This window comes from Rhizobium sp. BT03, assembly GCF_030053155.1.
GTDB lineage: Bacteria > Pseudomonadota > Alphaproteobacteria > Rhizobiales > Rhizobiaceae > Rhizobium.
The window spans coordinates 228,044-284,701 of record NZ_CP125642.1 but is presented as its reverse complement, the minus strand read 5'-3'; the positions used below and the strand labels follow the sequence as shown (position 1 = coordinate 284,701).

The following is a 56,658-nucleotide window of genomic DNA, read 5'->3' as shown; positions in this document are numbered from 1 at the left end:
CGCGGTAGCGGCCGCGGCCGGTGATTTCACGAATGCCGATCTCGTTGACGAGGTTCAGCGCGCCGCGCGGCGTAATCCTGAGATGGCGGGCAATCATCGCCGCCGAGACCATCGGCCGCGACAGGATGAAATCGGCAAGATCCGGCAGGCTGCTGTTCGAACGGCGGCCGCGAAAGCGCAGCTCCATCTGCGTGCGGGCCAGCGAGAGCCGGTCGAGTTCCTTGAGACCGGCGGCAGCCCCCAGATGCATCGCCTCCAGGAAGGCCTGCAGCCGCGTCGCCCGATCGCGCGCGCGGCGACGTTCATGGCGCACCAGCTTCAGCCCGCCGTAAAAAGAAAAGAGATGCGAGGCAACCTTGCCGCGGGCGCGCAGATGTCCGGCGACCAGCAAACCGCCGAGCCAGTGCTGACGCCGCAATGGCTCGATTCTTTCCCAGGCTTCGAAAAGGATAATCGCGCCAAGAACCGGCGGCAAGCTTTCGGCCAATGGCAAGAGGCCGCGCCACTCGGCAAGCCGCTGCTCCTCGTCCCATTCGTCGTCACCCAGCAAGCCGAGAGGATCGTCATTGCGTCGTGCCGGGGCAGCGGCGGCCGTCTCGCTTGCCGGCAGCTTGCCCGTATGGATGTCGAGCAGTTTTTGCGAGCGGGCAAGAAGCGCGTCGATCTCGGCCATCTCGGCGGCGAGCGGCCCGTCTTCATCGCCGCCCTCGTCGTCGGTCTCGAGCGGCACCACGGAGCTCTTGACCTCCGGCGCTGTCCCCTCCCCTTCCCCGAGCGTCGCCGTCAGCGTCGCAAGCCCCGAGGCTCCGAGCGCCCAGGCCGGTTCGCCGGTCCAGATGCGCCGGCGGGCCCGCAGCACGGAATGGGCGATCGTCAATTCGTGGCTCGGCGCCCGGCTGTCCATATGCGCATCGTGCAAAACCAGATCCTCGACATGCACGAGTTCGCCGGCCACCCAGAGCGCGCCGGCAGCATCGAAGAAATGACTGCGTTCGGCAAAGCCCTCACCGACCGGCGAACGCACCACCCGTTCGTCCAGCCGCGCCAGCGCATCCTCTGCGGCGGCAAAGGATGGAAGCAAGGTTTGAAGCATCGCACTGTCGATTTCGTAGCGCATTGTTAAGCTTTACGGTTTTTCACAAATGGAAGCAAAACGGATATTTCCTTCCGCCATCTATGACATGGTTAACGGCGCATTTCAACAAAAGGCCGGGGAAGGAAGCGGTCGAGATGGCTGAGCGAGCCGCCGCTTAGCGTCTAGCCGTCGCAGCTGGCGCGAAGCTTTTTCATAGCCGTTCATCCTGTTTTCCTCGCTATCGGACCATTGGCCCGCATCAGCGCCATCAGCATCGGCCCAAGCGAGAACTCGCCGCGCTCGGCCCGCCGTGTCAGATCACGCAGATAGCCGCCGGCCGAGTTGATATGTCCGCCTCTTTCGAGGATGCAGGCGATCACCGTGGCGGCATTTTCCGGCCCCATGACATCGCAGGCCAGCTGATAGGCGCTCGGACTGACGCCGAGCATCGAACGGACGATGACGGCCGCGGCCATCAGATCCCGCCAGCTGCCGATCCCGCCGCCCGGCCCATAAACGACGACCTCCGGGCAGGCCTGCAGCACCATGGCAAGGGGGAAGGATTTCGGCGGCTCCCGCCATGGCCGCGGTTCTTCCTCCGGCTTTGCGCCCTGCTTCGGTTCGAAGCTTGGTTCAAGTTCAGATATGGGGTGTGGGTTTGAATTATGTATGTGCCGACCGTTTTGGCTGCCATTGGCGTCTGATTTTTCTGTTTTCGTTTTCAATTCCAGCGTCTTGACGATCAATTCGCGGAAAGCTTCGAGATCGCTCAGCAGATGTTCCATCTCGGCGGCCGACGGGCGGCGCGGCAGGCTTGCCGACAGCAGATTGAAATGCGTCTGCATCTCGATCCATTCGCCGGCGATTTTCTCCTCCAGGGCGATCTCGATAAGTTTGGTGATGTCGCGCCGGCAGAGCGTCAGCCGTTCCCGCAGGCGTTTCCATTCGAGCTTGTCGGCGAGCACCTGAGCCGCCTGTGCCTCGATCTCGCCGGCGCGCGCCAGCAGCGGCGCCAGGCTGAAGCCAAAGGCCTCTCCAAGCCCGCCCTCGCCGTTGCGGCGGGCGAACCGTTTGCCGTTCGGGCTATCGCGCCGGATGATCAGGCCGGCCTCCACCAGCATCGCCAGGTTCCGCCGCAGCGTCGTTCCGGCCATCCCGTGCGTGCGCAGCGACAGCTGCTCGTTCGAGGGAAAGACCACGAAGCCGTTGGCCTCGGCAATCTCGTTCTTCGGATAGAAGGTCAGCAACGCGTTGAGAACGGCGAGCGCACGATCGGATACGCCGACCATATCCTTTGCTTCGCAGAGCGCGCGAAAGATCTTCCACTTATCGACCGATGCGTCCGGTTCGACCTTGCTGGCACTTTCCTGGCTTGCCAGCATGCCAAGCGTCATCGATCGCCGCCCAAAGGGCGTCGATACATATTGAGGCTCCATGTCCCTCACCTTTTTTCAAGGCAAAAGAAATCTACCACCCAAAAGGATGCCGAAGATGCTTGACAGTGATTCGAGGAAGTGCGATTCTCAGATTGTCCAGATATGAGAAAGGCTTCCGCGACGGCAACGTTCGGAGGCTTTTTTCTTTTGCGGCCTACTCTCCTGCTTGCAACCTGCCGGCCCGATAGGCTTCGTAAAGCTCATCGAGACGGCGTGAAATGTAAGCGCCGAAATCCGGCGCATCGCCGGTTTTCAACGCGATCGTGAAGGAATTGCCGGCGCTCTTGATTCGGCCGGCAATCTTGCCGCCGCCCTTCGGCTTCCAGTCATATTCCGTGGCCTCGGGCTTCGCCTCTTTCCGGGCGAGCTCGGCAACCAGAAGCTCAAAGCGGCGGTCGCTCTCCTCAGCCATGAAGTTTTCCGAGCCGACGAGCTTGGCAAGCCGCGCCGCCGTCATCCCGTTCCAGTCCTGGGCAAGCGCCATCCATTTGCGGCGCCCGATGCCGGGGGCAGCACCCACCGATCTGACGATCTCGGCCGGGATGGCTCTCGCGACGGAGAGCAGTTTCGACAGCTCGGTCTTATCGGTCGACAGCGCCTTCATGATGATGGGCCGCTCAAAACCCTTGATCTCGAGATTGAGGGCAAAGACGGCGCGCTCGATGTAGGAAAGGTTGCGGCGCGCCGAATTTTCGATGCCCTGGGCGATGACGACATCGGTATCGTCAAGGCTGCGGACGATCGCCTGCACCTTGCGCCCGAGCAGCTTGACGGCCTGCAGGCGGCGATGGCCATAGGCGATCTGGTAGCGGCTTTCATCATCGGGATGGCGACGAACGAGAACCGGCACTTCCTGGCCGTTCTCGGCGATCGACTGCACCAGCTCGTCGTCGATATCGAGCGGCTGGTCGGCGAGGCGGTCGCGCACGAAGGAGGAATCGATCAGATCGGGATCGAGCTCGACGATGCGTTCGCCTGAGAGCAAGGCCTCCTGTATCGCCCTGCTCTCTTCCTCCATGCGCCCGAGCGTCAGTGCCATCGTCCGGACCGGCCCGGCCGCGCCGCGCGAAGACGGCTCTTCGTAGTTGGCCGCGGCCAACTCCTGCGCCGTATCGTCGAAAAGACCTTTCAGGCGATCACGTCTGCTCATGTCCGGCCCCAGGCTTTGTGAATGCCGGCGAGAACCTCGCTATTGGCGGCATTGACCGATTCCAGCGCCCGGTCGTAAGTCGAGCGGCGCACCTGCCCCTTCTCGATTTCGAACAGCGTCTGCTTGGTCAGGCCGGCATCGGCGATCGCCGTCGATTTGAGAATGGTGGCCGTCAACACGTCGTCACCGAACAGGCTGCGCAGCAGCGCAACGATCTGCGACTGCGGCGCGTCGAAGGGTTCGTGACGGGTGACGACATATTTGATGAAGTCGTGCTGCAGATCACCGCCGGCCTTGCGGACCACAGACAGCAGATCCGAGGTCATCAGCAGGAATTGCGACATGGAGGCGACATCGACCATCTGCGGATGGATGGTGATGAGCAGCGAGGTTGCCGCGCAGACGGCGCCGAGGGTGAGGTAACCGAGCTGCGGCGGGCAGTCGATCACCACGACGTCGTAATCGGCCTCGACCTCGGCGATCGCCACGCCGACCCGGCGGAAGAACAACTCGGCCGGTTTCTGCCGATCATTGAGCGCCCGCGGCGTTTCATGCTCGAATTCCATCAGTTCGAGATTGCCCGGCACCAGATCGAGCCCGTCGAAATAGGTCTTGCGGACGATGTCCTTCAGCGGCTTGCGGCCGGCATCGTAGCGAATGGCGCCATAAAGCGTATCGCCATCGGAAAGATCGAATTCGGGCTGGACGCCCAGCATCGAGGAGAGCGAGGCCTGCGGATCGAGGTCGATGGCGAGCACCCGGTAACCGGCCAGCGCCAGATATTGCGCCAGATAAAGCGTCGTCGTCGTCTTGGCCGAGCCGCCCTTGAAATTGGTGACGGCAACCGTCTGCAGCTTCTCGCCGGGACGCCGCCAGGGAAGATAGCTGAGCGCATCCTTCGGCTTCAGCTTCGCCATATATTGGCGCAATTCATTGATCTGGCCGAGCGTATAGGAGCGCCGGCCATTCTGGGAAAGCTCTGGCTGCGGCCCCTTGCCATCCAGGGAAAGCTGGCGAAGATAGCCGTCGGACACGCCGATCATCTGGGCGGCCTCGCCTGAAGAAAATGTCCGCAGCGTCTTTTGCGCGAGCGGCGGAAACAGCTTGTCGCGGAGAAGCTTCAATTGCCGCGAAAGCTGGTTCGCATGCCGCTCGATCCGCACATCTGTCGTCGATACGCTAATGTTGTCCAAAACACCCAATCCTTTTCGATGCGCTTTTCTGTCAACATAGCGTCAAAAAGCGTATCGAAAGTGACACGATTCGGGATTTCCGGCAACAATCGGGGCCAGGAGCCCATTCCGGCCCGGTTGGCCGCGGCCAACTCTTCGCCATCGCCCTTGCGGCGAACCGGCTTTTTCGGCAAGACCGCCGGGACTCAAGGGAGTATCGGCTTGAAGCACATCCATATCATCGGCATCGGCACGGGCAACCCGGAGCACGTCACCATACAGGCAATCAACGCGATGAATTCAGCCGACGTGATCTTCCTGCCGGTCAAAGGCACCGGCAAGGAAGAGCTCGCCGAGATCCGCCGTGAAATCTGCGAACGATATGTCACGCGGCCGGGCATCCGGATTTCGGAATTCGCGGTACCGCAGAGGCGGACGGCGGACAGAAGCTACACGCAAAGCGTCGACACCTGGCACGCCGAGATCGCCCTTATCTATAAAGAGCTGATCTCCGGCCTGCCCGATGACGGCCGCGGCGCCTTTCTCGTCTGGGGCGATCCCAGTCTCTACGACAGCACGATCCGCATCATCGAACGCGTGCGGCAGGACGGCGGCGTGGATTTCGACTACAGCGTCATTCCTGGCATCACCAGCATCCAGGCCCTGGCCGCCAGTCACAAAATCCCCGTCAACCTTGTCGGCAAACCGATCGAGATCACCACCGGGCGCAGGCTGGCGCAGGATGGGCTGCAGGCGTCCACCACCGTCGTCATGCTCGACGGCGAACAGGCCTTTGCCAAGACCGACGATCCCGACGCCGAGATCTTCTGGGGCGCCTATCTCGGCACCGAAGACGAGATCGTCAGATCCGGGCGGCTCGGCGACATCGCGGCCGACATTCTGATGCTGAGGGCCGAAGCCAGGCAGCGGCATGGCTGGATCATGGATATCTATCTGCTGCGCAAGGGACGAGATTTCGAGGAATAGCCGCGCCGACCGTTTCCCATGTTTTGCCGCGTCCGCCGCGATCATGTAAGAAACGGACAGAGGATAAAGAATGGGCATCGACACCGCCAAGGTTATCGACGGGAGAGGCGAGACGGAGCTGCAGCGCCGCGCGGCGGCGAAGATGCGCGCGCGCGGCGCCTGCCCCGCCCTCGCCACACCGATGTCGACCGGCGACGGTCTGCTGGTGCGGCTGCGGCCGGCCGGCGGCGCGTTGACCCTGCCGCAATTCGCAGCACTGGCTCGCGCAGCCGCGGCACACGGAAACGGCATTCTCGAGATCACCGCACGCGGCAATCTGCAGATCCGCGGGCTGCGGGCCGAGACCGTCGGACAGCTCGCCTCCGATATCGATGCCGCCGGCATTGCCGTGCCGGACGGACCGGCGGTCGAGATCTCGCCGCTGCACGGCATCGACCCGGAAGAGGTGAGCGATCCGGCCGCCATGGAGCTGGCTTTGCGCGGCAAGCTCCGCGATCTCCTCACCTCGCCGCGGCTCGCACCGAAACTGTCGATCGTCGTCGACGGCGGCGGAGCCTTCGGCTTGTCGGCGCTTTCCGCCGATATCCGTCTCGTTGCACAATCGCCGGCGCATTGGCTTGTTGCGATCAACGGCGATGGCGAAACGGCAACACCGGTAGTGGTTGGCCCTGCGGAAGCGGCGGTCTCTGCCGTGGGCGAGGTTCTGAGCCTGCTGGCAAAGCTCGGGCAGGGCAGCCGGGCACGGGATATCGATCCGGCGCGTCTGCGGGCAAGCTTTCCCACCATCAGCGAACCTCGATCCCTTCCATCCCGCGTGGCCAAGAGGCCGCTTGCCGGCCTACACAGACTGGCGGACGGCAAAACCGTGCTCGGCGTCCGGCCGGAATTCGGCCAGATCCGCGCGGCCGATCTGATCGCCCTGCTTGATCTCGCCAAGGCCTCTGGCGCAACCGCGATCCGGCTGGCGCCCGGCCGCAGTTTCTTCCTGCTCGGGCTTGCGGCAGAGGCGGCGCCGGCCGTGCAGACCGCGGCAGCCGAAAGTGGCTTCGGCGCCCAAGCCTGCGAGAAAGCCGAGCATATCGCCGCTTGCGCCGGCGCCGGCGCCTGCGGTTCCGCCTTCTACAAAACACGCAGTCTGGCGCGCCGCATCCTGGCGGCGGCACCTGCCCTCTTCGACGGTTCGCTGACGCTGCATCTCTCCGGCTGCGCCAAGGGCTGCGCGCATGCCCGGCCGGCGCTGACGCTGACGGGCACGGCTGAAGGCTACGACCTCATTCTCCACGGGCTCGCTGCGGATCGGCCGGATGAACGGATCGCTGGCGGTCGGATCGATTTCGCTATAGAGAGGCTCGCCCGGTCCATCGAAGACAACAGAGGCGCTGGCGAATCGGCTGCCGCCTGCCTTACACGGCTTGGCGCAACCGGTCTTTCGAAGGCGCTGCGACAGGAATAAGAATGCCAGACTACGATTATATCCGCAGCGGTGACGCGATCTACGAGCGCTCCTTTGCGATCATCCGCGCCGAGGCCGATCTTTCGCGCTTCACCGAAGATCAGGCCGACATCGCCGTGCGCATGATCCATGCCTGCGGGCTGGTCGAGGCGGCGGAGCATTTCCTGTTCTCCGCCGATGTCGTCAGCGCCGCGCGCGACGCGCTGAAGGCCGGGGCGCCGATCTTCTGCGATGCGGAGATGGTCTCCCAGGGCGTGACCCGAGCGCGGCTGCCGGCGCTGAACGAGGTCATCTGCACGCTGCGCGACCCCGCCACCCCGGAACTGGCCCTCAAGATCGGCAATACGCGCTCGGCCGCCGCCATGCATCTCTGGCTCGACCGGCTCGGCGGCAGCGTCGTTGCGATCGGCAATGCGCCGACCGCACTCTTCCACCTGCTCGAACTCCTGCGCGACGGCGCCCCGAAACCCGCAGCGATCCTCGGCATGCCGGTGGGCTTTGTCGGCGCGGCGGAATCGAAGGATGCGCTGGCGGAGAATTCTTACGGCGTCCCCTTTGCCATCGTGCGCGGCCGGCTCGGCGGCAGCGCGATGACAGCCGCCGCCATCAACGCGCTGGCGAGGCCGGGCCTATGACGACAACAGGCCGTCTCATCGGCGTCGGCACGGGTCCCGGCGACCCGGAGCTTCTGACCCTCAAAGCTGTCCGCGTCATCGAAAGCGCCGACGTCATCGCCTATTTCGCCAAGCAGGGCAGGGGCGGCAACGGCAAGGCGATCGTCGAACCGCTGCTGAACTCCGGTATGACGCTGCTGCCGCTCTATTATCCCGTCACCACCGAGATCGATAAGAACGACGATCGCTATCAGAGCCTGATCACCCAGTTCTACGACCGGTCTGCCGAAACCGTCGCCGGCCATCTCGATGCCGGGCTGACCGTCGCCGTGCTCAGCGAAGGCGATCCGCTGTTCTACGGCTCCTATATGCACCTGCATGTCAGGCTTTCCACACGCTATCCGACTGAGGTAATCCCCGGCATCAGCGCCATGTCCGGCTGCTGGTCCCTGGCAGGCATGCCGATCGTCCAGGGGGACGACGTGCTTTCCGTACTGCCCGGTACGATGGCCGAGGCCGAGCTGACTCGCCGCCTTGCCGATACGCAAGCCGCCGTCATCATGAAGGTCGGCCGCAATCTGCCGAAGATCCGCCGCGCCTTGGCGGCGGCCGGCCGGCTTGCGGAGGCCGTCTATGTCGAGCGCGGCACCATGGCGAATGCAGCGATGGAAAAGCTCGCCGACAAGACTGAAGGCGATGCACCGTATTTTTCGCTGGTCCTTGTGCCGGGCTGGGAGGGCAGCCGATGAGCGGCCGGCTTTTCGTGATCGGCACCGGTCCCGGCAATCCCGAGCAGATGACGCCGGAAGCGCTCGCCGCCGTCGATGCGGCAACGGATTTCTTTGGTTATGGACCCTATCTCGACCGGCTGCAGCTTCGCGACGATCAGCTAAGGCATGCCTCCGACAATCGCGAAGAACTCGACAGGGCAGGGGCGGCCCTTTCCATGGCAGCGGATGGCTCGAAAGTCTGCGTCGTCTCCGGCGGCGACCCCGGTGTCTTCGCCATGGCTGCCGCCGTCTGCGAGGCGATCGAGAACGGACCGGCCGCCTGGCGCGCGGTCGATCTCACCATCCTGCCCGGCATCACCGCCATGCTGGCGGTGGCGGCAAGAGCCGGGGCGCCGCTTGGGCACGATTTCTGCGCCATCTCGCTCTCCGACAATTTAAAGCCTTGGAATATAATAGAAAACCGCCTCGAATTGGCAGCCAGGGCCGGCTTCGTCATCGCCCTCTATAATCCCATCAGCCGGGCGCGGCCCTGGCAACTCGGCGAAGCCTTCAAACTGCTGCGCGACCATCTGCCGGCAACGACCCCCATTATTTTCGGGCGCGCGGCCGGGCGGCCGGACGAGCGTATCGTAGTGCAGAAGCTGTCACAGGCGGACGCCTCGATGGCCGATATGGCGACCTGCGTCATCATCGGATCGGCCGAAACGCGGATCGTCACGCGGCCCGGCCGGCCGGACCTCGTCTATACCCCGCGTTTCATGGCAGGGGGGAAGAGGTGATCGACCGCTGCCAGCGCCGCCTCGACAGTTTCGACCGTCTTGACCGTGGAGACCGCCGCGCGCGTGACCATCATCACCTCGATGCCGAGCAGGCGGGCCGCCTCGATCTTCGCATAGGTGGCCGCGCCACCGCTGTTCTTGGCAATGACGGCGTCGATGCGGTGTCGCTTCAGCAGAGTGCATTCGCCTTCCAGCGTGAAGGGACCGCGATCAATCACATAGTCGACATTGACAAGCGCCAGCGGCGGCTCGACGGGATCGACGCTGCGGATGAGATAGAAATGCTGCGGCGCCGCCTCCGCATGATGCGCGCCCTGCCGGCCCGTCGCCAGCAAGACCCGGCGAGGGAAGGGGCCGAGCGCCTCGATGGCCGCCGGAATGCTCCGCACCTCCCGCCAATGATCGCCCGGCAGGCGCTGCCATTCGGGACGGCGCAGCGCGATCGTGGCGATACCGGTGGTCTCGGCGGCAAAGGCGGCGTTGGCGGAAATGCGCTCGGCGAAGGGATGCGTGGCATCGATCAGCAGATCATATCCGCCGGCCTTCAGAAAATCGGCCAGCGCCGCAGCCCCACCGAATCCGCCGATGCGAACCGGAACCGGCTGCGCGGCCGGTTTTTCGGTGCGGCCGGCCAGCGACAGAAGAACATCGCCATTTCCCTGCGCCGCCAGCGCGTCGGCGAGCAGGCGCGCTTCGCCGGTACCGCCGAGGAGCAGAATGCGAGGTCTTCCCATGTCTGATATCTCCCCTGCTTCCGGCCCGCGCTGGCTGACTATTATCGGCATCGGCGAAGATGGTCCAGAAGGGCTTGGCGAAGAGGCAAGGCGGCTGATCAAAACCGCACCGGTTGTCTTCGGCGGGGCGCGGCACCATACGCTTGCGGCGTCGCTGATATCAGGCGAAAGGTTTTCTTGGCAGAGCCCGTTCGAGCGCTCGGTCGATGCCATCCTCCAGAGGCGCGGCACGCCCGTCGTCGTGCTCGCCTCCGGCGACCCGTTTCTCTACGGCGTCGGTGCAACGCTTTCCCGCCATGTGGCGGCGGAAGAGATGCGCACCATCCCGGCGCCATCGGCCTTCAGCCTCGCCGCCTCGCGTCTCGGCTGGCCGCTGCAGGACGTCACGGCGATTTCGCTGCATGGCAGACCGACCGACCTGATCCGGCCGCATCTACACCCCGGGCGGCGCATCATCGCGCTGACCTCGGACGAGAAGGGCCCGGGTGATCTGGCTGCCCTGCTTGCCGCCGGTGGTTTCGGTCAGTCGCAGCTTACCGTGCTCGAGGCGCTGGGCGGCACACGCGAACGGCGAAGACATGCGCTGGCCGCGGATTTCGACCTCACGGATATCGATTCCCTCAACGTCTGCGCCCTGCAAATCGCGGCAGGGGAGGGGGCTCGCATTCTGCCTTTCGCCGCCGGGCTCGAGGACGCGCTGTTCGAGCATGACGGACAGATCACCAAACGCGAAATCCGGGCGATGACGCTGTCCGCGCTCGCGCCGCGCCATGGTGAGCTGCTCTGGGATATCGGTGCGGGCTCGGGATCGATCGGCATCGAGTGGATGCTGGCCAATCCGTCGCTGACGGCAATCGCCATCGAACAATCGCCGGAGCGGGCCGCGCGCGTTGCGCGCAACGCATCCGCCTTCGGCGTGCCGCATCTCGCCGTCATCGAAGGCACGGCACCCGGCGCGCTGGCGGGCCTGCCGGAACCGGATGCGATCTTCCTCGGCGGCGGCGGCAGCGAGCCCGGCGTCATCGATGCCGCGATCGCCGCGCTGAAGCGGGGCGGGCAGATCGTCGCCAATGCCGTGACGCTGGAGATGGAAGCCGTGCTCCTCAGTGAACACGCAAAACGCGGCGGCTTTCTCACACGGATCGAAATATCGCGTGCCGAGCCCATAGGCGGCATGAGCGGCTGGCGGCCGGCCATGCCGGTGACGCAATGGCGCTGGACGAAAGGATGAGGGAATGACGGTGCATTTCATCGGCGCGGGACCGGGTGCTGCGGATCTGATCACGGTGCGCGGCCGCGATCTCATCGCCCAATGCCCGGTCTGCCTCTATGCCGGCTCGATCGTCTCGCCGGAACTGCTGCAATATTGCCCGCCGGATGCGCGTATCGTCGATACCGCGCCGATGTCGCTCGACGAGATCGAGGCGGAATATCTGAGCGCCGCAGCGGCCGGCCAGGATGTCGCCCGGCTACATTCCGGCGATCTCTCGGTCTGGAGTGCGGTCGCCGAGCAAGTGCGCCGGCTCGAGAAACACGGCATCGCCTATACGATGACGCCGGGTGTGCCGGCCTTTGCGGCGGCCGCCTCGGCACTCGGGCGCGAGCTGACCATCCCGTCAGTGGCCCAAAGCCTGGTGCTCACCCGCGTTTCCGGCCGGGCGTCGCCGATGCCGAACGACGAGACGCTGGCGAAATTCGGCGCGACGGGCGCCACACTGGCGGTCCATCTGGCAATTCATGCGCTGAAGCAGGTGGTGGAGGAATTGACACCGCTCTACGGCGCCGATTGCCCGGTCGCGATCGTCGTCAAGGCCTCCTGGCCGGACGAACGCATCCTGCGCGGCACGCTTTCCGATATCGAGGCCAAGGTCGCGGCCGAACCGATCGAACGCACGGCGATCATCTTCGTCGGCCAGTCGCTCGCAGCGGCGGATTTCCGCGAGAGCTCGCTCTACGACCCGGCCTATCAGCGCCGGTTCAGGGGCCGGGAATAATGTGTCACGATCGGCCGCTCGCAGGCGGCCGATCGTAGGACGACGTCTCGCTCAGACTTCAAACCCGCGCGGTCAGATAATCCATGCTGGCGCGAAGCGCGCCGGCCGGGTCCTTCACGGCGTGCACTTCCGCCGCAAAGGGCTCGAAGGAGAAAGGCCCCTTATAGCCCGCCTGCAGCAGCGCCTTGATCTGCCCGGCATTGTCGAGCCGGTCGTCGCCGTCGACGAGCACACGATGGGAATCGCGCATATCGGCAACGGAAACGGCAGGGTCGCTGACCCCGGAAATGTGCACTAGGCCGGAAAGCTCCGGGAAGGTCGCGGCTTCCCCGGCAAGGTGATGGTGGAAGGTGTCGTGGACGAGCTTGAAGGTCGATTGTGCGCCAAGTTCCCGGATCGCCTCGGCCGCCTCGGTCTTCGAACGCAGCGAGCAGATCTCGAAACCGAGCGGCTCGACGAGACCTGTGATGCCGGCTTTCTCGAGCATCGGCTTCAGCGCCGTCAGCGACTGGCGCAGATTGGCCTGGCGCTCGCCGTCGGCGCAGCCGGTGCCGTCGTTCTTCGGAACGAGCACAAGCGCCGCGGCGCCGCAGGCGCTGGCATAATCGATCAGTTCCTGCGCTTCAGCGGCCCTTGCGGCATTCCACTCGTTGAAACGCTGCAGGGCGTTGATCGAGATGATCGTCAGGCCGTGGCGGCTGGCTGCGTCCTTGATCGCTTCCGGTTTGGTACCGTCGAGAATGGCATTGCCGGAAAGATCGTTGCGGATCTCGACCGCGTCGATGCCGAGCGACTTTGTCAGCGCGAAGAAATCATCGATGGCGAGCGACGGTGCGGCCATATGGTTGAGCGCAAAGCGGATCGAAGTCATGACGGATATATCCTCCTCGTCTCCGCGGCATAAGCGGAGCAGTTCCTCGTGAATGGGCCTGCGAATCTCTATCGGAATTCCCGTGGCAATCCATCGGCCATCGCCGCCGCCCGCTTTCATTGCTGAAAGAATTTCAGCCGAAATGATAGAATCCCATCATTCCTCAGATGTTCTCCGAGATATGGATATCGAAGGGTAGGAAGAACTGGCCGGGAACGGCCGTTTCGCTGTTTTCGATTGCGCTCGTCATCAGCGCTATCAGCTCCTTGCACAGTGCGGGCAGGGGCGTGCCGATCGCCATGGCGACGATATCGTCGGCAAGCCCGGCCTTGCTGTCGGGCGTCAGCTCGTTGACGACGAGAACGATCCTGCCGCCGAGACTTTCCTCACGGATCGCCGAGATCGCGCCCTCCATGCCGCCGCCGCAGACATAAAGGCCGACGAGATCGGGATGTTTCTGCAGCAGCGTCAGCGTCGCCTCATGAGTGATTTCAGCGGTTTCGAGGTTGATCAGCGTATCCAGGACATCAAACTCAGGTGCATTCTCGCGGAAATAGGAACGGAAGCCGATTTCCCGCAGTTCATGGCCGTGGAAACGGTGGCTGCCGACGAAACAGGCGACCTTGCCGGGCTTGCGCGCCGTGCGCGCGATCGCCCAGGCGGCGGTGCGGCCGACCTTGCGGTTGTTGACGCCGACATAGGCGTCACGCACGCCGGTGGCGAGATCGGAGAGCAGCGAGAAGACGGGAATGCCGCGCTCCTTCAGCTCCTCGACCGCCGTCGTCACCGCCGGATAATCCGGGCCGACGAGCGCAACGGCCTGGTTGCGGGCGCCGAGCATCCTGATCTTCTCGACGATCGCCGCCGGCGTCGCGGCTGAAGGAAAATCGATCTGCGTCTGGATGCGCGCGCTCGTCACCAGCCGCGCTGCGGTTTCGATCTCGCGCACGAAGCTCTGGTAGAAGGCCTGCGTCGGTTTCTGCAGCAGAAAAGCCAGCTTGTATTGCGGCAGATCCTCGAAGACGCGCTGCCGGATGAGACCGACGGCATGGTAGCCGATCTCCTGCGCCGCGTCATAGACCCGCCGCGCCGTTTCCTCCCGCACGCGGTGGCGGGCATTGAGAACCCGGTCGACGGTGGCGATGCTGACGCCGGAGGCGCGGGCAAGATCGGATATGGTGGGGCGGCGCATCGGCGTTCCTGATGGATTCAATCATGAATGCGAGCCATTCATGATAGTTTTTGATAGATTACATCAAGCCTGCATTGAGCCTCTTCCGAAGTCAACCTATTCTCTCAGCAACGGCATAACGGGAGGCGGATGATGACGATCCAGGCAAAGAAACGGGACTACGATCTGCTCGGCGAAAGCGGCCGCACCGCTGTCGAGACGGGGCTGGCGGCAGCGCAATGGTACCACACGGAAATTCCGCGCAAGGAAATGAAGGCGCTGATGCAGCGCTCGGATGCCCCGGCGATCCGTGACACGGTTATCTGGCTCGGCAGCATGGTGGTCCTGGCCGGGCTCGGCGTCTATTTCTGGGGTTCGTGGATCGCGCTGCCCTTCTTCCTTGCCTATGGTGTGCTTTACGGCTCGGCCTCCGACAGCCGCTGGCACGAATGCGGCCACGGCACCGCCTTCAAGACGCGCTGGATGAACGACGCCGTCTATCAGATCGCCTGCTTCATGATCATGCGCAATCCGGTGACCTGGCGCTGGAGCCACACACGCCATCACACCGATACCGTCATCGTCGGTCGCGATCCCGAGATCGCCGTCATGCGGCCGCCCGACCTCGTCCGGCTGGTCCTCAATTTCTTCGGCATCCTCGATGTCTGGCATGCGATCGTGGACATGCTGCGCAATGCCGCCGGCATCATCGGCGCGGCGGAAAAGACTTTCATTCCGGAGATGGAGCAGCCGAAGGCGATCCGCATCGCCCGCATCTGGCTGGCGATCTATCTCGCCACGATCGCCGCAGCACTCGTCATGGGTTCGATCCTGCCGCTGATGTTGATCGGCCTGCCCCGCCTCTACGGCGCCTGGCACCATGTGCTGACTGGGCTTTTGCAGCATGGCGGCCTTGCCGACAACGTCATCGACCACCGGCTGAACAGCCGCACGGTCTATATGAACCCGATCAGCCGCTTCATTTACTGGAACATGAACTACCACGTCGAACATCACATGTTCCCGATGGTGCCCTACCACGCGCTGCCGAGGCTGCACGCGATGATCAAACACGACCTGCCGGCGCCGAACCCGTCGATCTGGTCGGGTTATCGCGAGATGATCCCCGCCTTCCTGCGCCAACTGCGCAACGAGGATTACTGCCTGAAACGCGAGCTGCCGGCCACCGCGCGGCCCTATCGCGAAGAGTTCCACAACGAGCTGGCTGCGGCCGCGCAATAATCACCATCGAGGGAGGATAAGATGAGCGGAAATTGGATCGAAGTCTGCGGCAAGGACGAGATCGACGAAGAGGATGTCATCCGCTTCGATCATGGCGGACGCACCTTCGCGGTCTACCGCAGCCCGGACGACGAATTCTACGCCACCGACGGTCTCTGCACCCATGAACATATCCATCTCGCCGACGGGCTTGTCATGGATGAGATCATCGAATGCCCGAAACATAACGGCCGCTTCAATTACAAGACGGGCGAAGCCAAAGGCCCGCCGGTCTGCGTCAATCTCAAGACCTATCCTGTGAAGGTCGAAGGCGGCGCCGTCTTCATCTCGCTCTGAGGGAAGCTGTCATGGCCCATTTCGTTATCCTGGGGGCGGGCGAATGCGGCGCACGCGCCGCTTTCGCCCTGCGGGAAAAAGGTTTTGACGGCGAAATAACGCTTGTCGGCGCCGAGCCCCTTCATCCCTATGAGCGGCCGCCGCTTTCAAAGGCGGGTGCCGATGCAGGCGATCCGAAATTCATCGCCGCGGCGGAGAAATACGCCGACAGCGGCATCCGCCTGGTGACCGGCCTAGAAGCCAGGGATTTCGACACGGCATCCAGGACCGTCAGCTTTTCCGACGCGACGACGCTTTCCTATGACAAGCTTCTGCTGGCAACGGGTGCCGCCGCGCGTTGGCTTGCCGGCGCGCCTGAAACTAGCGCCCATATTCGCGCGCTCAGAACGCATCATGATGCCACGGCACTGCGCGATGTGATGAAGCCGGGGAAGCATATCGCCATCATCGGCGGTGGCTTCATCGGCCTGGAACTGGCGGCGACCGCCCGCCTGCTCGGCGCCGGGGTCACCGTTATCGAGGGACTGGAACGCGTGCTGAAACGCGGCGTGCCTGATGAAATCGCGCAGCTCCTGACCGAGCGCCACCGCGCCGAGGGCGTCGATATCCGCTGCGGCGTCTCGATCGAGAGGCTGAGCGAGGAAGGCGGAAAAGCCCTGATCCGGTTGTCGGGCGGCGAGGCGATCGAAGCCGATCTCGCCCTTATCGGCATTGGCGCCCGGCCGAATGCCGAGATCGCCGAAAGGGCGGGGCTGACGATCGAAAACGGCATTGCCGTCGACAGCTATCTCCAGACCTCGGCGCCGGATGTCTTTGCGGCCGGCGACTGCTGCTCCTTTCCGCTGGCGATTTACGGCGGCCGGCGGGTGCGGCTCGAATCCTGGCGCAACGCCCAGGAGCAGGGCACATTGGCCGCGGCCAACATGCTCGGTCTCGGCCAGGCCGTTTCCGCCGTGCCGTGGTTCTGGTCGGATCAATACGACACGACGCTGCAGATAGCAGGTCTTGCCGAAGGGGCGGCCACGCATCAGCGCCGCGACCTCGGGGCCGGCGCCTTCATTCTGTTCCATCTCGATGCCGACGGACGGCTGATCGCCGCAAGCGGCATCGGCCCGGGCAATGCGGTGGCGCGCGACATCCGCCTCGCTGAAATGCTGATCGCAGCGCGTTCCCATCCCGATCCGGCGGCGCTGCGAGCCAATGGCGTCAAACTGAAATCTCTGCTGGCCGCCTGAGCCGCCCGATATACTCAAAGGAATTGACGATGAAGAAACACAAGCGCGCGACCGTCGCCGACCTGCTGGCGGAAAAAGGCAAGCGCCAGCTCACCATGCTGCGCGTCACCTCGCTGGAGGAGGCCGAAGCGGCCGAAAAGGCGGGCATCGACATCGTCTCGGTGCCGCCCTCGCTGCTCGGCCCGGTCTTTCGGGAGATCGCGCCGACGCCCTTTGCCATCCCCGGCCTCGAATATGGCGATCATGTCTCGGCGGAAGATTATCTCCGCGCCGCCTTTGCGGCGCTGAAGGCCGGCGGCGACGCGGTCTATTGCGCCGCCAGCCTGCAGACGATCCGGCGCCTGCGCGATGAGGGAATCCCGGTCTGCGGCCATCTCGGACTGATCCCGTCGAAGGCGACCTGGACCGGCGGCTTCCGCGCCGTCGGCAAGACGGCGGCAAGTGCGGCCGAAATCTGGCGGCAGACCAAGGCGCTCGAAGAGGCCGGCGCCTTCGCCGCCGAAATCGAAGTCGTGCCGGGCGATGTCGCCGCCGCCATCAGCAGCAACACCTCGATGCTGATGATCTCCATGGGCGCCGGCGGCGGCTGCGACGCCCAATATCTCTTCGCCGACGACGTGCTCGGCGCCAATCGCGACCATTATCCACGCCACGCCAAGGTCTACCGCAACTTCGCCGCCGAACACGACCGGCTGCAGCGCGAACGCATCGCCGCCTTCACTGAATTCGCCGAGGATGTCCGCACCGGCGCCTACCCGGAAAAACGCCATCTCGTCGGCATTGACGAAGCGGAGCTGAAGACTTTTCTGGAGAAGCTGGCTGGCGAGAGGGGGAATCGTTCAGAGTAAGTGCTTGGCTGAGAAGCGAAAGATGCCTTTCGCTTGTCGCTCAAGGCGTTCGTCGCTGACGCTCCTCACCCCCCTCATCTGCCCTAACGGGCATCTTCTCCCCGCTGGGGAGAAGGGGGAGCAAGCTGCCCGGTCACCATACCTACAGCACAGGTCTCGAGGGACGCGAGAGGGTGCCGCGATTCCCCTTCTCCCCAGCGGGGAGAAGATGCCGGCAGGCAGATGAGGGGGTGCGCGGCAAAGCCGCGCCAAGCAACGACAAACCAGAGACAAAGGGCAAACCGCGGGTAACGCCCGACATCGCCTCGATAATGTGGGCAACACCCCGAACTCCTCGGCCCGCCATTGGCTTCCGTCCCCGCCTGTGTCAGGAATGACCCATTCGGAACGGAGTATTCGGTCCCCTGTGACGATCGGCTTTGCGCATGCGGAATTGATTGCGGTGCTCGTCGCAGTGACGGGGGACGAGCCGCGTGTGATGACCATCCGCTCCGGCAATGCGCTGCCGTCCGGCCCTTTCGAAATGGGCCATCGCACCCTGCAATCGGGCCTGCGCGAATGGGTGCAGGAGCAAACCGAGCACCCTGTCGGCTATCTCGAACAGCTCTATACTTTCGCCGACCGCGACCGGAACAACGACATTCCGGGCGGGCGAACGATCTCGATCAGCTATCTCGGCCTCGTCAACGAACAGTCGGGCGCCGGCCGGCCGGGATGGCATGGCTGGTACGAATATTTCCCCTGGGAAGACCATCGCCACGGCCGGCCAGTCGTGCTCGACGAGATCATGACACGCCTGAGGGACTGGGCCGATGCCGATCCCTTCAGGCGCGACCACCGCCATCGCCGGGCGGATTTCACCTTCGGCCTCGACGGCGGCGGCTGGAACGAGGATCTGGCGCTGCAGCGCTACGAACTGCTCTATGAAGCCGGGCTGGTCGCCGAAGCCGGATGCGCCGCCGAAGCCAATCTCGGCCGGGCGATGTTTGCCGATCATCGGCGCATTTTGGCGACAGGGATCGCCAGGCTGCGTGCCAAGATCAAATACCGCCCCGTCGTCTTCGAACTGATGCCCGAAAGTTTCACGCTCTTGCGCCTGCAGCGCACCATCGAAGCCTTGGCGGGGCTGACGCTGCACAAGCAGAATTTCCGCCGCCTGATCGAGCAGCAGGAACTGGTCGAGGAAACCGGCGGCACGGAAAGCGAAACCGGCGGCCGGCCGGCCAAGCTCTTCCGCTTCCGCCATACTGTGCTCGAGGAACGCGCACTCGCCGGAACAAAATTACCGCTCTCCCGCAATTGACATATGCTCATGGTGAGAATATCTATTTGCCCATGATATGCTCAAATAGAGCATAATTAGGAGCCGGCCATGAACCACCCTGTTTCCGCATCCTCGCTCTATGAGCGCGTCAGCCGCGTCATTCCCAAAGCCGAATGGATGTCGTTCGAGAACGATGTCGACGCCATCCTCGACCTCAAGCGCCGCCGCAACGCCGTCATCCTCGCGCACAATTACCAGACGCCCGAGATCTTTCATGGCGTCGCCGATATCGTCGGCGACAGCCTGGCGCTCGCCCGCAAGGCGATCGACGTCGATGCCGACGTGATCGTGCTGGCCGGCGTGCATTTCATGGCCGAGACCGCCAAGTTGCTCAATCCTGAGAAAACCGTGCTGATCCCGGATCTCGGTGCCGGCTGTTCGCTGGCGGATTCGATCACGCCTGAAGATATCGCGCTCTTGCGCCAGGCCCATCCCGGCGTGCCCATCATCACCTATGTCAACACCTCGGCCGCGGTGAAGGCCGCCTCCGACATCTGCTGCACCTCCGGCAATGCCAAGCAGGTGGTAGAATCGCTCGGCGTTCCCAAAGTGCTGATGATCCCCGACGAATATCTGGCGCGCAACGTCGCCCGCGAGACCGACGTCGAGATCATCGCCTGGCACGGCCATTGCGAGGTGCACGAGCTCTTCACCGCGGACGACGTGCGCCAGCTGCGCGAAAACCATCCCGGCGTGACGGTGCTCGCCCATCCCGAATGCCCGCCCGAGGTGGTGGCGGAGGCCGATTTCGCCGGCTCGACCGCCGTCATGTCGGATTATGTCGGCAGCCGGAAACCGGCGCGGGTCGTGCTGCTCACCGAATGTTCGATGAGCGACAACGTCGCGGTGCACCATCCTGACGTCGAGTTCATTCGCCCCTGCAATCTCTGCCCGCATATGAAGCGGATCACGCTGGCCAATATCCGCGCGGCGCTTGAGGAAAACCGCCATGAAGTGACGGTCGATCCGGCGATTGCCGTGGCCGCGCGCCGCGCCGTCGAAAGGATGCTGGCGATATGACTGAGATTCTCCACCATCTCGCCGGCCGCACGGTGATCGTCGGCAGCGGCCTTGCCGGGCTGATGACCGCACTGACATTGGCGCCCAAACCGTGCGTCATCGTCACGCGCGCCGCCCTCGGCACGGAGACGTCGAGCGCCTGGGCCCAGGGCGGCATCGCCGCCGGCATGGGCGCCGACGACAGCGCCGAACTGCATCTTGCCGATACGCTTGCCGCAGGCGACGGGCTCTGCGATCCCACAGTTGCCGCCGGCATCATTGCCGAGGCGCCGGCGGCGATCGCAGCGCTGGAGCAGGCCGGCGTGCGTTTCGACCGCAATGCCGCGGGTGAACTTTCGCTCGGGCTGGAGGCCGCCCATAGTCGCCGCCGCATCGTCCATGCCGAAGGCGATGGTTCGGGGGCGGCGATCGTCGCCGCCCTGGTGCGGGCGGTGAAGCAGACACCGTCCGTCACCGTGCTCGAAGGTTTTGAGGCGCGGCGGATTTTGATGGAGGGCGAGCATGTCGCCGGCCTGCTCTGCGCGACCGTGAATGGGGCCGCCATCCTGCCGACATCAAAACTGGTGCTCGCCACCGGCGGCATCGGCGGGCTTTACGACGCGACCACCAATCCGATGGGCAATTTCGGCCAGGGCATCGCGCTCGCGGCAAGGGCGGGCGCCGATCTCGCCGACATGGAATTCGTCCAGTTCCATCCGACGGCGCTCGATTCCCGCCGCCGGCCCTTGGCGCTGGTCAGCGAGGCGGTGCGCGGCGAGGGGGCATTGCTCGTCAATGAACGCGGCGAACGTTTCATGGCCCGCATCCCGGGCGCCGAGCTTGCGCCGCGCGACGTGGTGGCGCGCGCCATCAGCGCCGAAATCGCCCGCGGCGGCCGCGTCTTCCTCGATGCCCGTGCGGCACTCGGCAGCCGCTTTGCCGCACGCTTTCCCGTCATCGCATCCCTTTGCGGCGAGGCCGGCATCGATCCGGCAAAAGACCTCATTCCGGTGCGCCCGGCCGTTCACTATCACATGGGCGGCGTCGCCACCGATGCGAACGGCCGCAGCTCGGTTGCCGGTCTGTGGGTCACCGGCGAAGCGGGTTCGACCGGCCTGCATGGCGCCAACCGGCTTGCCAGCAATTCGCTGCTGGAGGCGGCGGTGATGGGCATGCGGGCAGCGCGCGACATCTCGGCCATGCCGGCGCGCGCTGCCGGCACCATCCTTGTCGATAGACTGCCGGCGCCCGCCGATGCATCGCTCGTCCGGCCGATCGTCTCGCGCCATCTCGGCGTGCTGCGCAATGCCGGCGCCGTTGAGGGCGCGATCGCCGCCTTGCTGCCGCTTGCCGAAGGCGACGGGCCTGCCGCCGATCCGGCTATCGTCGCGCTGCTGATCGCCGTCTTTGCCAGCCTGCGGATGGAATCGCGCGGCGCCCATGCCCGCACCGATTTTCCGCTGAAGCTCGGCACTGCCGACCGGTGCCGCATGCGCCTTTCCGAAGCGCTGGAGATCGCCCGCGCGCCCTATGCCCTTGCCAGGAGTGCCTGAGATGAGCCCTGTTCCGCTTCCGCGCCTGATCGTCGAACCGCTGGTGCGCGCAGCCCTGCTCGAAGATCTCGGCCTTGCCGGCGATATCACCTCGGCCTCGGTCATCCCTCACGATCACCGCTCGACGGTCGTCATGGCCGCCCGTCAGCCGGGCGTCATCGCCGGTCTCGACGCGGCCGAACTCGCCTTCGCCCTCGTCGATCCCGGGATCGCCATGCGCCGCCATCTCCAGGATGGTGACGCGGTCAAGCCCGGCGACGTGATCGCCACCATCGAAGGTCCGTCACGCGGCCTGCTGACGGCTGAGCGCACCGCGCTGAATTTCCTCGGCCATCTCTCCGGTATCGCGACGGTCACGGCAGAGATCGCCGCCGCCATCCGCGGCACCAAAGCCTCCGTTGCCTGCACCCGCAAGACGACGCCGGGGCTGAGAGCGCTGGAGAAATATGCGGTGCGGGCCGGCGGCGGCATGAACCACCGTTTCGCGCTGCATGACGCGGTGCTGATTAAGGACAATCACGTCGCCATCGCCGGCGGCGTTGCCGAGGCGATCCGCCGGGCCCGCGCCGGCGTCGGCCATCTGGTGAAGATCGAGGTCGAAGTGGACAGGCTCGATCAGCTGCGCGAAGCGATGCAGACCGGCGTTGACGCCGTCCTGCTCGACAATATGACACCGGATCAGCTGCGCCAGGCCGTCGCCATCGTCGCCGGCCGGGCGATCACCGAGGCATCCGGCCGGGTCACGCCGGCAACGGCCGCCGCAATCGCCGCCTCCGGCGTCGACCTGATTTCGGTCGGCTGGCTGACGCATAGCGCCCCGGTACTGGATATCGGGCTCGACTTCGTCGAGACGACTGCCACGGAAACAAGCCCGAAACGGGTTGCGCAGATGCTCTAACTATTTAGTTTAGAACAGGATTCAGATTTTCCGCCGATCCGGCCTAAAATCATCCTGTTCTACTCTGCTGGCTATGAAGGCCGGCCGAGGCTCAAACAATTCCCCGCCACAGAGCGCCCGCAGCACCCCATCGGCAAGTGTTGGCGAAGCATCTTCTCGGCGAGCGACAGGCGAAAATGCAAATATTCGCTGAAACTTCTTCCCTTTATAGCAAAAACCGCTATGCGCGGCGCTCTTATAGCTCTAACATGTTTTCGCGACCGCTATGTTTGCGCGCCATGGCTTTCAGGGGTGAGAACCGGGATGCAACGGACATCCGGACTGATGTCGAGGAACAGGCTGTGCCTGCTCGGAAGACCGAGGCTGCTGGCAGCGGGGAGGGAACTCCCTTTGCCGGAGAAGTCTTATTTTCTCCTCGCCATGCTCGCCGCCGAAGCCAATCTCGAACTCGACCGCGAAACCGTCAGGCGGCAGCTCTGGCAATCGGAACTGCCGGAAAAACGGGCAGGCAGCCTGCGCCAGCTGCTGTCGCGCATCGAGCAGAGCATTCCCGCCGACCTTCCGCCGCTGCTTGCCGCGACCCGAACCCATATCGGGCTTGCGGATGGCTGGGAGGTCGACGTTCATATCCTGAAACAGAAAGGGCCGCTCGCCCCCGAAGACAGCGATATGCTGAACGGCGAACTGCTGGAAGGCGCCAAATCGCCGACGCAGGGCGCCGAGGACTGGCTGACCTTCGAACGCCAGCGCATCGACGAATGGCGCTCCGCCCATCTGACCCGGCTGATCGAAATATCGGAAGACCGCTCCGACGACGGGCAGGTCGCGCTTGCCAGGCGCCTGCTGGAACTCGACCCTGCCAGTGAGACGGCCTATCGCGCCCTGATGCGCACCCATGTCAGGATGAACGATCCGGCCGCGGCCCGCCAGGCCTATCTGAAATGCAAGAGCCAGCTGAAGGACGAGTTCGATACCGAACCGGAGGAAAGCACCACAGCGCTCGCCCGCGAACTCGGCCTGATCCCGGCGGCACAGGCAGCCGCGCCGGAGCGCCCATCGGCGCCTGGCATGTTCGGCGACCTGCTCGGCCAGCCGCGCATCATCATCCTGCCGCCGGAAAGCATCTTCACCGATCCGCTGATGGAGCGTGTCGGCAGGGCGCTTCTTGAAGATGTCACCATCGGCCTCAGCCAGCAGCGCGGCTTCAAGGTGATCGCGGCGCATACGAGCCTCGAAATCCTCAGCCGCTCGATCGATCCGGCGCGTGCCGTGCCCGGCCCGCTCGACCTCAGCTTCGACTATGCGGTCTACGTCACGATCCAGGGCCGCGACGAGGATGTCTATGCCACCTGCCGGCTGACGCGGACGACGACGTCGGAAGTGATCTGGGCGCTGGAACTGCCGCTGGTGATGCAGAAGATCAGCGAATCCTTCGCGCATCTGACGCGGCGGATCGTCTCCTCGCTCGCCGACACGATCGAGCGCCACGAACTGGCGATGCCGATCGGCGATGCGCCGGCCTCCGCCTATCGTCTTTACCTGGAAGGCAAGCGGCTGATCGCCCAGACCGACCTGCAGCATCTGCGCCAGGCGCGCAAATGGTTCAAATCCTCGCTCAATCGTTATGAGCATTTCTCGGCCGCCCATGCCGGCGTGTCGCGGGCGCTCGGCATGGAATGGCTGATCCGCGGCATGCGCGATACCGACCTGCTCGATGAGGCGAACGGCGCCGCCCGGCAGGCGCAGCAGTCCGACCCGAACAGCGGCCGGGCCTACCGCGAGCTCGGTTTTGTCGCGCTTTATCGCCGCCGTTTCGACCAAAGCCTCGAATATTTCCAGCAGGCCCAGGATCTCAATCCCAACGATGCCGATATTCTCGCCGATTTCTCCGACGCGCTTTCTCATGACGGCGATTTCGACCGGGCGCTGGAGCTCAGCCGTGCGGCCTTCAAACTCAATCCGCTGCCGCCGGACTATTATTACTGGAACCTCGGCGGCATCCACTTCATGCGCGAAGAGTATGAAAAGGCGATCGATGCGCTGGAACCGGTGAAGACGAAACAGGCGACCGCCCGCCTGCTCGCCGCCTCGCATGCCATGTCGGGCAATACGGGCAAGGCCCATGGCTACGCCAGGACGGTTCTGGAAAACTTCCCCGATTTCCGCAGCGAGGACATCCGTCACTTCGTCCCCGATCGCGATCCGGCCTTCACCGAACCGCTGATAAAAGGCCTGCAACTGGCCGGTCTTCCCTGATGCACGGCCTTTTAACGAAGCCTGTAACGCTTAAATGACGCAGGCAATGTTTCCCTCTGATGGTTAACGGCAGCGCGCTGCCCAACCAATCGGAGATGGAACATGAAGACGAATGCTGAAAGCACCGCAGTTCAGACACAGTCCCTGCGCTTCTCTGCAGCTGCCAGAGCAGCGATGAAACAAGACGAACTCAACGTTTCCGCCAATGCGCTCGAAAGCCTGACGCATGCGCTGAGGTTCCGTTAAGGACGAGACCGGTATGTCCGCTTTCGCCGATCAAGAGCAATTCCAGCAAAAATGTGAAGCGGTTTTGCATCCGGGATTGCGTGAAAACAAAGAGATAGAGCATTTTCGTGATCCGAAGAAAAACGGAAATGCTCTTGAGACGCTCGCCGGTGACCTCGAACGATCATCGGCCGGCGTCAGCGAGTATCATGACCGCGCCGTCACGCCGGCGCAGACCCTGGCGACCATCAGGCCGCATCTGCGCGAATTCGGCATTACCCGCATCGGCCTGCTGACCGCGCTCGACGTCCTGAACATCCCCGTCGCCTTCGCCACGCGGCCGAACAGCCATACGCTCTCGGTCTTCCAGGGCAAGGGCATCGACAATGATGCCGCCATGACCTCGGCCGCCATGGAGGCGATCGAGACGCGGATTGCCGAAATCCCACCCGCCGACCTGACGCAGGCGACGGTCGAGGGCATGCGGGCGGAACATGCCGCCATGATCGATCTCGACAATGTCGCCCGCTGCGCGCCCGACGAGATCGGCACAGGCCTCATTCCCTGGTGCTCCGGGCTCGATATCCTTTCCGGCAGCAGCGTCTTCGTGCCCTGGTGGCTCGTCGGCCTCGATCACCGCGGCGAAAGGCCGCCGGGTTTCGAGCAGTCGAGCGACGGGCTCGCCTCCGGCAACACGCCGTCCGAAGCGGTCCTGCATGGGCTTTGCGAGCTGGTGGAGCGCGACGCCTGGGCACTGACCCAGCTGAAATCGCCGCAGCGGCTGAAGGAAAGCCGCATCGACCCCGCCTCCTTCGGCGATGCGGTCATCGACATCATGACCGATCGGATCACCCGCGCCGGCATGCGGCTGCTGCTGCTCGACATGACCACCGATATCGGCATTCCCGCCTTTCTCGCCGTCATCATGCCCGGCAATCTTTCCGACCGTGTCGATGCGCGCTGGGCCCATGTCTGCGGCGGTTGCGGCTGCCACCCCGACCCCGTGCGCGCCGCGCTGCGCGCCATTACCGAGGCGGCGCAGAGCCGGCTGACCGCGATTGCCGGCAGCCGCGACGATTTTTCGCCGCGCGTCTATCAGCGGCTCGACCGGAGCGAGGCGATGCAGCAGGTGGTCGAGCTCTGCGAGGGCGACGGCCGGATGCGCGCGTTCCAGGCCCGTCTTCCCCGCGCGGCGACGATCCAGGACACCATCGGCCAGATTGCCGGCCGGCTGGCTGCAACCGGCATCGAGCAGATCGTCGTCGTGCCGTTTGCGCATCGGGTCCTGCCCGTCTCCGTCGTCAGGGTGATCGTGCCGGGCCTGGAGGTCGATATCTCGGGCCAGTACATCCAGCTCGGCATGCGGGCGGTCAACACCATGAGAGGAGCCCAGTCATGAAGGTGCTGTTCGTCGGCCCGAGCCTTGGCAGCGATCTCACTGCTGCGAGAGCCATGTCCCCCCGCATCGATTTCCGGCCGCCGGCCGCCTGCGGCGATATCCTGAAGGCCGTTCACGACGGCGCCACCGCCATCGGCCTCGTCGACGGATATTTCGGCGATCTGCCCTCGGTCTGGCACAAGGAAATTCTCTTCGCGCTCGAGCACGATGTCGCCGTTGCCGGCGGCGCCAGCATGGGCGCGTTGCGGGCGGCCGAATGCGCGCCCTTCGGCATGGTCGGGCTTGGCTCGATCTTCGAAGATTACGAGGCCGGGCGGCTGCTCGACGACGAGGCCGTCGCGCTGGTGCATGCACCCCAGGCGCTCGGCTGGCTGCCGCTTTCGGTGCCTTGGGTCGATTTCGAGCCGACCATCGATGCGCTTTTTGCCGGTGGCGAGATCTCGTCAGGCGAGCGCAAGAAACTGCTGCTTGCCGGCCGTTTCCTGCATTTTTCCGAGCGCACCTATGCCAAGGTCGCCGACGAATGCCATTTCCGCAAGCCGCGCCGCGACCAGATCCTCGCCGCTATCCGCCAGCATCGCGTCGAGCGCAAGCGCAGCGACGCCCGGCTGGTGCTGGATTGGCTGCGCCGGGACGAATTCCTGCCCGTCAACCGTGACTGGCGCTTTGCCGCCACCTCGCATTGGGAGCTGCTGCACGCCGAAGTCACGCGCAATACGGTTCCTGTAACGCTTGAATAACGGTCACGGCGGAAAGATACAGTGGTGATGGAATCGTAGGGTTTCACGGCCAAAGGGGCGGGAACGATGTTTGAACAACGCAACGAAGGTACAGGCAGCGAATACGCAAGGATCTTCCGGCTGCTGTCGGCAGCCAAGGAGGAGGCTGAAAAGCTTCAGCTGCGGAATCTGATGCACCTCACGAACATGGCGCTGCTGCAGGTCGCAATCGATTGGGACGGCATAGATCCCGACAGGGAACTAGACGTCAATCTCGAAAAACTGCTCGGCAGCAAAGCCAAGATCGCAATGAAGGATGCCAGCGAGAATCTGATCCTGATCGATCGCCATTGATCCCGATCAATGTCCGATTGATCCAGATCCCAATCGAAGCCATTGGTCGCGATCGGTCCCCGATCGATAGATACTATCGATCACGATCGCCACTGTTGATCACCGATCGATCATCATGCGGTTTGCCCGGACCGCGTGAAGATCAGGGTTTATTCTGCCGCGTCGCCGTCCATCTGTTCGGTATGCGCGATCGCCTGGACGAGCTTCAGGATCTTCTTGCGAAGAGCTTCGTTCTTGATCGAAAAGAACGCCGCATTGAGCAGCACGCCTTCGCGCGAGATGATGAATTCCTCGCTCGGAGCCGGGTTGTCGTTGGCCGTATCGGGTGTCGACAGATCGTCGAAAAACGTCCTGACATCGACCTTCAGCGCGCCGGCGATTTCAACCAGCATGCTGGCGGAAACGCGGTTGGAACCCTTTTCGTATTTCTGGATCTGCTGGAACGTTACACCAACCCGATCGCCCAGTTCCGTCTGAGAAACTTTCCTCAGCAGACGCTGGATGCGAATGGTCTTTCCGACGTGAACGTCGACGGAATGCGGTTCTTCTTTCATTTTTTCCCTCCTGAGGACACCGGATTAGAAGTATTCGCCAAATCCGTGTCTGACAACTTTTACCTGAGATGGATAAAGCTAGCAATTGCTTGGCGGTAAGTCGTCCCAAACCGAAACACAGCGTCGCTTCATCCTTACAGAAGCAAAAGACATGCCAAAGTAGCACTTTTATAGGGCACAGCACATCACGTGATTTCGTGACGCGGCGTCCTGCGGGGAGGGCAGGTTGCTTTCATGGCGCTGCTGAGAACAGGATGCCGAAATCACTCGGACTTTTCGGCATCATGCCTTGTCGGCTGTCGGCGCTATCGCCCCCAGCCTGCGACGTGCCGAAATCGATAGGGTGAAGCGCAAGCGCCCCGACAGCCTCGATGCTTACGATCTCGTGCTGCGGGCTCAACCCGACGTCGATTCCGGCATGCCGGAGCAGGTTGCGCAAGCGCTGGTGCTGCTCGAACGAGCCATAGAACTCGATCCGGCTTATGCCCTGGCGCATGGCAATGCCGCCATGTGCCATCATTGCCTCTTCCTCCGCGCCGGCTTGCAGGAAGTCAACCGGTCCGCCTCGATACGCCATGCCCGCTCGGCCATCCTTCACGGACAGGATGATGCATCCGCGCTGACCCTTGCGGGATTCTCCATCGGCATGGATGGGCATGACCGCAAGGCTGCCTTCACCGCATTGGAAGCGGCGCTCTCCATCAGCCCATCATCGGCTCTGACCTATATCCTGGGAAGCGTCATTTTCGGATGGAGCGGAGAAGCGGAGCGGGCTATCGAGTGGAGCGAGCGGGGCATGCGCCTAAGCCCGTTCGATCCATGGGCTTTTGCCGCATTCGATGCACAGGCGATGAGCCATTTGTTGCGCGGTCGCTATGATGAAGCCTGCCGCGCCGCCTACAGGTCCGTTCAGGCCAATCCTGCACACAGCATCGCGCATGTGCAATTGACTGCCGCCCTGGCCAAGCTCGGTCGGCTGGAAGAAGCCAGAGCGGCTGCCGCGCGGGTCCTTGAGCTGCATCCGACGTTTCGCTTCGGCCGCCAGTTCGCGGGCGTTGACTGCGCACCGGCGCTTGCGACATGCCTTGGCGATGCGCTGCGTGCCGCCGGTCTGCGGGAGTAGCGCGCAGAAGGCGCGGCACGCCTGCCGCAAAACGATCCCTGTCAGAGTGACCAGAGCCGCTGTGCATTGGCAAAGAGCAGCCTGGACCGCTCCGCCTCGCTGCTGCCGGAGAGCACCGCATGGGTCGCGGCGACCCAGGTAGACAGGCCGCCGCCGAGCGTGCAGACCGGCCAGTCGCTGCCCCAGACGACACGATCCCAGCCGAAACTTGCAATCACATGCTCGATATAGGGCTGCAGCGTTTGCGCTGTCCATGTCCTGGCATCGGCATAGGCAACGACGCCGGAGACCTTGCAGACGACGTTCGGCCGGCGGGCAATCTCCGATATGCCGGCCTTCCACGGCTCGAAGGCATCGGAGCGAATATCGGGCACGCCGCAATGGTCGAGCACGAACTGCACATCCGGCGCGAGATCGACGAGGGCGGCCACGCGGCCGGCCTGATGCGGCAAGGTACAGAGGTCGAAAGTCAGACCACTGCCGCCGATGCGGCGGATGTTTTCGCGAAACAGGGCGCCTTCCGACACGTCGTCGGGCACGACATGCAGCACGCGGCGGAACCCCTTGACGAAAGGATCGGCCTTTTGCCGATCGAGATAGGCGGCAAAGCCTTCCTCCTCAGGCCGGCAGGAGACGATGGCGCCGGCAATCAGGCTGCCTGCCTTCCCCGCGATGCCGGCGATGTGGTCGGTCTCGCCCTGCATGGCAGCGGGATCGACGTCGACCTCCATGTGCAGGGCCGTTGTGATGCCGCAGCGCCGCGCCTCGGCCGCATAGGTTTCATAGAGAAAATCACGATCGAGATCGGGCAGCTGGGAAAGCCAGGGATAGGGCAGTGCCGAGCGATCGATAATGTGCAGATGGGTGTCGATGAGCACGCTTTTCTCCTCCAAAGGCAGGCTGTGGCGCAAGCTATCCCCCGTGAATGGATTGTTCAAATAGAAATTGCCGCCCGTTCAGGCAGGGCTTACGACGTCGGCGCCGGCCAGCAGCGACAACTGGTTGGCGGTCTTTTGCACCAGCATGATCGCCTGACTGATATCGGGCGCCGTCGGCGCGTTGACGAGCGCGATGAAGGGGCAGGTGAGGGCGGCGATGCAGCGTCCGTCCGGCCCGAGGACGGGTGCGGAGAGATTGTAGACGCCTGATGTCTGGGCGCTCGCCATCATCTCGTAGCCGCGCTCGCGGATTTGGTCGAGACGATCGTAGAAATCAGGCCCGAGTTCGATCTCCGCGCGGCTGCGCACATGTTCGGAGATCATCATTTCCCGCTCCTCCGGACTGCGGAAGGCGAGCAGCACATGCCCCGAACCGGTGTCGAACAGGCTGATATGGGCGCCGATGCGGATCGAGAAGCCCCAGTAGTCCGGCGCCTCCTGCTGGGCGATGACGACGGCCGCGCCGCGATCGAAGACGGCGAGGTGATTGGCCTGGCGCGAGCGCTGGGCGAGATCGCGCATCAGCGGCGTGGCATAGGAGGCGAGCCGGCGCACCGGCGTGTGCAGTTGCGCCAGACCGAAGAGCTTCAGTGTCAGCGAATAGCGGTCGCCGTCCAGCCGGGTGACGTAGCCGCGGCGCACCAGCCGGTCGAGCATGCGGTAGAATTCATTGGGGCTGCGGTCGAGCCGCTTGGCGATATCGGCCTGGGTGAGGCCGCTGTCGACGCCGGCGAGCAATTCCAGGATATCGAGGCCCTTGTCGAGCGCAGGAGCGCGGTAGCGGTCTGACTCCTCGGTCTCCATTCCTTCCTCCTGTGAATATCATTCTGCATATACGCAGAACCGCAGCCGGAAAAGGAAAAGTTTGCGCTTGACCCTTGGCCGATCGTCTGTTTGTCTATAAACAGACAAATCATCGTTGAAGATGCAGCTTTACATTGGGTGCAATATCGCACGTGGAAAACACGGCAGGCTGCCGGCGCCATATTGCCGGAGGGCGGCCACAGCGCGCAAAATAGAAGAGGGTGAATGCCCGAGCCTTCGCCAAGACATGAAACCGCATTCGATCGTTCGGCACAGACAATTCCAGAAGAGGCCCGTGACATGACAAACAGACTTTCCGGCAAGACCGTTCTCATCACCGCCGCCGGCCAGGGCATCGGCCGGGCGACGGCGATAGCCTTTGCCGCGGTCGGCGCCAAGGTCCACGCGACCGACATCAATACCGGCGCGCTGGCGACGCTTGCCGCGGAAACCGGGGTTTCCACCCATCAGCTGAACGTGCTCGAAGAGGATGCGGTCAAGGCTCTCGTCGCCGAAATCGGCGCTGTCGACGTGCTGTTCAACTGCGCCGGCTTCGTTCATGCCGGCTCGATCCTGGAGATGAAGGATTCCGATTTCGAATTTGCCCTCGACCTCAACGTCAAGGCGATGATCCGCACCATCCGCGCCGTGCTGCCCGGCATGCTGGAGCGCAAGGACGGGTCGATCATCAACATGGCCTCCGTCGCCTCCAGCATCAAGGGCGTTCCGAACCGCTTCGCCTATGGCGTCACCAAGGCGGCGGTCATCGGGCTGACCAAATCCGTCGCCGCCGATTATGTCGCCGAAGGCATCCGCTGCAACGCCATCTGCCCCGGCACGGTGGAAAGCCCGTCGCTGCAGGACCGCATGCGCGCCCAGGGCGATTATGACGCGGCCCGCGCCGCCTTCATCGCCCGCCAGCCGATGGGCCGGCTCGGCTCGCCTGAAGAGATCGCCGATCTCGCCGTCTATCTGGCCGGTGCCACCTATACGTCGGGCCAGGCGATCGCCATCGACGGCGGCTGGACGATCTGACTTCAGCTGAGGAAGCCGGCCGGCAGCCCTGCCGGCCATCCGGCTATTGCAATTTGGGAGAACAACCATGACCCGCATCACCGACCTTCGTGTCTTCGATCTCCGCTTTCCCACCTCGCAAAGCCTGGATGGATCGGATGCGATGAACCCCGATCCGGATTATTCGGCCGCCTATGTCATTCTCGATACCGATGCGCTTGGCCTTGCCGGCCACGGCCTGACCTTCACCATCGGCCGCGGCAACGACATCTGCTGCATGGCGATCGAGGCGATGCGCCATCTCGTCGTCGGCACCGATCTTGCCGAAGTGCTCGCTCATCCCGGCAAATTCTGGCGGCATCTGACCAGCGACAGCCAATTGCGCTGGATCGGCCCGGAGAAGGGCGCCATCCACCTGGCGACCGGCGCCGTCGTCAACGCCGTCTGGGATCTGCTTGCCAAACAGGCGGGAAAACCGGTCTGGCGCCTCGTCGCCGAGATGTCACCTGAAGAGATCGCCGATATCGTCGACTACCGCTATCTCACCGATGTGCTGACCCGTGAGGAGGCGGTCGAGATCCTCAAGCGCGCCGAAGCCGGCAAGGCCGAACGCATCGCCACCCTCGAAAGAGAGGGTTATGCCTGCTACACCACTTCGGCCGGATGGCTCGGTTACGAGGATGAAAAGCTGCGCCGCCTCTGCAAGGAAGCGATCGACGCCGGCTTCAACCATATCAAGATGAAGGTCGGCCGCGACCTGGAAGACGATATCCGCCGCCTGAGGATTGCCCGCGAGGTGATCGGTCCCGACCGCTATCTGATGATCGACGCCAACCAGGTCTGGGATGTCGGCCAGGCGATCGACTGGGTCAAGGCGCTTGCCCCGGCCAAGCCCTTCTTCATCGAGGAACCGACGAGCCCCGACGATGTCGCCGGCCACCGCAAGATCCGCCAGGCGATTGCGCCGGTGAAGGTCGCGACCGGCGAGATGTGCCAGAACCGCATCATGTTCAAGCAGTTCATCGCCGAGGGCGCGATCGACATCGTGCAGATCGATTCCTGCCGCATGGGCGGGCTGAACGAGGTTCTCTCCGTGCAGCTGATCGCCGCCAAGTTCGGCCTGCCTGTCTGGCCGCATGCCGGCGGTGTCGGCCTCTGCGAATATGTGCAGCATCTGTCGATGATCGATTACGTCGCCGTCTCCGGCACCAAGGAAGGCCGCGTCATCGAATATGTCGATCATCTGCACGAACACTTCCTCGACCCCTGCCGGATCGAGAACGCCGCCTACATGCCGCCCACTCTGCCGGGCTTCTCGATCGAGATGAAACCGGCCTCGATCAGCAACTATACGTTTCCAGGATAAGAAAACTTCGCCAGTGCTGACGTATCGGCTGCCGGCCGCAGGATGATTTCCTGATGACGACAGTCTTTCCCGCAGCCGACGGGCTTCCAATCTGACGGGACTGCTCCAATTCACTTGGAGGCGGGCGAAGCTTGCTTTTTTTAGCAGTGAGGAATATTTTCAAAGGGTGAATGCGGAGGGGGCCCAGCACCAGCAGGCCAGCAAATTTTATTGAACTTAAACAATAGAATGTTTGCGATCGAGCCATGCCCAAGTTTCACGACATCAGGAGACTGTGCGCCTATCTGCTGACCATCGCAGCAATACTGCTGTCGACGGCCACCGCATATGCCGCCATCACGGAAGGCGAAAACGGCCGCCGCGTCGCGCTCGTGATCGGCAACTCGGTCTATAAGACGCTGCCCTCGCTTCCCAATCCCGCCAATGACGTCGAAGAGGTCGCCAACACGCTGCGCTCGGCCGGTTTCGACGTGACGATCGGCGTCAATGTCGACCGCATCGGGCTTGAAGATACGGTGCGCCGCTTCCTTCGTTCGATCAGCAATGCCGAGGCCGGCCTGATCTATTATTCGGGCCACGGCATCCAGGTCGGCGGGCAGAATTTCATCGTGCCGGTCGATGCGACGCTGGAGACGCCCTATGACGTCGAGACGCAGACCATGCCGCTCGACCTCATCCTCAACCATCTCAAGCAGAATTCGCGGGTGCAGCTGATCTTCCTCGATGCCTGCCGCAACAATCCCTTCAACGCCCAGAAATTCTGGATGGCGGAAAAGCTGGAGCCGGTCGGCGCCACCCGCGGCCTTGCCCGCATCGACAGCGATCTCGGCAGCCTGATCGCCTTCTCCACCGAACCGGGTCAGGTGGCGCTCGACGGCGCCGGGGCGCTCAGCCCCTATTCCGAATCCTTCATCAAACGTGCCAGCGAACCCAATAAGGAAATCCGCCAGGTCCTGACCGATGTCCGTCGCGACGTGATCGCCATGACCGGCGGCAAGCAGGTTCCCTGGGAAAACTCCTCGCTGATGGACAGCTTCTATTTCATTCCGGCGCCGCCGCCGCCGAGCGTCGAAGCGATGCAGCAGGTGAGCGTGCCGGAAGGGGCTGCCGCCACCAAGCTGCCGATCGCCCCGCCGCATGACGAGACCGGCTCGACGCTGCTCGTCACCCTCAACCAGCTGCCGCAGACCGGCAAGCTCAGCTTCGACGGCAAACCGGTCGAGCAGGGCGCCAAGATGCCGGCCGCGGCCCTGACGGCGCTGACCTATGATTCCTCGGGTGTAACCGCCGGAACCGTCGGCCTGATCGGCTATACCGTCAGCGATCCCTATGGTCAGGCGACGCAGGGCGTCGTCGCGATCACCGTCTCGGCGGATGCCGGCGCCAAGCTCGCCCAGCTCGAACAGCAAAAGCAGGTGCGGCTTGCCGATGCCGACGCCTATCTGAAAACGCTGCCGCGCGACGTCGACACGCCGATCGGCGTCGGCCCGGTCGCGGCCAGCCTGCCTGAAGTGCCGGCATCGGCCGCGGAGATGACCTTCAAGGTTGCGGCCCTGCCAGACAAGGGCACGCTGCGCGCCGGAGACCGGGTGATCGGGCTCGGCCACGTGCTTGAAGCCGCCGATATTCCGGCGCTTTCCTACGAGCCGCAGATCGGCACCGAAAACCAGCCTTTCGCCCTGACGCTGCAAGCCGCCAACGACAACCTGCCGCCGGCGACCGTTAATTTCAAGCCGGTGCTCGACGCCTGCGACAGCGCAGCCGCAGCCCCCCTCGACCTGCAGGGCGTCACCGCGGGTAAACTGCCGAACGAGATCGACCCCGACGATGCGCTGCCGGCCTGCTCCGACGCGATCAAGGCCTATCCCGAGGTGGCGCGCTTCGTCTACCAGCTCGGCCGCGCCCAGCTTGCCAACCGCGACACCAAGACGGCTTTTGCGACGATCAAGAAGGCGATGGATGCCGGGCATGTCAGGGCGATCTACGAACTGTCGAGCTTCTACGAGTTCGGCGCCTCCGTTCCCCGCGATGCAGCCAAGGCCAGCGAGATCGCCAAGGGTGGTGCGGCCAAGGGCGATCCCTTTGCCCTGCACAGCTACGGCAAGGCCCTCTACTACGGCCGCGGCACCAAGGCCGATCAGCAGCTGGGATTGCGCCTGATGCTGCAGGCCGCCGATCTCGGCCATACCTATGCGATGAACGAACTCGGCTATATCTTCCTGAACGGCGTCAACGTTCCGGCCGACCCGGAGCGCGGCATTCGCTTCTACGAGGCCGGCGTCCAGCGCAACGACATCTATTCGCTGAACAATCTTGCCCTCGTCTACCGTTTCGGAAAAGGCGCCCCGGAGGATCTTCCGAAAGCGCTTGAGCTTTTCACCCGGGCGGCGGAGGGCGGCCAGCCCTATGCCCCGACCAATCTCGGACGCATGTACCGGGACGGCATCGGCGTTGCCGCCGACAAGGCGGAAGCGGTGAAGTGGCTGGAGATGGGCGCCGAACGCGGCGACTATTGGGGCGCGCTCGACCGCGCGATTTTGGCTAGGGAAGACGCTGCCGACACTGACAGCCCGGTAACGGCAGCCCGTTATTTCGCGCTGGCGACCGCCATCAACATGCCGGGCAGCGGCGATCCGAAGAACCAGGCCAAGGCCGCACTCAAGACCTTGCCCAATGCTGCCAAGAAGAAAGCGGAGGAGACCTTCGCCGCCGAGCTGACCGCTCAGGAGAAAAAGGCGCTTCCGAAAACCAAGTCGCTCGATGACAGGCTCGTTCAGCTCGCCAAGGCGACATGGGTAAAGCGAAATCCGAGGTACGATCTCTTCTAAATGGCGGTCTGGGGGCGCCCTACATGACAAGAAAGCTCATCATCCGTGTTCTGCTTTGCTCGACCTTCCTTGCGGGCTCAGGCGCAATCTTGCAGAGTTGCATCTTCGATCCCGGCGCCAAGACGCTATTCACAAGTGAAGAGCCGGCCAGGAACGTTACGCCTGGCAAGAAAACCACGCCCGTCAAAAAGGTGGCTGCAAGTACCAGCCAACCGGCTTTCGCCCGCTCTGAGAACAGTTCCAGTGGGAATTCCAGCTCTGGCGGCGGCTCTGGCGGCGGCATGGGCGGCGGCTCCAGCAGTTCAAGCAGCTCATCCAGCTCCAGCAGTTCCTCTAGCTCCTCGGGTACCTCGTGGTCCGACCGCCGCCTGAAGACCGATATCCGCCGCCTTGGGACCTCGGCTGAGGGCATCCCGATCTATGCCTTCCGGTATATCTGGGGCGGGCCGATGTTCATCGGCACGATGGCGCAGGATCTGCTGGCGATCAGACCCGATGCGGTCATCGCTACCGGATTGGGCTATTACATGGTCGATTATGACAAGCTCGACATTGCGATGATCTCGGTGCCGGAAGATCTGTCACGGTTGGCAGCTGACGCAGCGCTGGGGCAGGCGGTGAAGGCGGCGCGGAAACGCTCCGTCCAGCCGGCAATGTGATCGGGAAAGCCGGGCGCGTGCCGACCGGGAGTCCCCTGGTTACTCAGACAGTGACCCTTGCCGGGGTTCTCGTCGGCATTGCGCTCTCGACCTATCTGCAGCTCGAGCCCGGCAAGGCAATGGCGCTTGCCGTCCTCTGTCTTCTCCTGGCGTGGATCGTCGTCGAGGGCACACCGGCTGCGCGCCGGGCATGGGTATCGCGAGAGAGGCGGCATGAGTCTCCCGCCGCGTCCTGGCGGCGCATCGGGACCAAGCTTGTCGGCATCGCCGCGCTTTTGGGTGCGGTCGTCATCGCCTGTTCCGTCTTTCCGTTTTTCACGCAGTCGTCGGCGGTCCAATGGTTCATCGGGGCCGGCCATACCACCATCCCCATCTCCATCGCTCTTGCCGGCGCCACCATTCTCTACGTCGCAGTCACCGATCTCGTCGCCGAGGAGCCCGACGACTATCTCCATCAGGTCGGGCGTGCGGTGCTGATGCAGGATTTTCGCGAAGAGGACGTGCTGTTCGCATTGCGCCTGCTCGCAATCAAATGCTTCTTCCTCGTGCTGATGTTTTCCAGCGGCATAGCCGCGCTTTCCGATCTTGCCGACAGACCGGCATGGCTGTTTGCCCCACTTTCAGCCGCCTGGTTCGAAGGCCTGCTGCGGCTTGTCCTGCTCCTCGACGTCATCCTGGCTGCCGGCGGCTACATCGCCACCTTCAAACTGTTCGGATGGCATGTCAGGGCGACGGAGACGACGGCGCTCGGCTGGCTCGTCTGCCTCATCTGTTACGAGCCGTTCTTCCCGGCGATTTCGCATGCCTTCGTGCCCTATGGCGACGGGCCGGGTTGGGAAAGCGTGATCCAGGAGGGATCGGTGGTCTACATCCTCTGGAGCGTTGCGACGCTGTTCTGCGCCATAATCTACCTCTGGGCGACCATTGCCTTCGGGCCGCGATTTTCCAACCTGACCCATCGCGGCATCATCACCTCAGGCCCCTATCGCTTCATCAAACATCCGGCCTATGTCTCGAAGAACATCTCCTGGTGGCTGTTTGCGACCCCGAGCTTCATCGCCAGCGGTCTTGCCGAAGGACTGGCGCGGGCCGGCCTGCTGGCGATCGTCAGCCTGATCTATCTGCTGCGCGCCCGCGCCGAAGAGCGCATGCTCAGCCAGGATCCCGCCTATCGGGACTATGCCGAGAACGTCGCGGCGCATGGGCTTCTCGCGATGGCGAAGCGTCGTCTGGCGCCGACAGCGCCGCGCGTCTGAAAAGGCATAGGATGTAGGGCAGGGGAGGCAGAATATCTGCGAGGTCGGCCCCTCATCCGCCTGCCGGCACCTTCTCCCCGTTTTACGGGGAGAGGGTTAGTGTGAGGGGCAGCCATCGGCACCAACCGGACAGCTGGCGCGACGCTCCCGCCCTTCACCCATCCAGCCCCCTGAAGCGCACCGGCTGGTAGCCGCGCATCAGCAGGCTGCCGAGTGAATAGGTGTTGCGGCAGACCCGGCCCTTGCAGGCGTTGGGCGAGGCCTCCATCACCTCGACCTTGCGGTCGTCGGTGAAGCGCATGAACAACAGCACGTGCGAGCCCGGCTTGTTCAGCGCGTCGCCCGGCCGCATCGACCAGGGGTCGGAGAGGCGCTTGGTGATATCAGGGATGGCGCGCGTCGACACGTGCATCTTCAGGCCCCAGGCATCGCTGACGAAACCGGAGCAGTCGACGCCGAGGATATTGGTTTGCGGCGCGCTCTTGGTGCAGACATTGCCGGCGGTCTGGCCTTTCTCGACGCCGTCCATGAAATCCTCGAGCCGGGTCTTGCAGCCCCAGCAATAGGGAACGCCCTTCACCGTCTGACCGCGTTTGCCGATCAGATAGATCGGCCGGCGCAGCCGGTTCATGTTGATGCAACCGGGGCCCGGATCCTTGCCATAGGCTGATGACGTCACCAGCCAGTTCAGCGTCTCGAAGCCGATCGCCCGCTCGATGACGTCGCCGCGCGATTTCGGCACGATCGCCACTTTCGGCGCCTTGCCGGGCTTGCCGGCATTGAGCGGTTTTGCCGGCCGCGCAACGGCAAGCTTTCGGCCGGGATCGCGGCCGTCGAGCCGCAGCACCTGCGCCCGGCTTTCCTGCGATCTCAAATAGAGCACGTCACCGCGCGGGCCGATCGCCACGAAACGCCGGGAAAAGACCGTGCCGGGGTCGATCGGCAGGTCGTAGAGCCGGTCCATCGCCCCGTTCGGCGTGAAGCGGACCACCAGCATACCGGTCCGCTCCGGCTGATCGGCCGGCACCAGCTCGACCAGCGCATAAGGCCTGCCCGTCGTGTCGATGTCGAGAAGTTCGACGGTGCCGATGCGGCCCTCGGCGGAGAGCTGCAGCGACAGGAAATTCTCCTCCGAGCTGCTGCGCCGCAGCAGGATTTCCGCCTTGTCGTTTGCCGCCGAGACCTCGGCGACGATATCGCCAAGCCCGCGGCTTGGAACATATTGAATGACCGGCGGGCGGGCCGCCGGCCGGCTGGTGCTGCGGCCGATCTCGTCGACGATGCTGTTCAGCGGCCCCGGCGGTACCGAGCCCATCGAGGCGAAGACCGAGCGTGTGTAATCGTCGGCATCGCCGCCATCGACGGCGCGCAGTGTCTGCGACCTTCCGTCGGCCTCGGTGGAACGCTCGAGCGGCACGACACCATCAGACCAGAGATAGAGTTCGTTGTGGACGACGGCGAGATCCTCGGGCGCGACATCCTCCGGCAGCGGCAGGATTTCGGGCTCGGCCTGCGAGCGCTCGGCATCGATGGCGAGCACGCGGCCGTTGTTCTGGTCGAGAATATAGATGGTGCCGTCGTCGCCGACGGTGATCGCCGCCGGCCCCGAAGCCTCGACTTCCTCATTGGCGGAAATGATGCCGACCGAGCGGCCGCCATCGCCGCTGCGAAGCTCTATAATCGTCGTGTCTTTGGCAAAAACCGGCGAGGCGGCCGCAAGTGCCGCGGCAAACAGAATATGCGACCCAAGACTACGCATGTCCTCGACCCCCGAACAGGACGATGTCAGGCCGGCTCGGCCTTCTATGACCGTCAAGTCTTCGAAATGGTAAGATAGATGCGCCTTGTCAGCAAGCCATTGCTTTCCAAACGATTTGGAGATCTGCGCCTGGAATAGTACAAGATCATGGTCTCCAAGTTTTGCGGGCAGGGAATGCTTATGCTGGAATGGAACGGTGACGAACTGGCGCTCGACATCAGCCTGCTGGAGCAGGTGCGCGCCGCAAGGATAGGCTTCTCCGATCGCGTCTGCGCCGCCTCGCAAAGCGCCGACGACAAGCATCTGGCGCAGCTGCGCTCCGAGCCGACCTATCTGATGGCCGAGTTCCTCTATTCGATGAAGGTCTTCGGCATCAGCACGGCCGAGGATATCGAGCGCTTCGCCGATCTGCACAATGATTACGTGGTATCGCTGACCCGCGACCCGGCCAAGCTGCAACGCCTCGGGCTGTCGCAGGATCGCGCACTCGCCTCGATGTTCACCGCCGACACCAAGCCGCGGCTGATCCAGAACTGGGCGGAGAAAGCGGGCGCCATCGACCAGTCCAATCTCGCCCGCTTCCTGGTGGCGGTGATGTCGAGCGAGACCTGCCGCAAGACGCTGATCGATTTCGAGACGGCCGGTTTCATGCAGCGCAAGCGCTCGCCCTACGGCACCATGGTCGTCTGGTCGACGGGGAAGATCGAGGAGATCTTCGGCGAAATGCTGCGCGATCTGCGCCTCAGCCTGCAGCAATTGAAGATCCTCTGAGCGAGTGCTGCGACCCGATTTCGGGGCGCTGCGCGACCAGCCGATTTCACCCCTCCCAATCGATGGGCACTGAGCGCCGTTGCCTTCCTTTCGGCCTCTCCCTATTGTTTTAGGCAACTTCGCGCGAATGGCGCCCATAGGACGGATGTGACCACGATGACAAAATCCCGGCTCATACCCCTGTCGATCGGCCTGCTGCTGGCGCTTGAAATGCCTCAGCTTGCCCATGCCGGCCCGGCCGAAGATGCGCTGGCGGCGCGCAACCCCGCGCTTGCGGCGCTGCGCCAGCATGACGAAAAAGCCTTTGCTGCCGCGACTGCGATCATATCAGAACACGAAAGCGCCAAGGGGCTGACACCCGGCGCGGACAAGCTGCCGGACGCGACCTCGCCCGGCCGCGACATGGGTTCAGCGCCCGGCAAAGAATTCACGATCGATAATCCGGATATTCTCTGGCTCTATAATTCTTCGCCCGAAGGGATGAGCGACCTGATCTCGATTTTGAAATCAGCCGGGCAGAAACCCAAGAACTAAGCTGCGATCCAAAGTCAAAAAAGACTAGATCCGGCGGCGGATATTGCCGATCAAGAGTCTTGATCACGTCTTTTCCGGGACGGTTTCTTCCTGGTTCCAAATAATTTGTAACCCTCCCTCAAGCAAGACAGGCAAAGCCATCCCAATTTCGCCGGTCGGTGCTATTCTCATCTTCAACACAGTGTGAGATTGTTCGAAGAGGAGGTTTTTCCATGTTGCACCGCAAAGCCATCCTAGCCGCAGCCACCTTTCTCTCGTTCTTTGCGGTGGTTCCCGCCGTCGAGGCGCAGAACGAACGCACACTGACCGAAGCGCCGGCGCAGACCGGCCCCGTCAGCATCACCTTCGATCGCGCCGAAGCGAAATACGCCATCGGCGAAGTCGTCGGCCTGTTCATCCAGTCGACCGAGAACAGCTACGTCACGGTGCTCAACGTCTCGCCGAACGGTTCCGTCGTCAAACTTTTCCCGAACAAATATCAGACCGATGCCCTTGTCGGGCCCGGCAAGCGCGTGCAGGTGCCGGATCCGGCCAGCGGCGCCCGGCTGCAGGTCTCCGGTCCCGTGGGTCAGGAGCAGATCAAGGTCTTCTATTCCTCCAAGCCGCTGACCATCTTCGCCGATCTCGGCGGTAGCGGCAGCGGCATGTTCCGCTCGATCGACGGCGGCATGGATGCCGTGTCCCGCAGCCTGGAAGAGGCCCGCAGCCTCGGCACCAAGATCAGCAGCAAGACGCTGATGCTGACGACGGTCGACAGCCCGGCCGCCCTGCCGCCCCCCGCCGCCCCACCGGTTGCGGCCGCTCCTGCCGCAAAACCGGTCGAACAGGCGGCAAAGCCGCCGGTTGCACCGAAGCCGAAGCCGGCGAAACCGGAAATCGCCAAGAAGCCGGAAACGGTGGTGGAAAAACCGAAGCCCGTCGCCCCGAAAAAGGTCGCACCCAAGCCTGTCGAGCAGGCGACGACGCAGCCGCCGAAGAAATACAAGATCGTCACCAATCTGGCGCCCGGCCAGGAGCTTGCCGCCGACGAGCTGGAACTGATCGGCCCTGCCGACACCACTGCGTCCACCCGGCCGACGCAATATACGCAGCCGAAGCAATATAAGCAGCCGGCCCAGTCGTCCCAGGCGAAGATGCCGAAACTGCCGATGCCGCAGATCAAGATGCCGCAATTCAAACTGCCCGGCGGTTTCAGCATCAAGATGCCCCAGCTCAACCTCGGCCGTTCGGCCGAACCCCAGGCCGGCGAGGAAATCGAGGTGGCCAATGCCGACACGCCTGCCTGCACCGCTCTTCTCGACAAGCTGAACACCGCCGTTGCCGCCAAGGATATCACGGCCGCGGCGTCCGAGGCCGATGCGATCGCCGTCAGCGCCGAATGCGGCCAATTCCAGGTGAATGCCCAGCGCCGCGTTGCCGCCCTCAGGCTCGCCGCTGCCCAGGAGATGATGGCCGCCAACCAGCCGGTCGCCGATTACGAGCCGCTGCTGGTCGCCGCCGACAGTCCGCAGGTGCTCTGGCAGGCCTCCGCCACGCTCGGCGAGATCTATTTCTCCGCCCGCCGTTTTGCCGATGCCGCTGCCGATTACCAGCAGGCGATCGAGATCATCAAGAACGAGACCCGCACGCCGAAGGCGCCGCCGGCCGACACGATCTCCGATCTGATCCAGCGCGCCGCCCAGGCCCGCATTCTGGCCGCCAACCCGACGAGCGACAATCCTGAAGGCAGCTTCGTGCCGGCCGAGAAGGATCACCGCAGCGGCGTGCTCGGCGGCATCTATTCCGAAAATGTCCGCGGCATCGTGCCGGTCTCCATTCCCGTGCCGATCACCTTCGACTTCGACAAATCGAGCTTCACTTCGATCGGCACCGAGGCCGCCGAGGAGCTGCTGGAGGCGCTGAAGGAGCAGAAGCCCGGCCGCATCATCCTGATCGGCCATACCGACCGGCGCGGCGGTGACGACTATAATCAGAAGCTTTCCGAGCGCCGTGCCCAGGCCGTCGCCGATTTTCTCAAGAGCCACGGCATCGATGCCTCGATCGACGCCGAAGGCCGCGGCGCCTCCGAGCCGGTGGACGTGACCGCAACCGCAAACCTCACCGAAGACGATGTTGATGCGCTGAACCGCCGCGTCGAATGGCGTCGCGAATAGCCGGGGCGAGGGGAGTTTGGCCATGTCCGCATCCGTTTCCATGGCCGCCGCATTCGCCCTCCTCAGCCTGGCGGCCGCTGATAGCCTGGCAAGGACGATCGAGGCGCCGGAGCGCGGCGCCGTCCGAGCCGTGCTGATCGGCATCGATCTCTACCGCAACGTCCCGCCGCTTCACGGCGCCGTCGCCGATGCCGAGGACCTTTCGCTTTCGCTGCGCTCGGTCGGCGTCGAGGACATGACGCTGCTGAAGAATGGGGCCGCCGATCGCGAGGGCATCTTCCATGCGATCGAGGCCGTCACGGAACGGGCAGGGCCCGGCGATCTCGTCGTGCTCGGCATCGCCGGCCACGGCTCGAGCGAGCCGGAGCGCGTCAAGGGCTCGAAGCCGAGCGGCCGCGACGAGGTCTATGTGCTTGCCGGCTTCGATACAAGGCTGCCCGGATCGCGCGAGCGCATCTTCGGCGACGAGTTCAAGGTGCTGATCCGCAATCTCGAGACCAAGGGCGCCGATGTGCTCTTCATCGCCGATACCTGCCATGCCGGCGGCATGACCCGCGATGTCGATCCGCGCGGCGCCGAGATCACCTGGCGCCAGGCGCCCTCCTATACGATCGAGGAGGACGACCTCGCGCCGATTTCGACGACGGCGGATGCGCTCTCCACCGGCTTCGATTACAAAAGGCTGACTTTCCTCGCCGCCGTCGACGACAACACCAAATCGCCGGAGATTTCCATTCCCGGCATTCCGCAGAAACGCGGCGCGCTGAGCTATGCCACCGCCCGCGCCTTCGAAGGGGCGGCCGACCGCAACGGCGACGGCGCCGTCAGCCGCCGCGAACTTTTCGAATATGTGCGCCAGTCGGTCTATCAGTTCACCGACCAGCGGCAGAACATTTTCACCGAAAGCCCGCCCGGAACCGATCTCGACCGCGCGGTCGTCTATAATTACGAAGGGGCGGGGGCACAGGCGGAAGCAGCGAAATCGACCACTCCGCCGCCGGCCGAGCCCGCGCCGATCAGCGTTGCCGCCCTCGGCGCCGAGCCGGTGCTGCAGGGCATCGACCCGGCCGTCACGCCGTTCAAGCTGACGGAAGGCGCCGACGCCGAACTGGTTTTCGATCCCGAAAAGCACGAGGCGGTTGCCGGCGGCGATGTCGTCGCCTCAGGCATCGGCGCCGGCGACATGCCTTTCGTCGTCGACCGGATGGCCGCGCTCGACACGCTGAAGCGGCTGTCGGAGGTCAATCCGCAGACCGTGCGCGTCACCCCGTCCGATACCGTCCATCGCGAGGGCGAGCGCGTCGGCGTCGCGGTTTCCGATCTAGCCGGCCGCAAACTCGTGCTCTTCGACGTCACCGGCGATGGAACCGTGCAGTTCCTCTATCCCGGTGAGAAAGAGGTCGATGCTGAGATGTCGGCGAGTTTCGATCTCGATCTCTCCGTCGTCGCCCCCTTCGGCACCGATCTGCTCGTCGCCGTCACCTCGGAAAAGCCGATGCCCGCGCTCGTCGAGTTCCTGAAGCAGAACGACAGGCGCCGCACCGCCGGCAATATCGCCAGGCGGCTCGGCGATGTCCTGCCCGAGGGCGCGCGCGTCGGATTTACCGTCCTCTATACCTCCGCCGGAGCCAAGCTATGAGCGCGTCGATCAGCCGGGTCCTCTCCATTGCTTCCGTCGTGCTGCTTCTGGCGGCGCCCGCGTTGGCGCAGCAGGATACCGATTTCGCCGGCGAGGATGGCGGCCGCGTCATCGGCGGCCAGGCGGCGAAGAAGGGCGAATGGCCCTGGCAGGTGAAAATCCTGGCGCCCGATCCCGAACAGCGCGGCCGCTTCGGCGGCCATTGCGGCGGCTCGCTGATTGCGCCGCGCTGGATCCTGACCGCCGCCCATTGCGTCACCAGCGGCCGCTCCGGCAAGCAGGATCTGTTCGCCCGCGACCTGCTGATCGTCGAGGGCAAGTCGAAGATCGACAAGGTGATTTCGGTCGACGGCCCGGATAAGCCCGGCCTTGCCGTCGAGGACGTCGTCATCCACGAGGATTTCGACCGCAAGATCTTTGCCAACGACATCGCCCTGATCAAGCTGGCCGAGCCCGCCATCTCCAGGCCGGCAATCCTCGCCTCGGCCTCCGACGAAGACGTCGAGGCCGCCGGCCACAAGGCCGTCGTCACCGGCTGGGGCTACACCAAGGCCGATCACGGCTGGGACGACAAATACCTGCCGACCGAGCTGCAGGAAGTCGAGCTGCCGATCGTCCCGCGCGAGGATTGCCGCGCCGCCTATCGCGACAGCTCGATGCGGATGAACCCGATCGACGAGCGCAATGTTTGCGCCGGTTATGCCGAGGGCGGCAAGGATGCCTGCCAGGGCGACAGCGGCGGACCGCTGGTGGCGCAGCGCCCCGATAAGCGCTGGATCCAGCTCGGCATCGTCAGCTGGGGTGCCGGCTGCGCCGAGGCCGAACATTACGGCGTCTATACCCGCGTCGCCGCCTTCCGCGACTGGATCGCCGCCAAGACCGATGGCGACGTGCCGAATGTCGAAGCTTCAGCCGCCGGCGATCAGGTCGCCTCGACCACCACCGGCACCGGGACCAAGCTCAGACAATCAGGCCAGAAACTGGCCAACCTCACCATCACTACTCCGCCCGCCGGCGATACCGCCCCTGCCGCCACGAGCGAAACGCCCGCCGACGATTCCGCACCGGCTGACAAGCCGGCTGCCGAAGAACCCGCCGTCCAGCCGCCCGCTGTCGATATCCCCGCCGTCCAGGCCCCTGATGGCCAACCCTCCGGCATCCAAAGCTCTCCCGGCGACCGTGCGCTGCTGATCGGCATCGACGATTACGAGATGCGCGAGGCAAAACTCACCGGCTCCGCCGCCGATGTAAAGGCGATGCAGCTCTTCCTGGTGAAGACGCTCGCCTACCGCCCGGAGCAGATCCAGACGCTGACCAACCGCAAGGCGAGCCGCGAGGCGATCCTTGCTGAGATCGACGACTGGCTGGTGCGCCAGTCGACGCCCGGCAGCCGCGTCTTCCTCTATTTCAGCGGCCAAGGTTCAGAGGAAATGGGCGCCGAGGAGACGACCAGCCCGACGCTTGTTGCAGCCGATGCCAAGCTGGTGCGCGAGGGCGGCAAGCTGACGGTCAACAATCAGATCCGCGAAACGGAAATCGCCGCGCGGCTGAACAGCCTCAAGGACCGCCGCGTCACGCTGCTGATCGATGCCTGCCATGTCGGCCCCGGCAGCCGCAGCGCGGTGGCCGCCCCTTCCGGTAATGTCCGTTGCCTCGGCCCGGCGCTGGCAGCGCTCGAACCGCCGAACAAATCGGGCAAGGAAGCGAAATTCTCCTTCGGCGGCGAAAACGCCATGGTCTGGTCGGCCGTCAATTCAGGCCAATGGGCGCTGGTCGACCGCGAGGCCAAGCCACCGGTCGGCGTCTTCACCCGCCGCTTCATCGAAGGTGTGCAGGATGGCGTGGCACGGGCGGCCGACAAGCCGAATGTCAGCAATGCCGCCCTGCTCGATTACGTCCGCCGCAAATCCGACGAATATTGCCGGACGCATGCGCAGGATTGCCGCTTCACCCCGGTGCCGCAATTTTATGGCCAGCCCGATGCTCTCGGCCGCGACGTCATCACCGGCGAGGAGGCGAAAACCCCGGTCGCCGCCGTCGAGAACACGCTGAAGACGGACAATGAGGCGGGTGTTGCCGTCGACGTGCTGCCCGGCACCTCGGTCGGCATCGGCGACAAGGTGGCGATGCGGGTTTCGACCAAAAAATCAGGTTACCTGATCCTGGTCGATATCGACGCCGCCGGCAAGCTGACCCAGCTTTACCCGAACAAGCGCTCGATGGGCCTGAAACCGACCGCGAAAAGCGGCGACAACCGGCTCGATCCGGCCCGGCCGGTCGTCGTGCCGGATGCGCGCAATCCCTATACCGGTTTCGAATATGTGGTCGAGGGACCTTCAGGCGTCGGCATGGTCGTCGCCATTCTGAGCGACAAGCCGATCGAAGTGCTCGACCTGCCGGATGTGCCGGCGCCGCTGGTCGGCCAGCGCGCCGCCTTCAACTATGTCTACGATCTCGCCCGAACCTTGAGGATCGTCGGCGACGACGAGACCGGCGCCCAGGGCAAGTGGTCGTTCGATTCCAAATTCTACCGCATCCGCTGAAGAGGAGGGAACCCATGCCGAAATCCAGTCTGCTGGCGGGTCTTGCCGCTTCGCTGCTGACGCTTGCCCCAGCCCATGCCGACAACTCCGGCAAGGCGATGCTCGCCGCGCAGGCGGGGCTTGCCGCCGAACTGATCGACCGCACCCTGGCAAAGGAGGGGGCCGCCAATATCATGGTGTCGCCGGCAAGCCTTGCCGCAGCCCTGGGTCTCGCCAGCCTCGGCGCCTCCGCCGAAGGCAAGGCCGCGATCGCCAAAGGCCTCGGCTTCGGCGGCGAGGCAAGGGGGCCGGAGACGGTGCTTGACGCAATGACACCGGAGAAGCCGGCAGCCGCGGATGCGCCCTTGGCGACGGCGGTTGCGATCGTCTTCGACGACAAGCTGGCGCTCGTGCCCGACGCGGTTTCCATGCTCGCCACCCACCGGATCAAACCGTCGATCGAAGATCTCGACGGGCCTCAGTCGGTCGAGCACATCAACCTCTGGGTCAAGGAGACGACGCGCGGCGCCATTCCCGTCATGCTGGACGCGCCGCCCGGCGGCGGTTTCGTCAGCCTGGGCGCGCTGTCCTTCAAGGCGCGCTGGAAGACCGCCTTCGATAGGGAAAGCCCGGCAAGCCCCTTTCAGCGGCCGGACGGTTCAACTATTTCGGTGCCGATGATGCATCTTGCCGGCGACGGGCAGAAATTCCGCGTCGACGAAAAATTCGCCGCCGTCGACCTTGCCTATACGGACGAGAGCTACAGCATGGTGGTGGTGACGGCGCGCGCCGGCAAGGGTGTCGCCGCCGCCGATCTGAAGGCGCTCGCTTCCTGGCTGCAGGGGGAAAAATTCGAAGCTGGCAAGGGCGAAATCCTCCTGCCCCGCTTTTCCCTGAGCGACGGGCGTGATTTGATGCCGGTGCTGAACGCGATGGGACTGGCGCCCGAAAAGGCCAAGCATTCGGCCTTCCCTGGTTTTACCAAGGAAAACATTCGCTTGTCGCGCGTTCTTCAGAAGACGATGATCAAGGTTGACGAAAACGGCACGGAGGCAGCGGCTGCCACGGCAGCGATCACCGAACGCAGCATCGATCCCAAGCTCGTTCGCGTCGTCGCCGATGCCCGTTTTGCCTTCGCGCTCAGGGATACCAGAACGGGCCTGGTGCTCGCCGCTGGCCTGATCGGCGACCCGCTCTTAGCGGGCGAATAGAGTTCGGTTTCATGGAATGCCAATGATTGCAGGGAGACATGTGCATGAGAAGTGATCTGATCGCCCGCTACACGATCGGCGAGCCGGTCTATGAGAACGAGTTCATCGTTTATCCCGCTCAGGACAAGCGGATGGACCATGCGGTCTTCATCGTCGCCCCCGATGTGGCGCTGAAACTGGACAAGGCGCGTTTCGAGCGGGTCTGGACCTCCATCAACGAGGCGAAATCGCTGACCGCACGGCGCTTCGTCGAAATCGAGGACCTGATCCCGCCGTCGCCGGAAGACGATAATTTCTACATCGTCGAGAAGCGGCCGTCGAAAACGCTGCAGCAGTATCTCGACGAAACCGAGATGGTGGCCTATGAGCGCGCCGCCGAGATCGGCCGCCACATCCTCGAAGGCCTGGCGACGCTGCACGGCGCCGGTTACGCCCATAATGCGCTGACGGACCAGTGCATCTATGTCTCCGAGGATTATTCCGGCCTGTCGGTCCGGATCGGCAACCTGCACCTGATTTCGAAGATCGGCGAACACATCATCCCGCCCTATGTGCCGGAATTCGGGGCGCCGGAAATCTATGCCAGCGGCACCTTCTCAGCCTCCGCGGCCCTCGACATCTACGCAATGGGCATGATCGCCTACAAGCTCTTCCTGCCGCGGCAGACCTATAACAGCGTCTTCGACAGCGTCATGGTCTGGGAGGACGAACACCAGCGCGAGCAGAGCTGGAAGAACATCCATCTCGATCCATCCAACGTCTTTCCCCGCCTCGACGTGCTGATCCCCGGCTTTCCCGAAGGCCTCGCCAGCCTTGTGGAACGGATGCTGAGCCGCGACCCGGCCCAGCGCCCGCGCACCGGCGCCGATGCGCTCGGCGAATACACCAGGGTGACGACAGGCATCCAGCCGATGTCCTGGGATCCGCGCGGCGGCATGCCGCAGCAGCCCGAGGCGGCGAAACCGAAAAAGTGGACGCCTGTCAAAATCTCGATGATCGCAGCGCTGCTGTTGATCTGCATCGGCGTCGGCGTCGTCACAATCCCAAAACTTCTTCGCCCGGATCCGAAGCTCGTCGCCGATGTCGGCACCTGGAAGAAGGAGGCCGAAAGCCGCAAACAGAAGGCGATCGCCGCCAAGGCGCCGGAGCGCCCGGCCAGTGACCAGGCCAAGCTTTCCTATGACACCGGTGCTGCGGCGCTGACTTCCGCCGATGCGCTGCTGAAAGATGAAGACTATGAAAAAGCCCTTCCGGGCTATCAGTCTGCCGCCATCAATCTCGGCAATGCGCTGATCGCCATCGCCAGGGAAAATGCCGAGAAGGCGAAAGCCTCGGCGTCGGCTGCCGGCGGCGACAAGGCGCCGAGCTTCGCCGAGGCCGACGCCAGGATGAAGACTGCCGCCGACAGCGCCGCCGCCAAGCAGATGCACGGCGCCGTCGAAAACTACGATGCATCGAAAACCGCTTTCGACGATCTCGCCAAAGCGCTGACCGCGCTGACATCAGCCGAAAAGGATGCGGCGACCAAGCGCGAAACGGTCAACCGCATCGGCGCCGGCGATAGCCCCGACGTCGCCAAGGCGAGCGGCCTGATGGCGGAGGCAAAAACCAAGGCCGAGCAATGGCAGATGCCGGCGGCGACCGCAGGCTATGGCGACGCCGCCAAACTTTTCGACGCCATCATCGCCGACGTCATGGCGTCGAAGGACGAGGCGACGGGCCTGAAGCAGAAGGTCGCCGATCTCAACGCCTCGATCGCGACCCGCGCCGGTGCCGCCGATCCGACGCTTGCCGCACTCGCGCCGAAAATCGGCGAGGCCGATGGCCGCTATACCGCGGAGGCCTATAAGCTGGCGGTGGTTGCCTACAAACCGATCCTTGCCGATCTCGAGGCGCTGTCGGCGCGCGGCTTCTGCCCGGTTTCCCCGACGCTCGCCTTCGAGACCGTGCCGGCGGGAAGTTATTCGCTGGAGAATGTCCGGCTGATGACCGCCTCGATGAAGGAGCTCGGCGGCATGCTCGGCGTTGCCAATGGCGCCGTGAAGGTCGAAAAATCCTTCTGCATGCAGGCCAAGGCCGTCACCCGCGCCGAGATGGCGGCCTATTACGCCGCCAACTCCGATCCCGCCTCGGCACAGGCCTATGCCGACAATCCCGAGCAGCCGGCCGACGACGTGCCGCTGGCCGTGGCGCAGAACTATACCGCCTGGCTGTCGAAACAGCTGAACGCCCCCGTCCACCTGCCGTCGGCAACCGAATGGATGGCCAGCGCGACCAAGATCGCGACGGAAAAACTGCCCCACAATGGCGACATCCTCCTGCAATGGAGCGCCACCCCCTGCGAAGCCGGCGGCAACGTCGCCTTCATGGCGCAGGAAGGCTCGACCTTCGTCGTCTGCTCGGATGCTTCGGCCGGCGGCATCTTCCGGGTCACCGCCGAATTGCGGTGAATGATCGAAAGGGTGGAGACCGAAAAGCAAAGCGGTCTGCCGCGCGTCAACCGATGCAACCCTTGTCGGCGCAGGGCAGGGCGCCTCGTCAAAAGGTCGTAGAGCGCCTTTTTTCCTGATTCGGCAACCTCGCGCTGAGGCGGTACGCTTCACCAAATTTCAATTCCAACTTTCATAAAATTCGGTATATTAGAGATGGGGACTGCAGTATCCCCACCTTGAGGGGTCGAGGACAATGTGCTGGAATACATCAGCAGCATTCACGCCGGTCGGTTTTGCTTTGCGAGGTCCGGCATCTCGCAAGATCGTATGGACGCTTGGAGACGCGGCGCGTCTCTTGATGAACGACTGGCCTTTCGATGACGGCGAAGAATATGTGGCTGCCGTCAAAGCCTGCGTCGACGCCATCAGCGGCAAAATTGCCCCGGAACAATTCCGGGAAGCGCTTCTGCGTGCGGCCGAAGAGGCTGGTATCGCGGCTCTCTGTCTCGTCCCGCAGGGCGTGGCAGCACGACGCCCGGACCTGCCGTCGAAGGCGCGAAGATAACCCGATTCCGATGTCATGTTTGCGCCAGCAGCAGACATCCACGCGTGGATTAATCGTCGTTGGCGCCGTGCCCGTGGCCCCCTCATCCGACCCTTCGGGCCACCTTCTCCCCGCTGGGGAGAAGAGGGAGATTGCCGCTCGCCATCGGTCCCATTGGAGGAGGTGCCTTTGAGCAGGCGGGTTCGTGTGGCAGTTTCGGCGCGCCTCGCTCCCCTCCTCTCCTCAGCGGGGAGAAGGTGGCCCGCAGGGTCGGCTGAGGGGGCCACACGGCACGACTTTCATGATCTCCAGCGATCTTTGCTCCATCCTCCGCCATCAGTCGTGGCCTGGGTCCTCGGCTCAAGGTCGAGGACGACGGAGAGTGGGGTTGGCTTCTCGCCAAACTCGGCCCGACTTTCCCAGCCGCATCCAGGATTAAATAGGGATTCTTGCGACGGGGCCCTACTCATCGGCCGGGGCTTCGCGGACCTGCATGATCTTGTCGATCAAGCCCCATTCCAATGCTTCTTGCGACGTCATGAAACGGTCGCGGTCCATAGCGCGTTCAAAATCCTCATAGGAGCGCCCGCAATGTTCCGCATAGAGCCGTGTCATACGCTGCTTTGTTTTCAGGATTTCCTCGGCGTGAATTTGCATATCGGACGCCTGCCCCTGAAAGCCGCCTGATGGCTGGTGGATCAGGATGCTTGCATTTGGCAGGGCGGCCCGCTCGCCCGGCGCGCCCGCCATTAGCAGAAACGATCCCATGGAGCGGGCCGTGCCCATGCAGAGCGTATGAACCGGCGCGCGGATGTAGCGCATGGTGTCATACATGGCGAGGCCGCTGGTCACGACGCCGCCCGGCGAGTTGATATAGAGGTAGATGGGCTTTTTGGGGTTTTCTGCTTCCAGAAACAGGAGCTGTGCGCAGACGAGGGCCGAAACGGTGTCGTTCACCTCGCCATTGAGGAAGACAATCCGCTCGCGCAGAAGCCGGGAATAAATATCGAATGATCGTTCTCCCCGGCTGGACTGCTCTACGACCATGGGGACGAGCTGCATCGCTTCGCGCATCGGCGACCTCCAAACTTCCAGAATTTAGGGTGAGGCTCGCCGCGTCAGGCGGCGAGCATGAGGAGCGGGCTGTTGCTGTTCGCGGCCGCCTTCGCCATTCGGTCGAGCCTTACATCCGTCAGTTCGTGGACGATCCGAAGGCAGGTTCCGCCCGTCGCGTTCGGTGTGATCGTGAACGTCACGGTGCTTTCAAGGAATGGTGGGCTGTCGTCGCGTAGCTTGTAGCGGACTTCATGGCCGGGAGTGACGGTGATCGCATCGGGATCGGCCAATGCCTCCTTCGGCAACCACCTTTCCCGAAGTTCGGGATTGGTGACAGCGCGCCAGACCTTTTGCGGCGGATCGCCCAGGTCAAACTCCAGCTCGACGCCGCTATCCTGCTCCTTGGTCTTCCCTTCGTTCATTGATCCATATCCTTCAGCAAGACTTTGAGTGCTGCGATACGCTCCGGCCAATAGGCGCGGTATTTTGCGAGCCACTGGGCGATGAGAGCCAACCCATCGGGATCGACCTCGTAATTCACGAAACGCCCCTGCCGTTCTTCCCTCACGAGCTTTGCACTGCGCAGAACCGCAAGGTGTTGCGACATCGCCGACTGGCTGATCTCCATGCCTTCACGCAAGGCGCTGGCGTTCATGCTCCCCGCCGCCAGCTTCTCGAAAATCGCGCGCCGGGTCGGGTCTGCCAAAGCTCGGAAAAAGTCATTCTCGATCATGTCAACACATAAGCACACACTTATCTGAATCGCAAGCCTGTTTTCGAGACGACTTTCTGGTGTCGCTGCTCTCAGTCTCGTCCCGCAGGGCGTGGCAGCTGTCTATTCCCCAGCGTTGCAAAAGCAGGAAAACAAGTGTCGCCTTTGCCGGGATTTTCGCAACAAACGGCACGGCCAGAATTGGCGTGGGCTCGTTTCGATTCAGGTTCGACGGTCGTAAATGATTGCGCAATCTGGCATCCTTTCCGTGGCAAGCAGGATTGCCGGAGGAAACGATAATGAGCGATCAGCAAGAACATAACCCATTTGATGGCCCTCAGATACAGGGCATGCATTACGAGCGGGCCGATATGTCAGGCGCCAATTTCGATGGTGTAAACCTCGCAGACGCACAGTTCTACGCTGTTTTGACCAAGGCAAAATTCACTGACAGCAATTTAAGCGAAGCGGTTTTTGACGATATCAGCCTTGCGGATGCGCGCTTTAACAACGTCAATCTGTCTGGCGCCGCCATCACGAATGCAAACCTGTCGCGATTGACCATAAGCGGTGTCACGTTGGCAGATTCAGACATTACGGATGCCGATTTGACTGGGATGCGGATCAATGGCGTTCTCGTCACCGATCTGCTCATGGCCTATGAAAAGGCGAAAACCTGAAGGCCATGCACAACGCAGCACTCCCGCTTCCCTCAAAACTTTAGAAAAATTCCGTCGGAAAACTCCCTCGCATAAGTCGAAGTTTTGCGGTCGACTTTTGCGAGGGTCGATGACCGCTTCGGGCCAAAAGGCGACAAGGCTGCTCGCCGCGTCGCGCCAGAAGCGGACGTCCATGGATAGACTAATCGTCGTTGGTTCCGTGCCTGCGGCCCCCTCATCCGACCCTTCGGGCCACCTTCTCCCCGCTGGGGAGAAGAGGGAGAACGCCGCTTCGTCATTGATCCAATTGGTTGAAGTACCTTTGGGTAGGTGGGTTCGTTTGGCAGTATCGACGCGGCTCGCTCCCCTCTTCTCCCCAGCGGGGAGAAGGTGCCCGTAGGGCGGATGAGGGGGCCACACGGCACGCCTTTCACTTATCGCCCTTCGCTTGCGCTCAGGTGAGCTATCTCCAGCGACTTAAGCCCCACCCTCCGTCGTGCTCGGCCTTGAGCCGAGCATCCACACCGCATCCGCCAGCAGTCGCCGGCGTGGGTCCTCGGCTCAAGGCCGAGGACGACGGAGAGTGGGGTTGGCTTCTCGCAAACTCGGCCCGACTTACCCATCAAGGATTGGGCACCCCTTCTCCCCAGCGGGGGTCCGAAGGACGGCTTGAGACCCGTGGCTCAACCCCGGGGGGCCCGAAGGGTCGGATGAGGGCCACGCCGCGCGACTTTCACTATCGCCCTTCGCTGCTTCCATCGCCTGCGGGCCCTCCCTCAAGCCTCGGATTTCAGCTTGCCACCGACCGCCCAGGAATCCTTGGCGATCTCCGTTATCAGGATTTCCACCGATTCCGGCGGGCACGCCAGCGTTTCGACGGCGGCCTTGGTCGCCTCGCGGGCGAAGGCGCGTTTCTGATCGTCGGTGCGGCCGGGATGCATCTGCAGGTGAAGAATAGGCATGTTTTCTCCTTGGTCATGTTGGCAATGTCCGTCGCCTTGGCTCGGACGTGACGACTATGTTGTAAATAATGAGGTTGATAAATAAGCTCCCGGTATCGTCATTCGAAACCAACAGGTAGGCAATCATGGACAAGCTGGCCGGCATGGCGATGTTCGTCCGGGTCATCGACAACGGCAGTTTCGCGGCGGCCGCCGAGATCGCGCAAGTGTCGCCTGCGATGGTCGCCAAGCACATCAAGACCATCGAGACCCGGCTCGGGGCGAAACTGATCCATCGCACCACGCGACGCCATCAGCTGACAGAAGTCGGCCAGCTCTATTACGAGCGCTGCAAACGGGCGCTTTCCGAAGTAGCGCTGGCCGAGGCTTCGGCGAGCGAGCTGCAATCGGCGCCGCGCGGCCGGCTTCGGCTGGTGGCACCCGTCAGCTTCGGAACGCAGATCCTGGTGTCGGCGCTGATCGATTACCAGAACGCCTATCCTGAGGTCAGCGTCGAGCTATCGCTCGACAACAATGTCCATGACCTCGTCGGCGAGGGCTTCGAGCTCGGCATCCACATCGGCCGGCTCTCCGACGACAGCCTGGTCGCCCGCCCGCTGACGCCCTACCGGCGGATTCTCGCTGCCTCGCCGGACTATCTCGCCCGCCATGGCCGGCCGGCCTCGCCGGAGGCTCTGACCAAACATCTCTGCCTCGGCCACTCCTATTGGCGCATGCAGGATCGCTGGCACCTGGTCGGACCGGCAGGCGAAATGCGGGATGTGTCGATCTCCGGAAAATTCTCCACCAACCAGGGCGCGGCACTGCGCATGGCAGCGCTCAGCGGCGCGGGGATTGTGCTTCAGCCGGAATTGCTGCTCGCCGCCGATATCGCCGAAGGACGGCTTGAGCAGGTGCTGCCGGAATGGTCCTACAAGCCTGTTCCGATGTCTCTCGTCTACGCGCCGAACCGCCGGCCGACAGCGATGCTGCGGACGGTGATAGATTTCCTGGTGGGACGGTTTGGGTAGCTCCGCCCGGTCGGCCAATGGCCGTTACAGCGCGGATGCCTATGAGGCCGCAGTCATCGCCTACAAGCCGATCCTTGCCGATCTCGAAGCGCTATCGGCGCGGCTTCTGCCTGGTTTCGCCGGTCCTTGCCTTCGAGACCGTGTCGGCAGGAAGTTATTGCTGAAGAATGTCCGCGGCGGCATGTTCCGGGTTACCGCCGAATTGCCGTGAGCGATCCGAAGGGTTGGGAGCGGAACGGGAAAGCGGTATGCGGCACACACCGGGCGGCATCATTTCTAGATTCGACCGGTGTTCGTGTTCCGGTCTCGCAAGGCAGATCGGATGAAGCTGATCTACTGGGATGGCAGCGGGATTTTTGTCAACTACGACTGGCAGCGGATCGCACATCCGCTGCCAGAAATGATCCAACGAGTGGTCTTCTTATTTTGCAGGGGCTTTGTAGGCAGATGCGATTTTGCCCGCCTTTTCTTGGGCGGCCTTGAATTCCGCCCCCGTGTATGCTCGCACGGTTTTGATATTCGATACTGCTCCCGATGCGCCGACGACAAGAAGTGCGGGGATCAGGTCAACACCGTCGGGAAATTCCGCGACTATCA

At 63.5% G+C, this 56,658-nt stretch carries 52 protein-coding genes and 1 pseudogene (2 of these 53 only partly in view); 37 read left to right on the top strand and 16 right to left on the bottom strand.

The window, feature by feature from the left end:
- The 4 genes from QMO80_RS26105 to repA all read right to left on the bottom strand — a co-directional run.
- Positions 1-1,117, bottom strand: the 5' portion of a protein-coding gene (locus QMO80_RS26105; RefSeq protein WP_283200802.1) for an RHE_PE00001 family protein. 17 nt of this gene lie to the left of the window's left edge; only the first 1,117 of its 1,134 coding nucleotides appear in the window; the start codon lies at positions 1,115-1,117; its stop codon lies beyond the left edge, outside the window.
- A gap of 179 nt (positions 1,118-1,296) precedes the next feature.
- On the bottom strand, positions 1,297-2,511 hold the full coding sequence (gene repC / locus QMO80_RS26100) for a plasmid replication protein RepC (RefSeq protein WP_283200801.1): 1,215 nt from the start codon (positions 2,509-2,511) through the stop codon (positions 1,297-1,299).
- Positions 2,512-2,665: 154 nt separating this feature from the next.
- On the bottom strand, positions 2,666-3,661 hold the full coding sequence (gene repB / locus QMO80_RS26095; RefSeq protein ID WP_283200800.1) for a plasmid partitioning protein RepB: 996 nt from the start codon (positions 3,659-3,661) through the stop codon (positions 2,666-2,668).
- Positions 3,658-4,854 (bottom strand): plasmid partitioning protein RepA, encoded by a 1,197-nt coding sequence (repA, locus tag QMO80_RS26090; protein ID WP_283201215.1) that lies wholly within the window; start codon positions 4,852-4,854, stop codon positions 3,658-3,660. Before repA ends, repB begins: the two co-directional genes overlap by 4 nt.
- A gap of 201 nt (positions 4,855-5,055) precedes the next feature.
- Here repA and cobF point away from each other — a divergent pair, with 201 nt between their 5' ends.
- From cobF to QMO80_RS26065, 5 genes are all read left to right on the top strand, one after another.
- A complete protein-coding gene (gene cobF, locus QMO80_RS26085) occupies positions 5,056-5,820 on the top strand; it encodes a precorrin-6A synthase (deacetylating) (RefSeq protein ID WP_283201214.1) in 765 nt (254 codons plus the stop codon).
- A gap of 70 nt (positions 5,821-5,890) precedes the next feature.
- On the top strand, positions 5,891-7,273 hold the full coding sequence (gene cobG / locus QMO80_RS26080) for a precorrin-3B synthase (RefSeq protein WP_283201213.1): 1,383 nt from the start codon (positions 5,891-5,893) through the stop codon (positions 7,271-7,273).
- Positions 7,274-7,275: 2 nt separating this feature from the next.
- Positions 7,276-7,908, top strand: coding sequence for a precorrin-8X methylmutase (locus tag QMO80_RS26075; protein ID WP_283201212.1), 633 nt, complete (start codon positions 7,276-7,278; stop codon positions 7,906-7,908).
- On the top strand, positions 7,905-8,636 hold the full coding sequence (locus tag QMO80_RS26070) for a precorrin-2 C(20)-methyltransferase (RefSeq protein WP_283201211.1): 732 nt from the start codon (positions 7,905-7,907) through the stop codon (positions 8,634-8,636). Before QMO80_RS26075 ends, QMO80_RS26070 begins: the two co-directional genes overlap by 4 nt.
- A complete protein-coding gene (locus QMO80_RS26065; RefSeq protein WP_283201210.1) occupies positions 8,633-9,397 on the top strand; it encodes a precorrin-3B C(17)-methyltransferase in 765 nt (254 codons plus the stop codon). Before QMO80_RS26070 ends, QMO80_RS26065 begins: the two co-directional genes overlap by 4 nt.
- On the opposite strand, the gene QMO80_RS26060 is transcribed toward QMO80_RS26065, so the two are convergent.
- On the bottom strand, positions 9,361-10,131 hold the full coding sequence (locus tag QMO80_RS26060; protein WP_283201209.1) for a cobalt-precorrin-6A reductase: 771 nt from the start codon (positions 10,129-10,131) through the stop codon (positions 9,361-9,363). The genes QMO80_RS26065 and QMO80_RS26060 overlap by 37 nt on opposite strands.
- Here QMO80_RS26060 and cbiE point away from each other — a divergent pair.
- Complete coding sequence (gene cbiE / locus QMO80_RS26055; protein WP_283201208.1) at positions 10,130-11,362, top strand: precorrin-6y C5,15-methyltransferase (decarboxylating) subunit CbiE; 1,233 nt, start codon at positions 10,130-10,132, stop codon at positions 11,360-11,362. The genes QMO80_RS26060 and cbiE overlap by 2 nt on opposite strands.
- Positions 11,363-11,366: 4 nt before the next feature.
- Entirely contained in the window at positions 11,367-12,125 is a 759-nt protein-coding gene (gene cobM, locus QMO80_RS26050; protein ID WP_283201207.1) for a precorrin-4 C(11)-methyltransferase, read from the top strand.
- Positions 12,126-12,183: 58 nt separating this feature from the next.
- On the opposite strand, the gene QMO80_RS26045 is transcribed toward cobM, so the two are convergent.
- Positions 12,184-12,996 (bottom strand): TIM barrel protein, encoded by an 813-nt coding sequence (locus QMO80_RS26045; RefSeq protein ID WP_283201206.1) that lies wholly within the window; start codon positions 12,994-12,996, stop codon positions 12,184-12,186.
- A 163-nt stretch (positions 12,997-13,159) separates the two neighbouring features.
- The gene (locus tag QMO80_RS26040; protein WP_283201205.1) at positions 13,160-14,188 is read right to left on the bottom strand and encodes a LacI family DNA-binding transcriptional regulator; all 1,029 of its coding nucleotides are present in this window, start codon (positions 14,186-14,188) and stop codon (positions 13,160-13,162) included.
- Between the two features lie 132 nt (positions 14,189-14,320).
- Here QMO80_RS26040 and QMO80_RS26035 point away from each other — a divergent pair, with 132 nt between their 5' ends.
- The 13 genes from QMO80_RS26035 to QMO80_RS25975 all read left to right on the top strand — a co-directional run bounded on the left by QMO80_RS26035 (position 14,321) and on the right by QMO80_RS25975 (position 27,555).
- Entirely contained in the window at positions 14,321-15,409 is a 1,089-nt protein-coding gene (locus QMO80_RS26035) for a fatty acid desaturase family protein (protein WP_283201227.1), read from the top strand.
- 21 nt (positions 15,410-15,430) lie between these two features.
- Positions 15,431-15,745 (top strand): MocE family 2Fe-2S type ferredoxin, encoded by a 315-nt coding sequence (locus QMO80_RS26030; protein WP_283201204.1) that lies wholly within the window; start codon positions 15,431-15,433, stop codon positions 15,743-15,745.
- Positions 15,746-15,756: 11 nt separating this feature from the next.
- Entirely contained in the window at positions 15,757-16,980 is a 1,224-nt protein-coding gene (locus QMO80_RS26025; RefSeq protein WP_283201203.1) for an NAD(P)/FAD-dependent oxidoreductase, read from the top strand.
- Positions 16,981-17,009: 29 nt separating this feature from the next.
- Positions 17,010-17,828: a 3-methyl-2-oxobutanoate hydroxymethyltransferase gene (locus QMO80_RS26020; protein ID WP_283201202.1), complete on the top strand. Its 819-nt coding sequence runs from the start codon at positions 17,010-17,012 to the stop codon at positions 17,826-17,828.
- Positions 17,829-18,201: 373 nt separating this feature from the next.
- Positions 18,202-19,131: a hypothetical protein gene (locus QMO80_RS26015; RefSeq protein ID WP_283201201.1), complete on the top strand. Its 930-nt coding sequence runs from the start codon at positions 18,202-18,204 to the stop codon at positions 19,129-19,131.
- A gap of 69 nt (positions 19,132-19,200) precedes the next feature.
- Positions 19,201-20,172 (top strand): quinolinate synthase NadA, encoded by a 972-nt coding sequence (nadA, locus tag QMO80_RS26010; protein WP_283201200.1) that lies wholly within the window; start codon positions 19,201-19,203, stop codon positions 20,170-20,172.
- Positions 20,169-21,704: an L-aspartate oxidase gene (locus QMO80_RS26005; protein WP_283201199.1), complete on the top strand. Its 1,536-nt coding sequence runs from the start codon at positions 20,169-20,171 to the stop codon at positions 21,702-21,704. The genes nadA and QMO80_RS26005 overlap by 4 nt, the downstream gene beginning before the upstream one ends.
- A complete protein-coding gene (gene nadC, locus QMO80_RS26000; RefSeq protein WP_283201198.1) occupies positions 21,682-22,602 on the top strand; it encodes a carboxylating nicotinate-nucleotide diphosphorylase in 921 nt (306 codons plus the stop codon). Before QMO80_RS26005 ends, nadC begins: the two co-directional genes overlap by 23 nt.
- 303 nt (positions 22,603-22,905) lie before the next feature.
- Complete coding sequence (locus tag QMO80_RS25995) at positions 22,906-24,858, top strand: BTAD domain-containing putative transcriptional regulator (RefSeq protein WP_283201197.1); 1,953 nt, start codon at positions 22,906-22,908, stop codon at positions 24,856-24,858.
- A gap of 102 nt (positions 24,859-24,960) precedes the next feature.
- A complete protein-coding gene (locus tag QMO80_RS25990; RefSeq protein ID WP_167347838.1) occupies positions 24,961-25,104 on the top strand; it encodes a hypothetical protein in 144 nt (47 codons plus the stop codon).
- 13 nt (positions 25,105-25,117) lie between these two features.
- Positions 25,118-26,482: a YcaO-like family protein gene (locus QMO80_RS25985; RefSeq protein ID WP_283201196.1), complete on the top strand. Its 1,365-nt coding sequence runs from the start codon at positions 25,118-25,120 to the stop codon at positions 26,480-26,482.
- Positions 26,479-27,222 (top strand): TfuA-like protein, encoded by a 744-nt coding sequence (locus QMO80_RS25980; protein ID WP_283201195.1) that lies wholly within the window; start codon positions 26,479-26,481, stop codon positions 27,220-27,222. Before QMO80_RS25985 ends, QMO80_RS25980 begins: the two co-directional genes overlap by 4 nt.
- Positions 27,223-27,288: 66 nt before the next feature.
- On the top strand, positions 27,289-27,555 hold the full coding sequence (locus QMO80_RS25975) for a hypothetical protein (protein ID WP_049736306.1): 267 nt from the start codon (positions 27,289-27,291) through the stop codon (positions 27,553-27,555).
- Positions 27,556-27,704: 149 nt separating this feature from the next.
- On the opposite strand, the gene QMO80_RS25970 is transcribed toward QMO80_RS25975, so the two are convergent.
- Complete coding sequence (locus QMO80_RS25970; protein WP_283201194.1) at positions 27,705-28,109, bottom strand: helix-turn-helix domain-containing protein; 405 nt, start codon at positions 28,107-28,109, stop codon at positions 27,705-27,707.
- Positions 28,110-28,395: 286 nt separating this feature from the next.
- Between QMO80_RS25970 and QMO80_RS25965 the strand changes: the two are divergent.
- A pseudogene (locus tag QMO80_RS25965) lies at positions 28,396-29,232 on the top strand (tetratricopeptide repeat protein); the annotation flags it as partial.
- Positions 29,233-29,273: 41 nt separating this feature from the next.
- On the opposite strand, the gene QMO80_RS25960 reads toward QMO80_RS25965, so the two are convergent.
- Both QMO80_RS25960 and QMO80_RS25955 read right to left on the bottom strand, forming a co-directional pair.
- Positions 29,274-30,110, bottom strand: a complete 837-nt coding sequence (locus tag QMO80_RS25960) for an amidohydrolase (protein WP_283201193.1) — start codon at positions 30,108-30,110, stop codon at positions 29,274-29,276.
- Positions 30,111-30,188: 78 nt separating this feature from the next.
- Positions 30,189-30,974 (bottom strand): IclR family transcriptional regulator, encoded by a 786-nt coding sequence (locus QMO80_RS25955; RefSeq protein WP_283201192.1) that lies wholly within the window; start codon positions 30,972-30,974, stop codon positions 30,189-30,191.
- 300 nt (positions 30,975-31,274) lie between these two features.
- Between QMO80_RS25955 and QMO80_RS25950 the strand changes: the two genes are divergently transcribed.
- From QMO80_RS25950 to QMO80_RS25930, 5 genes are all read left to right on the top strand, one after another.
- Positions 31,275-32,009: an SDR family oxidoreductase gene (locus tag QMO80_RS25950; RefSeq protein WP_283201191.1), complete on the top strand. Its 735-nt coding sequence runs from the start codon at positions 31,275-31,277 to the stop codon at positions 32,007-32,009.
- Positions 32,010-32,076: 67 nt separating this feature from the next.
- Positions 32,077-33,354 (top strand): L-fuconate dehydratase, encoded by a 1,278-nt coding sequence (locus tag QMO80_RS25945; RefSeq protein WP_283201190.1) that lies wholly within the window; start codon positions 32,077-32,079, stop codon positions 33,352-33,354.
- Between the two features lie 245 nt (positions 33,355-33,599).
- The gene (locus QMO80_RS25940) at positions 33,600-36,182 is read left to right on the top strand and encodes a caspase family protein (protein WP_283201189.1); all 2,583 of its coding nucleotides are present in this window, start codon (positions 33,600-33,602) and stop codon (positions 36,180-36,182) included.
- Entirely contained in the window at positions 36,146-36,841 is a 696-nt protein-coding gene (locus QMO80_RS25935; protein WP_369685949.1) for a tail fiber domain-containing protein, read from the top strand. Before QMO80_RS25940 ends, QMO80_RS25935 begins: the two co-directional genes overlap by 37 nt.
- Positions 36,842-36,858: 17 nt before the next feature.
- Positions 36,859-38,097 (top strand): isoprenylcysteine carboxylmethyltransferase family protein, encoded by a 1,239-nt coding sequence (locus tag QMO80_RS25930; protein WP_283201188.1) that lies wholly within the window; start codon positions 36,859-36,861, stop codon positions 38,095-38,097.
- A 154-nt stretch (positions 38,098-38,251) separates the two neighbouring features.
- Here QMO80_RS25930 and QMO80_RS25925 read toward each other — a convergent pair whose 3' ends face one another.
- Positions 38,252-39,856 (bottom strand): hypothetical protein, encoded by a 1,605-nt coding sequence (locus QMO80_RS25925; protein ID WP_283201187.1) that lies wholly within the window; start codon positions 39,854-39,856, stop codon positions 38,252-38,254.
- Positions 39,857-40,036: 180 nt separating this feature from the next.
- On the opposite strand from QMO80_RS25925, the gene QMO80_RS25920 reads away from it, so the two are divergent.
- The 8 genes from QMO80_RS25920 to QMO80_RS25885 all read left to right on the top strand — a co-directional run bounded on the left by QMO80_RS25920 (position 40,037) and on the right by QMO80_RS25885 (position 51,683).
- Complete coding sequence (locus QMO80_RS25920) at positions 40,037-40,627, top strand: hypothetical protein (RefSeq protein ID WP_283201186.1); 591 nt, start codon at positions 40,037-40,039, stop codon at positions 40,625-40,627.
- Between the two features lie 156 nt (positions 40,628-40,783).
- Positions 40,784-41,161 carry a hypothetical protein gene (locus QMO80_RS25915; RefSeq protein ID WP_283201185.1) on the top strand — a complete coding sequence of 126 codons (378 nt, stop codon included), beginning with the start codon at positions 40,784-40,786 and terminating at the stop codon, positions 41,159-41,161.
- A 212-nt stretch (positions 41,162-41,373) separates the two neighbouring features.
- The gene (locus QMO80_RS25910) at positions 41,374-43,314 is read left to right on the top strand and encodes a DUF4384 domain-containing protein (RefSeq protein ID WP_283201184.1); all 1,941 of its coding nucleotides are present in this window, start codon (positions 41,374-41,376) and stop codon (positions 43,312-43,314) included.
- A gap of 22 nt (positions 43,315-43,336) precedes the next feature.
- Positions 43,337-44,953 carry a caspase family protein gene (locus QMO80_RS25905; RefSeq protein ID WP_283201183.1) on the top strand — a complete coding sequence of 539 codons (1,617 nt, stop codon included), beginning with the start codon at positions 43,337-43,339 and terminating at the stop codon, positions 44,951-44,953.
- Positions 44,950-47,496 (top strand): trypsin-like serine protease, encoded by a 2,547-nt coding sequence (locus tag QMO80_RS25900; RefSeq protein WP_283201182.1) that lies wholly within the window; start codon positions 44,950-44,952, stop codon positions 47,494-47,496. The genes QMO80_RS25905 and QMO80_RS25900 overlap by 4 nt, the downstream gene beginning before the upstream one ends.
- 14 nt (positions 47,497-47,510) lie before the next feature.
- Positions 47,511-48,686: a serpin family protein gene (locus QMO80_RS25895; protein WP_283201181.1), complete on the top strand. Its 1,176-nt coding sequence runs from the start codon at positions 47,511-47,513 to the stop codon at positions 48,684-48,686.
- A 44-nt stretch (positions 48,687-48,730) separates the two neighbouring features.
- Positions 48,731-51,136, top strand: coding sequence for a serine/threonine protein kinase (locus QMO80_RS25890; protein WP_283201180.1), 2,406 nt, complete (start codon positions 48,731-48,733; stop codon positions 51,134-51,136).
- A 235-nt stretch (positions 51,137-51,371) separates the two neighbouring features.
- The gene (locus QMO80_RS25885) at positions 51,372-51,683 is read left to right on the top strand and encodes a DUF982 domain-containing protein (RefSeq protein ID WP_283201179.1); all 312 of its coding nucleotides are present in this window, start codon (positions 51,372-51,374) and stop codon (positions 51,681-51,683) included.
- A 441-nt stretch (positions 51,684-52,124) separates the two neighbouring features.
- Here the strand turns inward: QMO80_RS25885 and QMO80_RS25880 are convergent, their stop codons facing one another.
- The 3 genes from QMO80_RS25880 to QMO80_RS25870 are packed head-to-tail and all read right to left on the bottom strand — an operon-like array spanning position 52,125 to position 53,451.
- Complete coding sequence (locus QMO80_RS25880) at positions 52,125-52,736, bottom strand: ATP-dependent Clp protease proteolytic subunit (RefSeq protein ID WP_283201178.1); 612 nt, start codon at positions 52,734-52,736, stop codon at positions 52,125-52,127.
- 44 nt (positions 52,737-52,780) lie between these two features.
- Entirely contained in the window at positions 52,781-53,140 is a 360-nt protein-coding gene (locus QMO80_RS25875; protein ID WP_283201177.1) for an SRPBCC domain-containing protein, read from the bottom strand.
- On the bottom strand, positions 53,137-53,451 hold the full coding sequence (locus tag QMO80_RS25870) for a helix-turn-helix transcriptional regulator (protein ID WP_283201176.1): 315 nt from the start codon (positions 53,449-53,451) through the stop codon (positions 53,137-53,139). Before QMO80_RS25870 ends, QMO80_RS25875 begins: the two co-directional genes overlap by 4 nt.
- Positions 53,452-53,729: 278 nt before the next feature.
- On the opposite strand from QMO80_RS25870, the gene QMO80_RS25865 reads away from it, so the two are divergent.
- On the top strand, positions 53,730-54,110 hold the full coding sequence (locus QMO80_RS25865; RefSeq protein ID WP_283201175.1) for a pentapeptide repeat-containing protein: 381 nt from the start codon (positions 53,730-53,732) through the stop codon (positions 54,108-54,110).
- Between the two features lie 755 nt (positions 54,111-54,865).
- Here the strand turns inward: QMO80_RS25865 and QMO80_RS25860 are convergent.
- Entirely contained in the window at positions 54,866-55,051 is a 186-nt protein-coding gene (locus QMO80_RS25860; protein ID WP_003594927.1) for a 4-oxalocrotonate tautomerase, read from the bottom strand.
- A 125-nt stretch (positions 55,052-55,176) separates the two neighbouring features.
- On the opposite strand from QMO80_RS25860, the gene QMO80_RS25855 reads away from it, so the two are divergent.
- Positions 55,177-56,061, top strand: a complete 885-nt coding sequence (locus QMO80_RS25855) for a LysR family transcriptional regulator (RefSeq protein WP_283201174.1) — start codon at positions 55,177-55,179, stop codon at positions 56,059-56,061.
- On the top strand, positions 56,054-56,272 hold the full coding sequence (locus QMO80_RS25850) for a hypothetical protein (RefSeq protein ID WP_283201173.1): 219 nt from the start codon (positions 56,054-56,056) through the stop codon (positions 56,270-56,272). The genes QMO80_RS25855 and QMO80_RS25850 overlap by 8 nt, the downstream gene beginning before the upstream one ends.
- A gap of 210 nt (positions 56,273-56,482) precedes the next feature.
- Here QMO80_RS25850 and QMO80_RS25845 read toward each other — a convergent pair whose 3' ends face one another.
- On the bottom strand, positions 56,483-56,658 hold the 3' portion of the coding sequence (locus tag QMO80_RS25845; protein ID WP_071091803.1) for a GYD domain-containing protein. Its footprint extends 157 nt past the window's final position; only the last 176 of its 333 coding nucleotides appear in the window; its start codon lies off the right edge, out of view; the stop codon is at positions 56,483-56,485.

Excerpts from the sequence above, each read along its gene's own strand:
- repC (WP_283200801.1), bottom strand. The coding sequence starts at position 2,511 with ATGGAGCCTCAATATGTATCGACGCCCTTTGGGCGGCGATCGATGACG.
- repB (WP_283200800.1), bottom strand. The coding sequence starts at position 3,661 with ATGAGCAGACGTGATCGCCTGAAAGGTCTTTTCGACGATACGGCGCAG.
- cobG (WP_283201213.1), top strand. The coding sequence starts at position 5,891 with ATGGGCATCGACACCGCCAAGGTTATCGACGGGAGAGGCGAGACGGAG.
- QMO80_RS26075 (WP_283201212.1), top strand. The coding sequence starts at position 7,276 with ATGCCAGACTACGATTATATCCGCAGCGGTGACGCGATCTACGAGCGC.
- QMO80_RS26070 (WP_283201211.1), top strand. The coding sequence starts at position 7,905 with ATGACGACAACAGGCCGTCTCATCGGCGTCGGCACGGGTCCCGGCGAC.
- QMO80_RS26065 (WP_283201210.1), top strand. The coding sequence starts at position 8,633 with ATGAGCGGCCGGCTTTTCGTGATCGGCACCGGTCCCGGCAATCCCGAG.
- cbiE (WP_283201208.1), top strand. The coding sequence starts at position 10,130 with ATGTCTGATATCTCCCCTGCTTCCGGCCCGCGCTGGCTGACTATTATC.
- QMO80_RS26060 (WP_283201209.1), bottom strand. The coding sequence starts at position 10,131 with ATGGGAAGACCTCGCATTCTGCTCCTCGGCGGTACCGGCGAAGCGCGC.
- cobM (WP_283201207.1), top strand. The coding sequence starts at position 11,367 with ATGACGGTGCATTTCATCGGCGCGGGACCGGGTGCTGCGGATCTGATC.
- QMO80_RS26045 (WP_283201206.1), bottom strand. The coding sequence starts at position 12,996 with ATGACTTCGATCCGCTTTGCGCTCAACCATATGGCCGCACCGTCGCTC.
- QMO80_RS26040 (WP_283201205.1), bottom strand. The coding sequence starts at position 14,188 with ATGCGCCGCCCCACCATATCCGATCTTGCCCGCGCCTCCGGCGTCAGC.
- QMO80_RS26035 (WP_283201227.1), top strand. The coding sequence starts at position 14,321 with ATGACGATCCAGGCAAAGAAACGGGACTACGATCTGCTCGGCGAAAGC.
- QMO80_RS26030 (WP_283201204.1), top strand. The coding sequence starts at position 15,431 with ATGAGCGGAAATTGGATCGAAGTCTGCGGCAAGGACGAGATCGACGAA.
- QMO80_RS26025 (WP_283201203.1), top strand. The coding sequence starts at position 15,757 with ATGGCCCATTTCGTTATCCTGGGGGCGGGCGAATGCGGCGCACGCGCC.
- QMO80_RS26020 (WP_283201202.1), top strand. The coding sequence starts at position 17,010 with ATGAAGAAACACAAGCGCGCGACCGTCGCCGACCTGCTGGCGGAAAAA.
- QMO80_RS26015 (WP_283201201.1), top strand. The coding sequence starts at position 18,202 with ATGACCCATTCGGAACGGAGTATTCGGTCCCCTGTGACGATCGGCTTT.
- nadA (WP_283201200.1), top strand. The coding sequence starts at position 19,201 with ATGAACCACCCTGTTTCCGCATCCTCGCTCTATGAGCGCGTCAGCCGC.
- QMO80_RS26005 (WP_283201199.1), top strand. The coding sequence starts at position 20,169 with ATGACTGAGATTCTCCACCATCTCGCCGGCCGCACGGTGATCGTCGGC.
- nadC (WP_283201198.1), top strand. The coding sequence starts at position 21,682 with ATGCCCTTGCCAGGAGTGCCTGAGATGAGCCCTGTTCCGCTTCCGCGC.
- QMO80_RS25995 (WP_283201197.1), top strand. The coding sequence starts at position 22,906 with ATGCAACGGACATCCGGACTGATGTCGAGGAACAGGCTGTGCCTGCTC.
- QMO80_RS25990 (WP_167347838.1), top strand. The coding sequence starts at position 24,961 with ATGAAGACGAATGCTGAAAGCACCGCAGTTCAGACACAGTCCCTGCGC.
- QMO80_RS25985 (WP_283201196.1), top strand. The coding sequence starts at position 25,118 with ATGTCCGCTTTCGCCGATCAAGAGCAATTCCAGCAAAAATGTGAAGCG.
- QMO80_RS25980 (WP_283201195.1), top strand. The coding sequence starts at position 26,479 with ATGAAGGTGCTGTTCGTCGGCCCGAGCCTTGGCAGCGATCTCACTGCT.
- QMO80_RS25975 (WP_049736306.1), top strand. The coding sequence starts at position 27,289 with ATGTTTGAACAACGCAACGAAGGTACAGGCAGCGAATACGCAAGGATC.
- QMO80_RS25970 (WP_283201194.1), bottom strand. The coding sequence starts at position 28,109 with ATGAAAGAAGAACCGCATTCCGTCGACGTTCACGTCGGAAAGACCATT.
- QMO80_RS25955 (WP_283201192.1), bottom strand. The coding sequence starts at position 30,974 with ATGGAGACCGAGGAGTCAGACCGCTACCGCGCTCCTGCGCTCGACAAG.
- QMO80_RS25950 (WP_283201191.1), top strand. The coding sequence starts at position 31,275 with ATGACAAACAGACTTTCCGGCAAGACCGTTCTCATCACCGCCGCCGGC.
- QMO80_RS25945 (WP_283201190.1), top strand. The coding sequence starts at position 32,077 with ATGACCCGCATCACCGACCTTCGTGTCTTCGATCTCCGCTTTCCCACC.
- QMO80_RS25940 (WP_283201189.1), top strand. The coding sequence starts at position 33,600 with ATGCCCAAGTTTCACGACATCAGGAGACTGTGCGCCTATCTGCTGACC.
- QMO80_RS25935 (WP_369685949.1), top strand. The coding sequence starts at position 36,146 with ATGGGTAAAGCGAAATCCGAGGTACGATCTCTTCTAAATGGCGGTCTG.
- QMO80_RS25925 (WP_283201187.1), bottom strand. The coding sequence starts at position 39,856 with ATGCGTAGTCTTGGGTCGCATATTCTGTTTGCCGCGGCACTTGCGGCC.
- QMO80_RS25920 (WP_283201186.1), top strand. The coding sequence starts at position 40,037 with ATGCTGGAATGGAACGGTGACGAACTGGCGCTCGACATCAGCCTGCTG.
- QMO80_RS25915 (WP_283201185.1), top strand. The coding sequence starts at position 40,784 with ATGACAAAATCCCGGCTCATACCCCTGTCGATCGGCCTGCTGCTGGCG.
- QMO80_RS25910 (WP_283201184.1), top strand. The coding sequence starts at position 41,374 with ATGTTGCACCGCAAAGCCATCCTAGCCGCAGCCACCTTTCTCTCGTTC.
- QMO80_RS25905 (WP_283201183.1), top strand. The coding sequence starts at position 43,337 with ATGTCCGCATCCGTTTCCATGGCCGCCGCATTCGCCCTCCTCAGCCTG.
- QMO80_RS25900 (WP_283201182.1), top strand. The coding sequence starts at position 44,950 with ATGAGCGCGTCGATCAGCCGGGTCCTCTCCATTGCTTCCGTCGTGCTG.
- QMO80_RS25895 (WP_283201181.1), top strand. The coding sequence starts at position 47,511 with ATGCCGAAATCCAGTCTGCTGGCGGGTCTTGCCGCTTCGCTGCTGACG.
- QMO80_RS25890 (WP_283201180.1), top strand. The coding sequence starts at position 48,731 with ATGAGAAGTGATCTGATCGCCCGCTACACGATCGGCGAGCCGGTCTAT.
- QMO80_RS25885 (WP_283201179.1), top strand. The coding sequence starts at position 51,372 with ATGTGCTGGAATACATCAGCAGCATTCACGCCGGTCGGTTTTGCTTTG.
- QMO80_RS25880 (WP_283201178.1), bottom strand. The coding sequence starts at position 52,736 with ATGCGCGAAGCGATGCAGCTCGTCCCCATGGTCGTAGAGCAGTCCAGC.
- QMO80_RS25875 (WP_283201177.1), bottom strand. The coding sequence starts at position 53,140 with ATGAACGAAGGGAAGACCAAGGAGCAGGATAGCGGCGTCGAGCTGGAG.
- QMO80_RS25870 (WP_283201176.1), bottom strand. The coding sequence starts at position 53,451 with ATGATCGAGAATGACTTTTTCCGAGCTTTGGCAGACCCGACCCGGCGC.
- QMO80_RS25865 (WP_283201175.1), top strand. The coding sequence starts at position 53,730 with ATGAGCGATCAGCAAGAACATAACCCATTTGATGGCCCTCAGATACAG.
- QMO80_RS25860 (WP_003594927.1), bottom strand. The coding sequence starts at position 55,051 with ATGCCTATTCTTCACCTGCAGATGCATCCCGGCCGCACCGACGATCAG.
- QMO80_RS25855 (WP_283201174.1), top strand. The coding sequence starts at position 55,177 with ATGGACAAGCTGGCCGGCATGGCGATGTTCGTCCGGGTCATCGACAAC.